51 protein-coding genes (2 of these 51 cut by a window edge) are annotated in these 55,668 nt (G+C 67.2%); 16 read left to right on the top strand and 35 right to left on the bottom strand.

All coding sequences use genetic code 11. The features are described from left to right. The 10 genes from ACSQ9E_RS09835 to ACSQ9E_RS09790 all read right to left on the bottom strand — a co-directional run. Positions 1–128: the start of a type II secretion system protein gene (locus ACSQ9E_RS09835; RefSeq protein ID WP_436217609.1), read on the bottom strand. 724 nt of this gene lie to the left of the window's left edge; 128 of the gene's 852 nt are visible here — the first part of the coding sequence; it begins with the start codon at positions 126–128; the stop codon falls past the left edge of the window. Between the two features lie 22 nt (positions 129–150). Next, a complete protein-coding gene (locus ACSQ9E_RS09830) occupies positions 151–996 on the bottom strand; it encodes a type II secretion system protein (protein ID WP_436217608.1) in 846 nt (281 codons plus the stop codon). A 592-nt stretch (positions 997–1,588) separates the two neighbouring features. Beyond that, positions 1,589–2,248 (bottom strand): hypothetical protein, encoded by a 660-nt coding sequence (locus ACSQ9E_RS09825; protein ID WP_436217607.1) that lies wholly within the window; start codon positions 2,246–2,248, stop codon positions 1,589–1,591. A 305-nt stretch (positions 2,249–2,553) separates the two neighbouring features. Continuing rightward, on the bottom strand, positions 2,554–3,117 hold the full coding sequence (locus tag ACSQ9E_RS09820) for a sugar O-acetyltransferase (protein WP_436217606.1): 564 nt from the start codon (positions 3,115–3,117) through the stop codon (positions 2,554–2,556). Between the two features lie 32 nt (positions 3,118–3,149). After that, positions 3,150–4,325 carry a Gfo/Idh/MocA family protein gene (locus tag ACSQ9E_RS09815; protein ID WP_436217605.1) on the bottom strand — a complete coding sequence of 392 codons (1,176 nt, stop codon included), beginning with the start codon at positions 4,323–4,325 and terminating at the stop codon, positions 3,150–3,152. A gap of 15 nt (positions 4,326–4,340) precedes the next feature. Next, positions 4,341–5,354: a sugar phosphate isomerase/epimerase family protein gene (locus tag ACSQ9E_RS09810; RefSeq protein ID WP_436217604.1), complete on the bottom strand. Its 1,014-nt coding sequence runs from the start codon at positions 5,352–5,354 to the stop codon at positions 4,341–4,343. Positions 5,355–5,440: 86 nt separating this feature from the next. Then, positions 5,441–6,424, bottom strand: a complete 984-nt coding sequence (locus ACSQ9E_RS09805) for a substrate-binding domain-containing protein (protein WP_436217603.1) — start codon at positions 6,422–6,424, stop codon at positions 5,441–5,443. A gap of 118 nt (positions 6,425–6,542) precedes the next feature. Continuing rightward, on the bottom strand, positions 6,543–7,580 hold the full coding sequence (locus ACSQ9E_RS09800) for an ABC transporter permease (RefSeq protein WP_436217602.1): 1,038 nt from the start codon (positions 7,578–7,580) through the stop codon (positions 6,543–6,545). Next, a complete protein-coding gene (locus tag ACSQ9E_RS09795) occupies positions 7,561–9,048 on the bottom strand; it encodes a sugar ABC transporter ATP-binding protein (protein WP_428000440.1) in 1,488 nt (495 codons plus the stop codon). Before ACSQ9E_RS09795 ends, ACSQ9E_RS09800 begins: the two co-directional genes overlap by 20 nt. Beyond that, complete coding sequence (locus tag ACSQ9E_RS09790; protein ID WP_369818281.1) at positions 9,045–10,262, bottom strand: ROK family transcriptional regulator; 1,218 nt, start codon at positions 10,260–10,262, stop codon at positions 9,045–9,047. Before ACSQ9E_RS09790 ends, ACSQ9E_RS09795 begins: the two co-directional genes overlap by 4 nt. Before the next feature lie 267 nt (positions 10,263–10,529). Between ACSQ9E_RS09790 and ACSQ9E_RS09785 the strand changes: the two genes are divergently transcribed. Both ACSQ9E_RS09785 and ACSQ9E_RS09780 read left to right on the top strand, forming a co-directional pair. Then, complete coding sequence (locus tag ACSQ9E_RS09785) at positions 10,530–12,380, top strand: bifunctional metallophosphatase/5'-nucleotidase (RefSeq protein ID WP_436217601.1); 1,851 nt, start codon at positions 10,530–10,532, stop codon at positions 12,378–12,380. Further along, on the top strand, positions 12,353–13,516 hold the full coding sequence (locus ACSQ9E_RS09780; protein ID WP_428000437.1) for a hypothetical protein: 1,164 nt from the start codon (positions 12,353–12,355) through the stop codon (positions 13,514–13,516). Before ACSQ9E_RS09785 ends, ACSQ9E_RS09780 begins: the two co-directional genes overlap by 28 nt. Before the next feature lie 90 nt (positions 13,517–13,606). On the opposite strand, the gene ACSQ9E_RS09775 is transcribed toward ACSQ9E_RS09780, so the two are convergent. Beyond that, on the bottom strand, positions 13,607–13,933 hold the full coding sequence (locus tag ACSQ9E_RS09775) for a hypothetical protein (RefSeq protein ID WP_436217600.1): 327 nt from the start codon (positions 13,931–13,933) through the stop codon (positions 13,607–13,609). 118 nt (positions 13,934–14,051) lie between these two features. After that, complete coding sequence (locus ACSQ9E_RS09770) at positions 14,052–14,525, bottom strand: DUF6882 domain-containing protein (RefSeq protein ID WP_157412713.1); 474 nt, start codon at positions 14,523–14,525, stop codon at positions 14,052–14,054. 146 nt (positions 14,526–14,671) lie between these two features. On the opposite strand from ACSQ9E_RS09770, the gene ACSQ9E_RS09765 reads away from it, so the two are divergent. The 6 genes from ACSQ9E_RS09765 to ACSQ9E_RS09740 all read left to right on the top strand — a co-directional run bounded on the left by ACSQ9E_RS09765 (position 14,672) and on the right by ACSQ9E_RS09740 (position 22,313). Beyond that, positions 14,672–15,676: an endonuclease/exonuclease/phosphatase family protein gene (locus tag ACSQ9E_RS09765; protein ID WP_057206823.1), complete on the top strand. Its 1,005-nt coding sequence runs from the start codon at positions 14,672–14,674 to the stop codon at positions 15,674–15,676. Positions 15,677–15,835: 159 nt separating this feature from the next. Continuing rightward, a complete protein-coding gene (locus ACSQ9E_RS09760) occupies positions 15,836–16,354 on the top strand; it encodes a YybH family protein (RefSeq protein ID WP_436217599.1) in 519 nt (172 codons plus the stop codon). A gap of 171 nt (positions 16,355–16,525) precedes the next feature. Then, the gene (locus tag ACSQ9E_RS09755) at positions 16,526–17,284 is read left to right on the top strand and encodes an IclR family transcriptional regulator (RefSeq protein WP_057206825.1); all 759 of its coding nucleotides are present in this window, start codon (positions 16,526–16,528) and stop codon (positions 17,282–17,284) included. 347 nt (positions 17,285–17,631) lie between these two features. After that, a complete protein-coding gene (locus ACSQ9E_RS09750) occupies positions 17,632–19,542 on the top strand; it encodes a CocE/NonD family hydrolase (protein WP_436217598.1) in 1,911 nt (636 codons plus the stop codon). 72 nt (positions 19,543–19,614) lie between these two features. Continuing rightward, positions 19,615–20,574: a Bug family tripartite tricarboxylate transporter substrate binding protein gene (locus ACSQ9E_RS09745; protein WP_082604457.1), complete on the top strand. Its 960-nt coding sequence runs from the start codon at positions 19,615–19,617 to the stop codon at positions 20,572–20,574. Positions 20,575–21,095: 521 nt separating this feature from the next. Next, on the top strand, positions 21,096–22,313 hold the full coding sequence (locus ACSQ9E_RS09740) for a porin (protein ID WP_057206832.1): 1,218 nt from the start codon (positions 21,096–21,098) through the stop codon (positions 22,311–22,313). 12 nt (positions 22,314–22,325) lie between these two features. Here ACSQ9E_RS09740 and ACSQ9E_RS09735 read toward each other — a convergent pair whose 3' ends face one another. Next, complete coding sequence (locus ACSQ9E_RS09735) at positions 22,326–23,294, bottom strand: DMT family transporter (RefSeq protein WP_436217597.1); 969 nt, start codon at positions 23,292–23,294, stop codon at positions 22,326–22,328. Positions 23,295–23,407: 113 nt separating this feature from the next. On the opposite strand from ACSQ9E_RS09735, the gene ACSQ9E_RS09730 reads away from it, so the two are divergent. Together ACSQ9E_RS09730 and ACSQ9E_RS09725 are read left to right on the top strand one after the other, a co-directional pair. Continuing rightward, positions 23,408–24,274, top strand: coding sequence for a LysR family transcriptional regulator (locus tag ACSQ9E_RS09730; protein WP_436217596.1), 867 nt, complete (start codon positions 23,408–23,410; stop codon positions 24,272–24,274). 67 nt (positions 24,275–24,341) lie between these two features. Next, positions 24,342–25,475 (top strand): zinc-binding dehydrogenase, encoded by a 1,134-nt coding sequence (locus tag ACSQ9E_RS09725; RefSeq protein WP_428000429.1) that lies wholly within the window; start codon positions 24,342–24,344, stop codon positions 25,473–25,475. 25 nt (positions 25,476–25,500) lie between these two features. On the opposite strand, the gene ACSQ9E_RS09720 is transcribed toward ACSQ9E_RS09725, so the two are convergent. The 3 genes from ACSQ9E_RS09720 to ACSQ9E_RS09710 are packed head-to-tail and all read right to left on the bottom strand — an operon-like array spanning position 25,501 to position 27,318. Beyond that, positions 25,501–26,145: a DsbA family protein gene (locus tag ACSQ9E_RS09720; RefSeq protein WP_428000428.1), complete on the bottom strand. Its 645-nt coding sequence runs from the start codon at positions 26,143–26,145 to the stop codon at positions 25,501–25,503. Next, a complete protein-coding gene (locus ACSQ9E_RS09715; RefSeq protein WP_436217595.1) occupies positions 26,142–26,423 on the bottom strand; it encodes a hypothetical protein in 282 nt (93 codons plus the stop codon). Before ACSQ9E_RS09715 ends, ACSQ9E_RS09720 begins: the two co-directional genes overlap by 4 nt. A gap of 28 nt (positions 26,424–26,451) precedes the next feature. Continuing rightward, the gene (locus ACSQ9E_RS09710) at positions 26,452–27,318 is read right to left on the bottom strand and encodes an MBL fold metallo-hydrolase (RefSeq protein ID WP_057268884.1); all 867 of its coding nucleotides are present in this window, start codon (positions 27,316–27,318) and stop codon (positions 26,452–26,454) included. Positions 27,319–27,432: 114 nt separating this feature from the next. On the opposite strand from ACSQ9E_RS09710, the gene ACSQ9E_RS09705 reads away from it, so the two are divergent. Beyond that, complete coding sequence (locus ACSQ9E_RS09705; protein WP_436217594.1) at positions 27,433–28,332, top strand: LysR family transcriptional regulator; 900 nt, start codon at positions 27,433–27,435, stop codon at positions 28,330–28,332. A 55-nt stretch (positions 28,333–28,387) separates the two neighbouring features. Here the strand turns inward: ACSQ9E_RS09705 and ACSQ9E_RS09700 are convergent, their stop codons facing one another. The 4 genes from ACSQ9E_RS09700 to ACSQ9E_RS09685 all read right to left on the bottom strand — a co-directional run bounded on the left by ACSQ9E_RS09700 (position 28,388) and on the right by ACSQ9E_RS09685 (position 33,658). Next, a complete protein-coding gene (locus ACSQ9E_RS09700; RefSeq protein WP_436217593.1) occupies positions 28,388–30,526 on the bottom strand; it encodes an alpha/beta hydrolase domain-containing protein in 2,139 nt (712 codons plus the stop codon). A gap of 348 nt (positions 30,527–30,874) precedes the next feature. Next, positions 30,875–31,873, bottom strand: coding sequence for a Bug family tripartite tricarboxylate transporter substrate binding protein (locus ACSQ9E_RS09695; RefSeq protein ID WP_436217592.1), 999 nt, complete (start codon positions 31,871–31,873; stop codon positions 30,875–30,877). A gap of 46 nt (positions 31,874–31,919) precedes the next feature. Next, positions 31,920–32,279, bottom strand: a complete 360-nt coding sequence (locus ACSQ9E_RS09690) for an AtuA-related protein (RefSeq protein WP_436217591.1) — start codon at positions 32,277–32,279, stop codon at positions 31,920–31,922. Further along, on the bottom strand, positions 32,276–33,658 hold the full coding sequence (locus tag ACSQ9E_RS09685) for an acyclic terpene utilization AtuA family protein (RefSeq protein ID WP_436217590.1): 1,383 nt from the start codon (positions 33,656–33,658) through the stop codon (positions 32,276–32,278). The genes ACSQ9E_RS09690 and ACSQ9E_RS09685 overlap by 4 nt, the downstream gene beginning before the upstream one ends. A gap of 101 nt (positions 33,659–33,759) precedes the next feature. Here ACSQ9E_RS09685 and ACSQ9E_RS09680 point away from each other — a divergent pair, with 101 nt between their 5' ends. Further along, positions 33,760–34,662, top strand: coding sequence for a LysR family transcriptional regulator (locus tag ACSQ9E_RS09680; protein WP_436217589.1), 903 nt, complete (start codon positions 33,760–33,762; stop codon positions 34,660–34,662). Between the two features lie 212 nt (positions 34,663–34,874). After that, complete coding sequence (locus tag ACSQ9E_RS09675) at positions 34,875–37,442, top strand: ATP-binding protein (protein ID WP_436217588.1); 2,568 nt, start codon at positions 34,875–34,877, stop codon at positions 37,440–37,442. Between the two features lie 36 nt (positions 37,443–37,478). On the opposite strand, the gene ACSQ9E_RS09670 is transcribed toward ACSQ9E_RS09675, so the two are convergent. After that, positions 37,479–38,651 carry an esterase-like activity of phytase family protein gene (locus ACSQ9E_RS09670; RefSeq protein ID WP_057206858.1) on the bottom strand — a complete coding sequence of 391 codons (1,173 nt, stop codon included), beginning with the start codon at positions 38,649–38,651 and terminating at the stop codon, positions 37,479–37,481. A gap of 193 nt (positions 38,652–38,844) precedes the next feature. On the opposite strand from ACSQ9E_RS09670, the gene ACSQ9E_RS09665 reads away from it, so the two are divergent. Continuing rightward, positions 38,845–39,426 (top strand): hypothetical protein, encoded by a 582-nt coding sequence (locus ACSQ9E_RS09665; protein WP_436217587.1) that lies wholly within the window; start codon positions 38,845–38,847, stop codon positions 39,424–39,426. Here the strand turns inward: ACSQ9E_RS09665 and ACSQ9E_RS09660 are convergent. The 9 genes from ACSQ9E_RS09660 to ACSQ9E_RS09620 form a co-directional block, all read right to left on the bottom strand. Further along, positions 39,382–40,017 carry a putative glycolipid-binding domain-containing protein gene (locus tag ACSQ9E_RS09660; protein ID WP_436217586.1) on the bottom strand — a complete coding sequence of 212 codons (636 nt, stop codon included), beginning with the start codon at positions 40,015–40,017 and terminating at the stop codon, positions 39,382–39,384. The two genes, ACSQ9E_RS09665 and ACSQ9E_RS09660, sit on opposite strands and share 45 nt — an antisense overlap. Positions 40,018–40,063: 46 nt before the next feature. Beyond that, on the bottom strand, positions 40,064–40,582 hold the full coding sequence (locus ACSQ9E_RS09655) for a GNAT family N-acetyltransferase (protein WP_436217585.1): 519 nt from the start codon (positions 40,580–40,582) through the stop codon (positions 40,064–40,066). Further along, entirely contained in the window at positions 40,582–41,043 is a 462-nt protein-coding gene (locus ACSQ9E_RS09650) for a GNAT family N-acetyltransferase (protein ID WP_436217584.1), read from the bottom strand. The genes ACSQ9E_RS09655 and ACSQ9E_RS09650 overlap by 1 nt, the downstream gene beginning before the upstream one ends. 37 nt (positions 41,044–41,080) lie before the next feature. After that, the gene (locus ACSQ9E_RS09645) at positions 41,081–41,464 is read right to left on the bottom strand and encodes a YkvA family protein (protein ID WP_436217583.1); all 384 of its coding nucleotides are present in this window, start codon (positions 41,462–41,464) and stop codon (positions 41,081–41,083) included. Positions 41,465–41,535: 71 nt separating this feature from the next. Further along, on the bottom strand, positions 41,536–42,963 hold the full coding sequence (locus tag ACSQ9E_RS09640) for an ankyrin repeat domain-containing protein (protein WP_436217582.1): 1,428 nt from the start codon (positions 42,961–42,963) through the stop codon (positions 41,536–41,538). Positions 42,964–43,001: 38 nt separating this feature from the next. Continuing rightward, on the bottom strand, positions 43,002–45,215 hold the full coding sequence (locus tag ACSQ9E_RS09635; protein WP_436217581.1) for an ATP-binding protein: 2,214 nt from the start codon (positions 45,213–45,215) through the stop codon (positions 43,002–43,004). 8 nt (positions 45,216–45,223) lie between these two features. Further along, complete coding sequence (locus tag ACSQ9E_RS09630; RefSeq protein ID WP_436217580.1) at positions 45,224–46,486, bottom strand: hypothetical protein; 1,263 nt, start codon at positions 46,484–46,486, stop codon at positions 45,224–45,226. 176 nt (positions 46,487–46,662) lie between these two features. Continuing rightward, positions 46,663–47,124, bottom strand: coding sequence for a hypothetical protein (locus tag ACSQ9E_RS09625; RefSeq protein ID WP_057206874.1), 462 nt, complete (start codon positions 47,122–47,124; stop codon positions 46,663–46,665). A gap of 15 nt (positions 47,125–47,139) precedes the next feature. After that, the gene (locus ACSQ9E_RS09620) at positions 47,140–47,979 is read right to left on the bottom strand and encodes a hypothetical protein (protein ID WP_436217579.1); all 840 of its coding nucleotides are present in this window, start codon (positions 47,977–47,979) and stop codon (positions 47,140–47,142) included. Between the two features lie 378 nt (positions 47,980–48,357). Here ACSQ9E_RS09620 and ACSQ9E_RS09615 point away from each other — a divergent pair, with 378 nt between their 5' ends. Further along, positions 48,358–49,371, top strand: a complete 1,014-nt coding sequence (locus ACSQ9E_RS09615; RefSeq protein WP_436217578.1) for a PhnD/SsuA/transferrin family substrate-binding protein — start codon at positions 48,358–48,360, stop codon at positions 49,369–49,371. A gap of 173 nt (positions 49,372–49,544) precedes the next feature. Then, positions 49,545–51,224: a hypothetical protein gene (locus ACSQ9E_RS09610; protein ID WP_436217577.1), complete on the top strand. Its 1,680-nt coding sequence runs from the start codon at positions 49,545–49,547 to the stop codon at positions 51,222–51,224. Positions 51,225–51,266: 42 nt separating this feature from the next. On the opposite strand, the gene ACSQ9E_RS09605 is transcribed toward ACSQ9E_RS09610, so the two are convergent. The 5 genes from ACSQ9E_RS09605 to ACSQ9E_RS09585 form a co-directional block, all read right to left on the bottom strand. After that, positions 51,267–51,830, bottom strand: a complete 564-nt coding sequence (locus tag ACSQ9E_RS09605) for a YcxB family protein (protein ID WP_436178724.1) — start codon at positions 51,828–51,830, stop codon at positions 51,267–51,269. Positions 51,831–51,947: 117 nt separating this feature from the next. Beyond that, entirely contained in the window at positions 51,948–52,601 is a 654-nt protein-coding gene (leuD, locus tag ACSQ9E_RS09600) for a 3-isopropylmalate dehydratase small subunit (RefSeq protein ID WP_428000408.1), read from the bottom strand. Continuing rightward, complete coding sequence (gene leuC / locus ACSQ9E_RS09595) at positions 52,598–54,016, bottom strand: 3-isopropylmalate dehydratase large subunit (protein WP_436217576.1); 1,419 nt, start codon at positions 54,014–54,016, stop codon at positions 52,598–52,600. Before leuC ends, leuD begins: the two co-directional genes overlap by 4 nt. Before the next feature lie 33 nt (positions 54,017–54,049). Next, positions 54,050–54,955, bottom strand: a complete 906-nt coding sequence (locus ACSQ9E_RS09590) for an alpha/beta fold hydrolase (RefSeq protein ID WP_436217575.1) — start codon at positions 54,953–54,955, stop codon at positions 54,050–54,052. A gap of 26 nt (positions 54,956–54,981) precedes the next feature. Continuing rightward, positions 54,982–55,668, bottom strand: partial view of a tripartite tricarboxylate transporter substrate binding protein gene (locus ACSQ9E_RS09585; RefSeq protein ID WP_436217574.1) — the 3' portion only. It continues 318 nt past the right edge of the window; the window shows 687 of its 1,005 coding nt (coding positions 319–1,005); the start codon falls outside the window, past its right edge; it ends in the stop codon at positions 54,982–54,984.

Genomic DNA, 55,668 nt, shown 5'->3' with positions numbered 1-55,668 from the left:
TTGCCGATGGCGACAGCACCAATGATGAGGCCAATGACAGCCAGCACAACAGCCAATTCGACGAGAGTAAAGCCCTGCTGGCGACGCGAGCGCAAGCTACGGCCGGGGTTCTTGAAGAAGTTTTTCATGATGGTATTTCCCTGCCGCGGCTTACTGGTTCATCTTGTAAATAGCGGTGAGCGTGATGACCTGCTCTTCATCGCGCACCGTTGCCCCGCCTCCCGTTGCCGTTGCCGCAGCACCACGACCAAAATTGTTATTGGCGGCCCACTGCACTCCTGGCTCATTGGCTGTGCCAGCACCTACGTTCTGCAAGCGGAAACGCCCCTCTCTGGCATCCGGCTTGCCGTCGATCATTTGGTCAAGCATGCGGGCCAGATCCGGCGTCAACCCAGAAATCACCATCACATTGCCAGCTCCTTCGTCCATGCCCGGGTTGTTCCACTGAAAACAGACCTGGATTTCCTGCGGAGAGCCATTGGTGTCGGTGTAGACATAAAGGTCCTCCTGCCCTTCGGCACGGCCAGGGGGCATGCGTATGCCAGCCCGAGTCATCAATTCACGCAAGGTCACCACTGGAGCGTCGCTGCGCAGCATGACTCCTGCTTCAGGCAGACGCCCGCAGACTTGAACCGGCGCAGTGGCGGCAGCCATGTTGCCACCCGATAACGGCGCCGTGGCAGGCACGGTCACCGTGCCGAAGGCATTGCCATTCACCATGATGCGCGGCGCAACTTGGCTGTCCCCCACCACCACGCCCGTGCGCTGGTAGTACTGGTTGTAGGCCTGCTCCCACTGGTCAATGAACTTGTTCTTGATCTTGGTGTATTCGGCGTTGCGTTGCACATCCTTGCCGATGGCAACGGCGCCGATGATCAGGCCGATGACGGCCAGAACGACCGCCAGTTCCACCAGGGTAAAGCCCCCCTGTGCGGCCTTTTGGCCGGCTGAGCCATGTTTGCGCCGCGAAGGCAAGTGGGAAAAAAGTGGTCGCATGACGTCCTCAGGCGTTGAAAAAAGAGCACACAGGAAAGATTTCTGAATGTAACGACTGTAAACAATGCATAACTGAAGTCAAGAAAAAAACAATCACTCTTTCGGGTAGTTTTCGGTCGCTTTTCACTGCACTGACGGCACCCCGATTTCGCCGCCCAAAAGGGCTGCTTTCATAGGAGAAGTGAAGGAATTTGCAGCCTCCTCCACGCCTCTGAAAGCGGTAGCGAAGCATCTCCCATCGCCTTGCAATTAGCCATAGTGCTTATGTATTAGATGGGCAACAAAATACAAAACAAACAACCAAAAATACATTTTGATAGATTTTATCTATCGAAAAATGTACGGTGAATCGGCAGTCCCAGCCGGAAAGTCTGCTGACGTGTTGGTACTTGGAAAAATGGGGCGAAAGAGTCGGGTTGCAGCACTCTGCGCGACTCCTACAACGCAGCCGAAAAGCGACCAGCCCCGAGAGACCTGAACTACTGTCTTGCAGCTGCCTGGAGGCTGCGAGGTGCAGACGGTCGTTGGATAGACTGCCGGCCGAGGCGGCGCCGTGTGTGCTTGGCGGCAGGGGCTACCGCATCAGCCAGCCCTACCCGCTTCGCTGGTCACGCGCCCTTGAGCCGAAAGCACGCCACCGCCTCGGCGGACTGCTCCACAAGCGCGGCGTCAGTTGTGTCATGCCGTAGAGGTGCGAGATGGCGGTGATGACTTCGCCCACGCGCTGGCTCTGCTCCTCGATGGCGCTGGCGATCTCGCCGATGAGGCTGCTCACGCGCTGCACCGAGCCCACCACCAGGGCAGCCGAGGTCTGCTCGATGCTGGCGGCCGCTGCCTCGGTGCGCACCGACAGGTCATGGCCGCCGCTGCTGACCTCCTGGCTGGCGATGGAGATGCTGTCGGCACTGCGCCGCACGTCGCTGACCGATGAGTTCAGCGCCCCCTGCCTGCGCGCCAGCGCTCGCAGCAGGTCGCCCAGTTCATCGCCGTGCGTGGAGCGCAGCCCGCCGGTCAGGTCACCATCGGCAATGCGGTCGGCGGTGCTGGCAGCGAAGCTGAGCGGTACGGTGAGCGAGCGTGTGAGCAGCCAGCCCACCGCCGCCCCCATGGCCAGCGCTGCAGCCATCATGAGCCAGATGCCCCACATCACGGTGCGGTAGCTCTGCTCGCCGGCCACATTGGCCAGCGCCACGCCCGTGTCGTTCACAGCGCCCAGCTTGCCGATGGCGTCGGTGGTGGAGCGAAAGGCCACGCGGGAGTCGCCACGCAGGTAGGCCGTGGCTCCTCGGTCTTGGCCTCGCGCAGAAGGGCGAGCAGTTTGCCTTGCGCTTCCTTGTAGCGGCCCACCGTGGTCTTGAAGCCCTCGAAGAGCCGCTTTTCCTCTCCGTCACAGGCCCAGACGCAAACCGACACGCAGATTCGACAGGGGCATGCTCGTCTCCTGGAAAGGTGGACGCGAAGAGCCCGAAAGTCGTTCCAGGCTCAAAGAAACGTGCTGGAATCGATATAGTTCATAACCAAAAAATGTGCCAATTTGCAATGCTGCGCTGCGCGCGCCTACTGCGGCAACGCCCGGATCACCCGGCACGGGTTCCCCGCTGCCAGCACGTGTGGCGGCAGGTCGCGCGTGACCACGCTACCCGCGCCGATCACTGCACCATCGCCAATCGTCACGCCTGGACAGATGATGGCGCCGCCGCCGATCCAAACGTCCTCGCCAATCACCACGGGCAGGCCCAGCTCCAGCCCCGTGCGGCGCTCGGCAGCCGTGATGGGGTGCGATGCGGTATAGATCTGCACGCCCGGGCCGATCAACGTGCGCGCCCCGATGCGCACGGGCGCCACGTCCAGCACCACGCAATTGAAGTTGAAGTACGCACCTTCGCCCAGCATGATGTTGTAGCCATAGTCGCAATGGAATGGCGGCGTGATCTGCACACTGGCCGGCTGGCCGGGCATGAGCTGTGCCACCAGTGCCTTGAGCACGCTGGCGTCGGAATCGGGGCGGGTGTGGTTGATGTCGTGGCACAGCTGGCGCGCGCGCAGGCGGCCGGCCACCAGTTCAGCATCGCTCGCGTCGTACAGCTCGCCAGCGAGCATCTTGTCTTTTTCAGAGGTCATAGGCCATTGTGGACCCACACCTCCTGCATGCTTCAAGCCATCTCGCCCGCCAGCGCCGTCCACTTGCGCTCGCTGCGCGCAGACTCCACCACCCGCTCAATGAAGCGCACGCCGCGCGCACCGTCTTCCACGCGCGGGTAGTCTGCCGCCAGCGGGTCGGCTGGCTGCCCGGCTGCATGGGCGCGGATGTCGGCTGCCACGCCCAGATACACGTTGGCAAAGGCCTCGATGAAGGCCTCGGGGTGGCCCGATGGGATGCGGCCTGCGCGCAGCGCCGCAGGGCTGAGCCAGGGTGCGCCGCGGGTGAGGATGCGGCGCGGCCCGTCCACCGGCGAATGCACCAGGTGGTTGGGGTCTTCCTGGCGCCAGGTGATGGTGCCCAGGGTGCCCGACACCTGCAGGCGCAGGTCGTTCTCCAGCCCGGCGGCCACCTGCGATGCCACGATGATGCCGCGCGCCCCATTGGCGTAGCGCAGCAGCATCTGCGAGTCGTCGTCGAGGCGGCGGCCCGCGCCGAAGGCGGTGAGGTCGGCGCACAGCCATTCGGGCTCCATGCCGGTGACGGTGGCGGCCAGGTTCTCGGCGTGCGAGCCGATGTCGCCCATGGTACCCACGGCGCCGCTGCGCGCGGGGTCCAACCGCCAGTCGGCCTGCTTGTTGCCGCCGCCCTCTTCCACAGCGGTGGCCAGCCAGCCCTGGTTGTATTCGACGGTGACCTTGCGCAGCGTGCCCAGAGCGCCGCTGTGCACCAGGTGGCGCGCCTCGCGCACCAGGGGGTAGCCGGTGTAGTTGTAGGTCACGCCGAACACTGTGCCGGCCTGGTGCACGGCGGCCACCAGCTCGTCGGCCTGCGCGCTGGTATGCACCAGCGGCTTGTCGCACACCACGTGAAAGCCCGCCTGCACAAAGGCCAGGGCCACCGGGTGGTGCACGTGGTTGGGGGTGACGATGCTCACCAGGTCGATGCGCTCACCAGCGGGGCGGCGCAGCTCGTCGGCCAGCAGGTCCTGCCAGCTGCCGTGGTTGCGGTCGTCGGCCAGGCCCAGGGCGGCGCCCGAGGCGCGAGCCCGCTCGGGCGAGGACGAGAGCGCGCCCGCCACCAGCTCGAACTGCCCATCCAGCGCCATGGCCTTGCGGTGCACGGCACCAATGAAGGCCCCGTTGCCGCCGCCCACCATGGCGTAGCGCAGCTTGCGTTCAGAGGACATGGATACCCTTGTTGGTTATTTCGGTTGCTCGTCGCGGGCGAAAACGGCGTCGAAGGCGCCAGCGGCGGGCTTGAAGTCGAGCCGCTTGCAGAAGGCAGCGCTTTCTGTGGCACCGTGCACGCGGTCCATGCGGCTGTCCTCCCACTCCACCGAGAGGGGGCCCTGGTAGCCGATGTCGTTGAGGGCGACGATGATGGATTCGAAATCGATCATGCCGCGCCCCACGCTGCGAAAGTCCCAGTGGCGCCGCGCATCGCCAAAGCTGGTGTGCCCGCCGAACACGCCCACCGTGCCGTCGCCCTTGCCCCACCACACGTCCTTCATGTGGGCGTTGTAGACGCGGTCGGCAAACTGGCGGATGAACTTCACGTAGTCCACGCCCTGGTAGGCCAGGTGGCTGGGGTCGTAGTTGAAGCCGAAGCGCCGGTGCCCGCCCACGGCGGCAATCGCGCGCTCGGCCGACGCGATATCGAAGGCGATCTCGGTGGGATGCACCTCAAGCGCGAAGTTGATGTCGTGCTGCTCGAACACGTCGAGAATGGGGCCAAAGCGCTGCGCAAAGTCGGCAAAGCCCTTGTCCCAGTACGCCTGGCTGGTGGGCGGGAAGGCATAGATGGCATGCCACACCGACGAACCGGTGAAGCCCGTGACCGTCTTCACGCCGAACTTCGCGGCCGCCCGTGCCGTGTCGGCCAGCTCGCTGGCCGCGCGCTGGCGCACGCCCTCGGGCTTGCCATCGCCCCACACATGGGGCGGCAGGATGGACTGGTGGCGCTCGTCGATGCGGTCGCACACCGCCTGACCCACCAGGTGGTTGCCAATGGCAAAGCATGCAAGGCCATGCTGGGCCAGCAGCGCATGCTTGTCCTTCACATACTGCGCGGAGGCCAGCGCCTCCTGCACGTTGAAGTGGTCGCCCCAGCAGGCCAGCTCCAGGCCGTCGTAGCCCATGCTGCGGGCCAGCGGCGCGAGCTCGGACAGCGGCAGGTCGGCCCACTGGCCGGTGAAGAGGGTGACGGGTCTTGGCATGGTGGAGCTCCAGAAAATGGGGGCAGCGAACAGCCCACCGGGCGGCCGCCGCTGCGATGGGGCGAGACCCCCATCAGGCGTCCCGATCAGAATGGCGAGTCAGGGAAGTAGAAGCTCTTGGCGTTCTCTTTGGTGATCAGCACCGAAGGGATGATGGTCGTGGGCGGCAGCTTGTCGCCCTTGATGCGCGCTTCGGCCGTGAGCTTGATCGAGTCGTAGATGAACTTCGGCGAGTACGACACGTTGGCCTGGATCAGCGGGTTGCTGCCGTCGGCCAGCGTCTTGATCATGCCCTTGGCACCGGCGCCGCCGAACACCAGCTTGATGTCCTTGCGCTTGGCCTGCTCGATGGCCTTGAGCACGCCCACCGCCATGTCGTCGTCGGCCGCCCACACGGCGTCGATCTTGGGGAAGCGCGTGAGGTAGTCCTGCATGACCTTGAAGGCGTCGTCGCGGTTCCAGTTGGCGTACTTGGCGTCCAGCAGCTTGATGTCGGGGTGGTTCTTGAGCACCGCGTTGAACGCGTCCATGCGCTCGTTGTCCAGCGTGGTGGCAATGCCGCGCATGGCCACCACGTTGCCCTTGCCGCTCAGTGCCTTGGCGATGTACTCTGCCGGGATCTTGCCGAAGGCGGTGTTGTCGCCGGCCACATAGGCATCCTGCGCGCTGGTGTCGGTCAGGCCGCGGTCCACCACCGTCACGTACACGCCCTTGGCCTTGACCTGGGCCACGGGCTTGGTCAGCGCGGCCGATTCGAAGGGGAAGATGACCAGGGCGTTGATCTTGTTGACCGTGACCAGATCCTGCAGCTGGTTGGCCTGCTCGGGCGCACCTCCGGCTGTCTTGACAATGACCTGCAGGCCGGGGTTGGCCTTCTCCAGGTCCTTCTTGGCCTGGTTGGCCCAGTACACGATGCCGCCAGTGAAGCCGTGCGTGGCCGACGGAATGGCCACGCCCACCACGACCTTGTTGGCCTGCGCCATGGCCGGGCCGGCCAGGGCCAGCGCGGCGGCAGCGCCCACGGCCGAGAGGGCCAGGCGGCGGGTGAACGAAGAAGTTTGGCTGTTCATGATGCGTTGTCTCCTGTTGCTGTTGCTTTGATGAAAAAGGCCATGGAAGCTGGCCGACTGGGGAACACGAAAGTCAATAACACCTACCGAAAAACCGAGAAACCGATTCAAGAGGCCATCACCGTTTTCCGCGCTGCATGAAGGCCACTGCAATGATCACGAAGCCCTGCACCGCCGCATTCAGGTACACGCTGATGATGCTGGTGAGGTTCAGGATATTGCTGATGACCGACAGCAGGATGGCGCCCACCACCGTGCCGGTGATGGTGCCCGCACCGCCCTTCAACACGGTGCCGCCCACGATCACTGCGGCGATCGCCTCCAGCTCCCACAGCAGGCCCGTGGTGGGCGATGCCGAGCCCAGGCGCGGCACGTAGAGCAGTGTGGCGATGCCCACACACACGCCGAGCAGCATGTAGGTCAGGATCTTGATCTTGTGCACGTCCACCGCGGCGTACTGCGCCACCTGCTCGTTGGAGCCGATGGCCTGTACGTAGCGGCCGTAGGCCGTACGGTTGAGGATCACGCCGCCGACCAGCGCCACCAGCAAAAAGATCCACACCGGGATGGGCACGCCCAGCAGGTTGGCGTAGTACACGGGGCTGTAGATGTCCGACAGGTCGTTGTCCAGCGTGATGGCGCCACCGTTGGAGAAGTAGGTGAGGTAGGCGCGGAAGATGCCCAGCGTGCCCAGCGTCACGATGAAGGGCTCGATGCGCCCTTTGGTGATCAACAGGCCATGCACCAGGCCGAACACAGCGCCCAGCACCACCGCCAGCAGCATGCCGACCACCACGGCGGCCATGGGCGAGCCCAGCACGGGTGCCATGGCGTTCATGAACAGGATGACCGAGCCTGCGATCAGCGCCGCCATGGAGCCCACCGACAGGTCGATGCCGCCCGAGATGATGACGAAGCACATGCCCACAGCGATGATGCCGATGAAGGCCGTGCGCGTAAGCACGTTCATCACGTTGTCATAGGTGGCGAAGTTGCTGTTGAGCAGCGTGCCGGCAATGCACAGCAGCACCAGGCCGATGACCGGGCCCAGCCCGTGCAGCTTGCCCCACCAGGCGCTGGCGGCGCCGTGGCGGCCGCCTGCGACCGGCGCGGTCGGGGCGTTTTCAGCGGGTACGTCAACGGGTACCTGTGGCATGGACGATCAACTCCTCTTCGGTCAAATGGGGTTCTTCGAGCGTGGTCTGCAGCCGGCCGGCGCGCATCACCGCCACGCGGTGGCACAGGCCGATCAGCTCCATCAGCTCGGACGAAATCACGATCACCGCCAGGCCCTGCGCCGCAAGGCGCTGCACCAGGTGGTAGATCTCGCGCTTGGCGCCCACGTCCACACCGCGCGTGGGCTCGTCGAGCACCACCACGCTGGGGCCGGGGTGCAGCACCTTGGCCAGCGCGAGTTTTTGCTGGTTGCCGCCCGACAGCGACGATGCGCGCACGTCGAGCGAGCCGGTGCGGATACCGAACTCTTGCACGGCGTCGCGCAGCGCGGCCTGCTCGGCCGCCGGGTTCAGCCAGGGGTTGGCATAGCGCTCCAGCGCCATCAGCGTGAGGTTGGGGCGCAGGCCGAAGTGCACATGCAGGCCCTTGCCCTTGCGGTCTTCGCTGAGGTAGGTGAGGCCGTGGCGTGCGGCGTCGCGCGGGCTCTTGAGCTGCACGGGCCTGCCCGCCAGTTCCACCGTACCGGCCGAGCGCGGGCGCAGGCCCAAGAGGCCCTCGAACAGCTCGGTGCGGCCAGCACCCACCAGGCCGGCAAAGCCCAGTATGTCGCCGCGCCGCACCTCGAAATCCACATCCTGCGCCCAGCCGGGCACCGTGAGGCCGCGCACTTTGATGATGGGCTCGCCCGCCGGGGCGGGCAGCTTGGCGGGGAACAGGTCGGCCAGCTCGCGGCCCACCATCAGGTTGGCCATCTGCCGGCGCGTGACGCTGGCCGTGGGCTCGCGCGCCACCAGCAGGCCGTCGCGCATCACCACCACCTCGTCGGTGGTGCGCTCCACCTCGTCAAGCTTGTGCGAGATGTAGATGATGGTCACGCCCGCGGCCTTGAGCTCGGCCATCAGCGCGAACAGGCGCTCCGTCTCACCCGGGGTCAACGTGGCGGTGGGCTCGTCCATGATCAGCAGGCGCGCATTGCGGGCCAGCGCGCGGGCAATCTCCACCAGCTGCTTTTCGGCCACGATGAGCTTCTTCACGCGGGTGTCGGGGTCCAGCGGCAGGCCGACCTGGGCCAAGGCCTGGCGGGTCTTCTCCCGCATGGCCTTGTCGTCGAGGAACAGGCCTTTTTTTATCTCATGCCCGAGGAAGACGTTCTGCGCAATCGTCAGGTCGTCCGCCAGGTTGAACTCCTGGTGGATCAGCACGATGCCCTGGGCCTCGGCCGCGCGCGAGCCGCCGCCGGGGGCGCGCACTGCGCCGTCGACCACCACCTCGCCGGTGGTCGGGCTCTCGTACCCGGCCAGTATCTTCATCAGCGTGGACTTGCCCGCGCCGTTCTCGCCCAAGAGGCCATAGACCCGGCCCGGCTGCAGCGCAAAGCCCACGCCGTGCAGCACGCGCACGGGCCCGAACTCCTTGGTCACGTTGCGGAACTCGACGGCGACGCTCATCGTGCGGCCCCTCCCGAACGGGCAGACGACTGGGCCATGCTCTCCTGCATGGCCAGCACACCCGCGCCCACCACGCCGGCATCGTCGGCCAGGGGCGCGTACTGGATCTCCAGGTGGCGCGTGGACAGGGCCAGCGAGCGGTGGTACACGCTCTGGCGCACCGAGGCCAGGAACAGCGGCCCCATGTCGGCCACGCGCCCGGCGATGAACACATGCGACGGGTTGAAGAAGTTGACGATGGAGGCCAGCATCTGCCCCACCAGGTTGCCCGCGCGCTGGATGATGGCGTTGGCCGCCACGTCGCCCGCGCGGCTGGCCTGAGCGACGTCCTCGGTGGTCAGGGTGCCGGTGGCCTGCAGGCGCTCGGCCAGCAGCGCGCTCTCGCCCGCCTGGGCTGCGGCCAGCGCCATGCGCGCCATGGCAGGTGCGGCGGCCATGGCCTCGACGCAGCCCTGGTTGCCGCAGTGGCAACGCGGGCCGGCCTGGTCCACGCAGATGTGGCCCACGTCGCCCGCCGAGCCATTGGCGCCCCGGTACACCTGGCCATGGCAGACGATGCCGCAGCCGATGCCGGTGCCGATCTTGATGACCAGGAAGTTGGGCAGGTTGCGCTGCAGCCGCCACAGCTCGCCCAGGGCCATCAGGTTCACGTCGTTGTCCACAAAGACCGGTGCGGCAAAGGCCTCGCGCAGGTAGTCGCGGATGGAAAAGCCGTCCCAGTCGGGCATCAGCGGAGGGTTGACCAGTTGGCCGCTCTCGAAATCGACCGGCCCCGGCACCCCCATGCCGATGGCGATGACCTGCGAGGCGGGTAGCCCGCAGCGCGCCATCAGTTCGCGCATCAGGCCGCGCAGCCGCGCCAGGATCACACCCGGGCCCTGGCGCACGTCGATGGGTTCGCGGTGCCGCGCCAGCACCGTCATGTCGGGCCGCATGATGGCCACCTGCATGCTGGTGGCGCCCAGGTCGGCACCGATCACCACGCCCAGGGTCTCGCTCAGGCGCAGGGTTTCGGCACGGCGCCCGCCGGAGGATTCCTGCAGGCCCACCTCGTCGAGCAGGCCCTCGTCCAGCAAGGCCGCCACCCGCGCGTTGGCCTTGCTCTTGGAGTAGGCCAGCCGCTGCGCCAGCGCATGCCGCGACGCACCTGCCGACCAGAAAATGGTCTGCAGAACGTCCAGGTCTTCAGTGCCGCAGTTGTGCCAGCGTGCCAAGGCTTGTCTCCTGTTGTGGTGGCGGATCCAGGGGCCATGGTGGCCTCGCCTGGGTCGCCTGCGCCTCAAACGGACGCGTTGGGCAAATACTATGCGGCCCACTTAGGCCACACAAGACTTAACTTAGACCTAATTTTGTCCTAAGTCACTTGTTTTCGTGGTCATGTCGTTGTCACGTTGGTTGGGTCCACTCAAGCGGCAGACCGGAGCCGGCTACCGCCGTGCGGCTTTCAGGAAACCAAGCAACCAACACCGACGAGGGAATCCATGACATTGCGATTGACCGCCGCGGCCTTCGCCGCCCTGGCCGCCACCCTGATCGCCTGCGGCAGCAGCGGCGGCAGCGAGCCGCCGTTCACCGTCAAGCTGATCGGCTTCAACGACTACCACGGCAACCTGGAATCCCCCGGCACCTTCGGTGCCAGCGCCGCCGTGCCGGCAGCCGACCGCCCGCCCGTGGGCGGCGCCGAATTCATGGCAGCCCATGTCGCGAAGCTCAAGGCCCAGAACCCGAACAACGTGGTCGTGGGTGCCGGTGACTCGATCGGCGCATCGCCGCTGATCTCCGCACTGTTCCAGGACGAGCCCGCGGTAGAAACGCTCAACCGCATCGGGCTGGAGTTCAACTCGGTGGGCAACCACGAGTTCGACAAGGGCTCGGCCGAGCTGCTGCGCCTGCAGAACGGCGGCTGCAAGACCGGCGAGCCCAACAGCTGCAAGGGCTCGGTGGCCGGCACGCCGGTGCCCTTTGAAGGCGCCAAGTTCAAGTGGCTGTCGGCCAACGTCATTGCCACCGCGACCGGCAAGCCCCTGCTGCCGGCCTATGGCATCAAGGAGTTCAAGGGCGTTAAGGTGGCCTTCATTGGCATGACCTTCAAGGCGACGCCCACCGTGGTGACACCCACCGGTGTGGCCGGCCTGGAGTTCCGCGACGAGATCCAGACGGTGAACAACCTGATCCCCGAGCTCAAGGGCCAGGGCATCGAAGCCATCGTCGTGCTGGTGCACGAAGGCGGCTTCCAGTCCGGCACCGTGTCGGACATCAACGGCTGCGAGGGCGCGCTCGCCGGCTCGGGCATCGCCACCCTGGTCAAGGGCCTGGACAACGCGGTGGACGCGGTGATCAGTGGCCACACGCATGCCGCCTACAACTGCAAGCTGCCCAACGCCACGGGCCGTGCCATCCCGGTGACCAGCTCCAGCTCGTTCGGCCGCGTGCTGACCGACATGGACCTGACCATCGACCCGTCCACGCGCGACATCAACGCCGCCACGGCCACCAACCGCCTCGTGGTGCGCAACGACCCCGCCGTGCCCGCCGATGCGGCCGTCGCCAGGATCATCGCCGGCTACAACACCCTGGTCTCGCCCATCGCCAACACGGTGATCGGCTCCATCGCCGCCGAGCTGCCCAACAGCCGCACCGACGGCGCCTGCAACATGCCGGCCGGCGACCTGGTCGCCGACGCCATGCTGGCGGCCACGCAGGGCCCCACCTTCGGCTCGGCGGTCATCGCCCTGATGAACGGCGGCGGCGTGCGCAACCCCGGCTTCACCTTCGCGAGCAGCCCGGTGGGCGAAGGGGCCGGCAACGTTACCTACGGCGAGGCCTTCACCACGCAGCCGTTCGGCAACAGCCTGGTGACCATGTCGCTGACGGCGCAGGACCTCAAGGACGTGCTGGAAGAGCAGTTCGCGGGGTGCAAGGGCCAGTCGACCACGGCCACGCGCGTGATGCTGCCGTCCAACGGCTTCAAGTACACCTGGGACGGCGCCAAGGCCTGCGGCGCGCGCGTCAGCAACGTCACGCTGCGCAACGGGGCCTCGACGGAGACCATCGTCGACGCCGCGGGCGCAGTGCCCAACCCGACCAAGACCTACCGCGTCACCATGAACAACTTCATGGCCGATGGCGGTGATGGCTACTCCACCTTCCTCAAGGGCACCAGCCGCCTGGGCGGCGCGCAGGACATCGATGCGCTGGTGGCCTACCTGTCCGGCTTCAAGGCGCCCAAGGCACCGTACACGCTGGGCACCAACCCCAACGATGCGGGCGGCTCACGCATCAACCGCACCGGCACCAGCACCGCATGCCCGACCGGCGCCGTCACTTCCTGAGCGGTCTGCTGGCGCTGGCGGCGGCCGGCCCGCTGGCGGCCTCGCCGGCCACCGAGGAGAAGCTCAAGGCGATCATGCAGGCGGCGGCCGGCCGGCCACCCGACGCCGAGCGCCTGCGCGAGCGCGAAGCCCTGCTGCGCGAGGCCGAGGCCGCGCTGGCGGCCGGCGATGCACAAAACGCCGAGCAGGGCTTCGACCGCGCCGCGATGATCCTGCATTCCGCCGACACCGAGATGGGCCTGGTGCGCAGCTACATGCAGTCGGGCCAGTACCGGCGCGCGCTGGCTTTTGGCGCCCACACGGCGGGCGCGCACCTGGACGTGGTCGGCGGCGCGGCGCTGTATGCCTGGCTGCTCCACGCGGGCGGGCAGGACGCTATCGCCCGCAAGCTGCTGGCCGATGCGCAGGCGCGTGCACCATCGCAGCCTCTGGTGGCCGGTGTGGCCCGTGAGCTGGCGTCGGGCGCGCCACATGCGAGCGGCGACATGCTGCTGGCGCCCGCGCGGCTGGCCCCGTACAGCCACCCCGGCCACCTGGCCGCATTGCCGCGGGGCGCGCGCCTGGTTGCGGCCGGTACGCTGGTGGATGAAGGCCGCATGGCGCTGGTGCCCGCGCGGGCCGCCGCTGGTGGCCGGCGCCTGTGGGTTCGCAACGGGCTGGGGCAGTTGGTGCCGGCCACCGCCATGCCGGTGCGCAGCGAGGGCGGGGTCGCCCTGCTGCGCCTGGGCAGCCCGCTGCCCGCGCCGTCCACGGGCACCGTGCCCGCAGATGTGTTCCCGGGTGCCGTGGCCTTCGCAGTGGCGTATGCCCAAGCAGGCGATGCGGGCGCCGCCTGGCCCCTGCTGCGCACAGGCTTCGTCGGTGCCGCCACGGGTGCGCAGGGAGATCGTGAGCTCGATCTGTCCATGCACCAGGGCCTGACGCCGGGTGGGCCCGTCTTCGACCAGGCCGGCCGGCTCGCGGGCATTGCGCTGCCTGAAGGTGCGGGCGCCAGGCTGATTGCCGCGCCCCGTTTGCGCACGGCATTCGCGGGGCGGGCTGCGCTGCCTGCTTCCACGGAGGGTGGCCGCCTGGGGCCCGACGCGGTCTACGAGGCGGCGCTGCGCAGCACCTTGCAGGTGATCGCCCCCCGCTGAGGCGCGGGCAGGCTGCAATGCCTGCGCTTGTGCAGGCGCGTCTTCTGCTTTATGGCGGAACCCTGGCGCTGGGCACTGATGGGTGCATGGCTAAATGCTGCTTGAGTCGGTGGCAGTCCACTGAAAACGACCCGACTCTCGCAGCCACCGAAAATGCACCTCCAGGCCCAGGTAGTCGCGATCCGCTGCGTTGAGCGCGTTCTGCCGCTCAAGGCAGCACACGAAGTAGCTGAAGCACACCTCCCTTTGCCTGCCGACCTTGGCAAACCAGGGTTCGTCCTGAACCCAATAGCGCTCGGCAGACAGGTAGCACTCGCCGGTCAACCTTTCCAGACCAGGGAATGCACTGCCAGGCGGCAGCCCGCTGAAGTACTGCGCCACCAGGCGCCACACCTCGGCCTCGATGACGGCTCGCAAACCCTGGAGGGCCTCGTAGTCAACGTCCTCGAAGCGATCACACCGCTCCCTGTCCACAGGCCCCGCCCATGGTGGACGGGGCACGACCACAACGCGGGGCCACGGCTGGGCGCCAAGCTCAGGCGGCCGCATGCAGGACATAGCAAACCCATGGCTCCTGGTTCTTGGTCTTGAACACGGCAATGCCTTGCAGATGGTGCAGTGCCAGGGCGCACAGCTCGTCCATATCGCTGGGGGTGGCGCGCAGTTGCGGGGTATCGAACACCTGGTAGCCGGTCTGGGTTGCCAGCTCCCTGACCTGAGCGGCCCTGTTTCTTGACAGCACAGGGAACACATCGTTGGCCCATGCCCAGGCCAGGCTTTCCAATGCGGGGAGGTAGGTGACGATGGGTGTCGCCTGGTACACGCATGTCCGGCCACCATCGCCGGTGAGTGTCAGGGTCGCTGCTTCTTTATCGATGTTCCATGCAGAAAAGCCGGCAATGGCCTGGCTGAAGGCCTCCTGCCTGGCCCGGTACCCGTCCATGGCAATGCTCAGCAAGTCTGCAAACCTGGCGTCTGTGGTGTCCTGGTGGTGGCGATGGAGATGCATGGGAGTTCGGCCGATAGTATCCGGGTATCGTGGTGCCGCAGGCTGGACAGTACGCAATCAGCCATCCAACCCAGGCACTATTCCACGATCAGTACATTCCAGAAATTGTCCTGCACGTTTGCCCTGCCACCCCGCCAATTGACCGTATGCCATATCCCGCAGTTCCCCGCTTCATCACCGCCAGGGCCCGGTGGCTGGTCTGGCTGTGCACCCTGGGCGCGCTGGCGGCGCCGATAGCGCGCTTTCTGCCAGCCGACCAGGTGCCCTCGCTGCAATGGCTGGTGGAGCTTCCGGCCCACTGGCAGTGGCTTTACCTGGTGGTGGGCGCGACCTCGCTGGTGCTGCTCATGCTCTCGGGGCGCAGCGGCATGGGCAAGGGGTGGCTGGCCCTGCCGGCCCTGGCAGCCCTGGTTCTGGGCGGCATCTTCCTGTGGCAGCCGGCCACGCTGCCGCGCGGTGCCGAACCGGCCGACCCCGGCGCGGTACTGACAGTGGGCACTGCCAACCTCAATGCGGCAACCACCGACTTCGGCCCGCTCACCGACTGGCTGGCCTTGGCCGATGCGCCCGATGTGGTGTTTCTGCAGGAGTTCACCGAGCTGGCCCAGCAGGCGCTCACCGGCAACCCCGCCGTGGCCGCGCGCTACCCCCACCGCCTCGCAGTTCCCCAGCCCGACCCGTTTGGCCTGGCCGTGCTGTCGCGCCATCCCTTGTCGGGCCTACAGACGCTGCAGCCACAGGACCTGCGCGACACCCTGCGCCTGCGCGCCACCGTGGCATGGAATGGCAAGGCCGTGTACCTGAGCGCGCTGCACCCCATGCCGCCGCTGGACCAAGGCTTCGCCCAGGCCCGCGACCGGGCCCTGGTGCAGGAGGCGCAGCACCTCACAGCGCAACCGGGCGGCCTGGCACTGATGTCGGGGGACCTGAACATCACCCCCTGGGCGCGGGGACTGTTCGCGGTGGACGGCAGCATGCGCCGCGCCAATGGCATGGCACCCAGCTGGCCTAATGCCTTCGGCTGGCTGTCGGTGCTGCCGCTGGACCATGTGCTGGCATCGAGCGGCTGGCAGGTGGTGGGCGGGGGCATCGGGCCGGACTTGGGGTCGGACCATCGGCCCGTGGTCGTGCGGCTGACCGTCGCGCCTTAAGCGGCCTTCTGCGGTGCAGGCGCCTTGGGCCTGGCCTTCTTCTGCGCGGCCCGCGAATCATTGAAATCCGCCGCCGCGCGGCACCCTGCGCAAGGCCATGTCCGACAGGTCGCATGCATTCCCTCCTACACCTTTCAGCGGGCAATGCAATAGCCTGTCATGAACCAAGCACCAAGCCCGCGCGACAGCATCCATGCCGTGCGCAGCGCTTGCCAGAACGGAGCACCACTGATGAACGCACCCAAGGACCTGTTCCTCCAGCCCACCCGCTCTTTCCAAGACTTCCTGCGCACCCGCGAGCGGATCTCCAACGACTACATCAACGGCCACCCCGAGCCGCTGGCGGACATCGCCACGCAGCACGACCCCGCCACCTTCTTCCCGCCCAGCGGCACCACGGTGCAGGGAGCGGCAGAGGTATCAGCCAGCCAGCGCCAGGGCGCGCAGAGCTTTCGCGATGGCAGCACGGGGCAGTTCGAGATCATGCAGAGCGCCAGCAGCGGTACCCTCGCGTTCTGGACCGGCGTGCAGCATGCCGAGGTGGTGATGGAGGGCAAGGACGAGCGCGTGTCGATGCAGTTGCGCACGACCGAGGTGTTTCGCCTGGAGGATGGCCAGTGGAAGCTGATCCACCGCCATGCGGACATGCGCAAGGCGGGCGACGGCATCAAGGTCTGAACGCGCCATGGCGCGTTCTGGCTTCGCACCGGAGCCTGTCGCAGTCGTCTTGCCAGGACGGCGCCCACGTCCATCGCCAAGTCCTTGACACTGCACGAAGGTTGCATCCACTACCCCAGGCCTCGGAATCCGCCCCCCTATAATCGTCTCAATCAGTGAAACAGGACGGTCATGGAATACACGGTCAATGCGGTGCAGGAGGCGCTCGGGGTTCTGATGGTGGTAGCCCACAACCCGGGGCTAGGCGTGACGGAGATAGCCAAGCGCTCGGGCAACACCAAGGCTAGAACCTTCCGCTTTTTGGTCACACTGGAAGAAGCGTCTTTCGTGCAGCGTGACCGCGACTCGACGGCCTACAGCCTGGGCTACAAGGCGCTGGTGCTGGGCCTGGCCGCGCAAGAGCAAGTAAGCCTGACGCGGCTGGCCGACAAATACCTCGAAGCGCTGCAGGACCGGTTTAACGAGCATTCGGCCGTGTTGGTGCGTGACGAACTCGAATCCGTGTCGGTTGCGCAAAAACTCAGCACGCACGAGGTGCGGGTGCAGGGCGCGGTCGGGCGCCGGCGTCCACTGCATGCGGGCGCATCGGGCAAAGTGCTGCTGGCTTTTGCATCGCCCGAAGTGCAGGCTGCCGTGCTGGAGGGCGAGTTGAGCAAGTTCACCCCCCAGACCATCACCAGCAAGACCAAGCTCAAGCAGGAGCTCAAGCGGATCGCAGAGCAGGGCTATGCCACCTCGATAGCGGAGATGGCGGCCGACGTGGTGGCGGTCGCCGCGCCTGTGTTCGACTCCACAGGCTCGGTGCAGGCAGCCATCGGCATATCACTGCCCTCCAACCGCGCGCCGGACGACCTGGCGAAGATGATCCAGGCTGTGAGCAAGAGCGCAGCCGACCTGTCGTTCGAGCTGGGCTGGCGCAACCACGGCTGACCGGCTGCGGGGTCTTCGGGCGATACCCCGCCTTTTTCACGCTTTTCACCACTGATGCGCTGCCGTTGACACAGCTGCGCCAGGCGGCCTTGCCCGCCTGAAAAGCCGCGGCCGCCGCTCGCAGGCCCCGGCCTCTGACCGTTCCCGTAAGACCAGCCCTCGCTGCCTGGTCGACATTGCACGTCCACGCCCTGCTCGCCTGCTGGCAAAGCCCCTTGCAGGCCCCGCCCGACAGCGGCTGCGCAGCGATTTCGCACGCCCATACCAACGCCCGAGCGCTTTACGCGCAATTTTTCATGTGATAGCATTTGTATTACTGAACAAAACACAGTATCAACAAACAAAACATGCAAGCAGCAATCGAACAGCCGCAGAAGCGGCAAATCACCCCATGCCACGGGGTGGAACACAACGTGATGATCACCATGCGCGATGGCGTGCGGCTGGCCACGGACATCTACTTTCCCGCAGCGGCCGGCCAGCGTCTGCCCGGCCGCTTTCCGGTGGTTCTGGAGCGCACGCCCTACGGCAAGAGCGTGCCCAGCCGCTCCGAGCGCACGCACGCCGACGCCACTCCCCTCACCCGCGCCGAGGTAGCGGGGTACTTCGTTGCCCATGGCTATGTGGTGGTCTACCAGGACTGCCGGGGTCGCTACGGCTCCGAAGGCGATTTCGTCAAGTACTTGAGCGATGCCAAGGACGGCTACGACACCTGCGCATGGATCCTGGAACAGGACTGGGCGGACGGCGCCATAGGCACCAAGGGCCTGTCGTACGCAGCGCACACGCAGATGGCGGCGGCCAGCCTGGGCGCGCCCGGCCTGCGCGCGATGGTGGTGGACTCGGGCGGCTTCTCCAACGGCTTTCAGAGCGGCATCCGCCAGGGCGGTGCCTACGAGCTCAAGCAGGCCGCCTGGGCAGTGATGTTCGCGGCCGAGCATTCGCGCCGCAAGCACGCCGATGACAGCGACGGCCTGCACCTCACCCCGCAGGACCTGGACCGCTGGTTCAAGCGCATGCCCTGGCGCCGCGGCGATTCGCCGTTGACGGGGGCGCCCGATTACGAGGACTTTCTCTTCGACCAGTGGGAGCGCGGCAACTTCGACAGCTACTGGAAGCAGCCAGGCATCTACGCAGAGGGTTACTACGACCGGCTGTGGCACATCCCGGCGCTGCATATTTCCTCCTGGTACGACGTGTACCCTCGCACCGCTGTCGAGAACTTCAAGGGAACAAAGGGGCATGGCGCGCCCCAGCAACTGGTGCTGGGCCCGTGGACGCATGGCAACCGCTGGGAGACCTTTGCAGGCGACGTGGACTTCGGCCCTGCAGCGCGGCTCGACGCCAGCCTGGCGCCCAGCTTCCTTGAGCTTCGCCTGCAGTGGTTCGACCGCTGGCTCAAGGGCATGCAAACGGGCCACGGCGCCAAAGCCACTGCCCGCTCGCCAGTGAGCCTGTTCGTAATGGGCGGCGGCAGCGGCCGCAAGAATGCCCAGGGCCGGCTGGACCACGGCGGCCATTGGCGCGCCGAGCAGGACTGGCCCATCCTCGGCGTGCGGGATACGCGCTTGTACTTGCATGCCGATGGCAGCCTGCAAAGCGGGCCAGCCCCACAGACGCAGGGCGCGCACGAATACGTCTTCGACCCGCAAGACCCCGTCCCCACTCTGGGCGGCAGCGTGGTATCGCGCCCGCCGGCCATCTTTGCGGGCGGGTTCAACCAGGTGGAGCGCGCGGACTTTTTCGGTTGCCGCATGCCCGGCCGCCCACTTGCCCGGCGGCAGGATGTGCTGGTATTCGAGACGCCGCAGCTCACCCACGACGTGGAGGTGACTGGCGCCATCGAGGTGGTGTTGCACGTCTCCAGCAACTGCCCGGACACGGACTTCACCGCGAAGTTGGTGGACTTGTACCCCCCCAGCGACGATTACCCCGAGGGCTATGCGCTGAACCTCACGGACGGCATCCTGCGCGCGCGCTACCGTGATTCTTGGGAGCACCCGGCCCTGATGGAGCCGGGCCAGGTCTATGCGCTGCGCATAGAACTCTTCCCCACCAGCAACCTGTTCCAGCGCGGCCACCGCATCCGGCTCGACATCTCGAGCAGCAATTTCCCCAAGTTCGACGTAAACCCCAACACGGGCGAGCCCGAGGCGCAGGCCACCCATTCGCGCGTGGCGATCAACCGCATCCATATGGGCGGCGTGCACGCGTCACACCTGCGGCTGCCCATGGCGCCCCGTGCCGCCAAGCCCTGAGCCGCTGATGCACCCCTACAGATTTTCCATCCCCGCCACCCCTGCCCATTTCTTGAAACAATGGAGAACACCATGAAGCGATTCGCCAGCCTGCTCACTGCCGCCGCATTGAGCCTCACGTCCCTAGCGGCCCACGCGGCATGGCCCGATCATTCGGTGCGCTTCATCGTGCCGTTTCCGGCGGGCGGTCCATCCGACGCTGCCATGCGCGTCGTGGCCAAGCGCCTGGGTGAGCTGTGGGGCCAGCCCGCAGTGGTGGAAAACCGGCCCGGCGCGCCAGGCATCGTGGTGGCGGCCTCGGCGCCGGCCGACGGCTACACCTTCGTGCTGGGCGCGGGCTCGCACATGGTGACGGCGCCCCTCATGAACCCCAAGCTCGCCTACAAGCCGCAGCGCGACTTCGTGCCCGTGAGCCTGCTGCTCACCAACACACCGGTGCTCACCGTGCACCCTTCGCTCAAGGTGAAGACGCTCAAGGACCTCATCAGTTACGCCAAGGCGCATCCCGGCGAGCTCAACTACAGCTCTGCAGGCAACGGCAGCCCCAGCCACCTGATGATGGAGATGTTCAACGACATCACGGGCACCAAGATGACGCACATCCCCTACCGAGGCGGAGCCCCTTCGGTGCAAGAGCTGCTCGCCGGGCACGTACAGTTGGGCATCAATGCCACACCCACAGTGCTGCAGTACGTGAATACGAACAAGCTCACGCCCCTGGCCGTGGCCAGTGCCAGGCGGGATGCGTCCATGCCCAATGTTCCCACCATGACAGAGGACGGCGTACCCAACTTCGACTACCAGATCTGGTACGGCATCTTCGCACCAGCCAACACTCCGGCGGCCATCGTGGCCAAGCTCAGTACCGACATGCAGAAGCTTCTGGCCGAGCCTGCCATCGTGCAGCAGATGCGCGCCCAGGGCGCCGATGCCAAGGGCTCAACGCCCCAGGCCTTCAGCCGCATGGTGCAGGCGGACACCGCCGCCTGGGGCAAGCTGATCCAGGAAAAGAAGCTGAGTCTCGACGAATAGGCGCCACCGGCAGGCGACCAGTTCAGGACTGCGGCACGGTGCAACGGCCTTCGCCCGCAAGGGGCGCCTGCACAGACCTTCACATCCTTCGAAGGATATGAGAAATGGCCTGCGTGCGGCAACGGCTTCGCTGCACACCATGCGAAGAATCTGTTGAAAGACAGGGGCGAACTCCCGCCCCTGCCCCACGCCGCTCTGGTGGGGCTTGACGACCTCGGCGTGTTGGACCAAGTGCTAACCACTTGGTCTTTTTTTGGCCCGTGATTTCGCCACGCACCTTCATGGTGAGCGCGCACCGCCATGGCGCATGCGATGGACCACATTGCACGCAGCATCGACCGACAACACCAAAGATCAACAGACAACACAAACACTTGACGGAGCGTTCTCTCAGTTTCAAAATTGTCTCATCTATCGCAACATTGTCTCAACCAATAAAACATCATGAATTGAGACATGGCGGTAGGGGGCTTGCAGCCGATGGGCCGCAGGTCGTCATCCACCCATACCGGAAAGACTCCATGAAGAAACACACCATCGCCTTTGCCGCCACCCTGGCCGCAGCGGGCCCGGCCCTCGCCCAAACGTCGGGCGTACAGATCTATGGCATTGCAGACGTGGGTGTGGCCTATGTCGGCACCGTGCAGGCCCCTACTACTGCGGCACCGAAAAACACCGGCAGCGGCTGGCTGCAAGACTCGGGGCTGCTGCAAGCCTCACGCCTGGGGTTTCGGGGCACGGAGGACCTGGGAGGCGGCCTGCGGGCGCAGTTCGGGCTGGAGGGCGGGCTGGCCATTGACAGTGGCTCATTCAGCCAAGGCGGCCTGCCCTTTGGCCGGCGCTCCACAGTGGGCCTGGCTGGCTGGATCGGTGATCTGCAGATCGGCCGCCGCAAGGACTTCACCGACGAGATCGCGGAACCGTTCTCCAGCATCACGCCGTTCGGCACCTTCATTACGCGCGTGCACTCCAACAACATGGACCGTATCGGGGGTAACCGGGCCAACAACATGGTGTACTACAGCACCCCGCGCTGGAACGGCTTTCGCGCCAACGTGACTTACGGATTGGGCGAGACGGCGGACAGCACTGCCACGGGCCAATCGTTCGGCGCGGGCGCCATTTACAACACCGAGGGTTTCGGTGCCGGCGTGGGCTACTGGCAGTCAAAACTGGGCGTGGTGACCGCCACGGCCAACAGCAGCAGCGACCAGGGAGCCGCCACGGGCGCGGGCTGCAACACCGTGGGCATGGGCCAGCCGGGCGAGGTCTGTATGCGCACGTGGATCGTGGGCGCACGCTACAAGACCGGCGGCCTGCACCTGCATGGCAGCTTCTCGCGCGTGAACCAGCCGCTGGTGCGCACAGGCGCGGGCGCTGGGCCCAACTTCGCAGCCAACTTCACGCGCCCTACCGGCACCCAGCCCTTCACTGCTGGCGGACCCAACAACCCGTCGAGCAATATTGCGGACCTGGGCGTGGAGTACGCCATGGGCGTGTGGCTGCTCAAGGGCAGCTTCATCCAGTCACGCTACAACTTCATCGGCGCCGCCAGCAAGGGTAAGCTCACGCAGTACACGGCCGGCGCAGAATACCGCCTGTCAAAGCGCACCACGCTGTACGCCACCGTGGCCCACCTGAAGGCCGATGCCATGTACAGCCCCGGCATCATCGGCCCTGCGCCCGGGGCCGGCAACGCCACCACGGCCCTAGGCACCGGCATCCGCCACACGTTCTGAGAGCGACGGCCGTCAGGCGGGGCGGGCCACAGCCCTGCCCGGCCGCCGTATCGTCCACAGCGCAGCCGCCATCAGCACCACGCCGCCCAACTGCACCGGGCTCAGCGTGCGCCCGTACACCACCCAGTCCACCAGCACGGCCGTGAGCGGGTAGACGAACTGCAGCACCGCCACCTTGCCCAGCGCCAGCCGGGCCATGCCGGCGAACAGGATCACGTAGGCCAACCCAGTGTGCATCACGCCCAGGCCTGTGAGCCAGGCCCAGGCAGCCGCCGTATGCGGCCAGCCGAAGGCCAGCGGCGCCCACGCCAGCAGCACGGCGCCCACCAGGCACTGCCACAGCGCCAGGGCAAAGGGGCTGATGGGCGCGGGCGCGCGGCTGGCCAGCAGCGTGACGGCGGCATAGCAGAACGAGCCGCCCAGGCACATCAGCACCCCGGCCAGGTAGGCCCAGCCATCGGCCGTGCCGACGGGTATGCCATCGAGCAGCCCGGTGGTGAGCACCAGCCCGGCCAATGCCGCCAGCGTGGCCATCCATTGGACTGGAGAGACGGCCTCGCGCAGAAACAGCGCACCGAACACGATGACCCAGATGGGCTGCACGTGGAAGATCACCGTGGCCACCGCGATGGAGGTGCGCGGGATGGCCGCGAAGAACAGCGCCCAGTTGAGCACCATGAACACGCCCGTGGCGCAGGCCACCCAGCGGCTCTTCGCCTGGTGGCGCAGCAGCAGCTCACGCCCCCGGCCCGTGGCCAAGCACCAGGCCACCAGGGCCAGCGCGCCGAAGGCGCAGCGGAACCACACCGTCACCAGCGGGTGCTGGCCGGCCTCTTCCACGAAGACTCCGATGGTGCCCAGCAGCACGCCGCCGGCGATCATGAGCCATTGGCCCGTGCGCTCGCGGGCCTGGGTTGCAAGGTCGGGGGTGCTGGCGAGTGACGCGGGCGAAAGGGGCAGTGCAGAGGCCTTGTGGTTCATGGCGCCAATGGTCGTGAATTGATCGCCACAGGTAAAGCGCATAGTTCGCGGCACAGCCATTCGGTAATCGAATACATTGATTGGCAACCATCCTCGTCTACAGACCTACGCGCATGAACTACCCCGACCTGCAGATCGACTGGCTGCGCGCCTTCGTCGCCGTGGTGGACGCTGGCTCGCTCTCGGGTGCGGCGCCGCTGGTGCACCGTTCGCAGTCGGCCGTCAGCATGCAGATCAAGAAGCTCGAAGCGGCGCTGGGCCGCCCGGTGCTGCTGCGCGGCCCGCGCCACCTGGAGCTGACGCCTGTGGGCAATGAGCTGCTGTCGTACGCGCGCCGTATGCTGGAGCTGCAGGCCGAGACACAGACGGCCCTGTTCGGCCCGCAGCTGGCGGGCCGGGTGCGCCTGGGCGTGCCGGACGACTATGCATCGACCTACCTCACGCCGGTGCTGCGCAGTTTTTCGCACCGCTACCAAGGGGTGGAGATCGAGCTGACCTGCGAGCAATCGACCTCGCTGATCCCGCGCGTGGTGCGCGGCGAGCTCGACCTGGCCCTGGTCTCGCGCGACAAGCCGCAGCGCGGGCGCTTCCTGTTCCAGGAGCCGCTGGTCTGGGTGGGTGCCGCGCAGTTCGAGGCCTGGCGGCGCGACCCGCTGCCGATTGCGGTGTACGAATCGGCCAGCCTGGCGCGCATCGCCACCATGAAGGCCCTGGCCGCGCGGCGCCGCGCCTACCGCATCGTGTACCACAGCTCCAGCCTGGCGGGCCAGCTGGCCGCCGTGGAAAGCGGCCTGGCCGTGGCCGTGCTCACACGCTGCAGCGTGCCGCCCAACCTGCAGATATTGCAGAACCTGCCGGCCGAGTTCGACCTGCCCGCGCTGGATTCGATGGACGTGTCGGTGCTGCGCAGCAAGGAGTCGCAGCGCTCACCGGCGGTGGATGCGATGTACGAGCAGATGGTGCGGACGCTCGCCCAGTGAGCCAAGTGGGTGACAGCGCAGATCTCCCACAGGGGCGAGAATGCAGCACATTCCCCCGGAGACACCCATGACCATCCCCTCCACTGCCCTGCAACTGCGCTCGCTGGTACAGCCCGACGGCACCCTGCAGATCAGCCTCGAACCCACGGCCGTACCCACGCCAGGGCCCGACGAGGTACTAATCCAGATCCAGGCCACGCCGATCAACCCGTCGGACATCGGCCTGCTGTTCGGGCCGGCCGATCTGTCCACCGTGCAGGTGGCCGGCAGCGCCGACCGGCCGGTGGTCACCGCCCGCATCCCGGACCGCGCCATGCCCGGCATGGCCGCGCGCCTGGGCCAGAGCATGCCCGTGGGCAACGAGGGGGCGGGCCTGGTGGTGGCGGCAGGGTCCTCGCCCGCCGCCCAGGCGCTGCTCGGGCGCACGGTGGCTCTGATCGGTGGGGCCATGTACGCGCAGTACCGGGCCATGCCCGCCGCGCAATGCCTGCCGCTGCCGGCCGGCACCACGGCGGCCGAGGGGGCGTCGTGCTTCGTCAACCCGCTCACCGCGCTGGGCATGGTGGAGACCATGAAGCGCGAGGGCCACACGGCGCTGGTCCACACCGCCGCCGCCAGCAACCTGGGCCAGATGCTCAACAAGGTCTGCCAGAAGGACGGCATCGGCCTGGTCAACATCGTGCGCAAGCCCGAGCAGGCCGCATTGCTGCGCGAGATCGGTGCCCAGTACGTGTGCGACAGCAGCGCACCCGGCTTCATGGCCGAGCTGACCGATGCCCTGGCCGCAACCGGCGCCACCATCGCGTTCGACGCCACCGGCGGCGGCACGCTGGCCGGGCAGATTTTGCAGTGCATGGAGGCCGCCATCAACCGCAAGGCCACCGAGTACAGCCGCTATGGCTCGGCCGTGCACAAGCAGGTCTACCTGTATGGCCACCTGGACACGCGCCCGACGGAGATCCAGCGCACCTTTGGGATGGCCTGGGGCGTGGGCGGCTGGCTGCTGTTCCCGTTTCTGCAGAAGATCGGCAACGACGCCGCGCAGGCGCTGCGCCAGCGCGTGGCGGCCGAGCTCAAGACCACGTTCGCCAGCCACTATGCGCGCACGGTATCGCTGGCCGAAGCACTGAGCGCTGACGCCATTGCCTTCTACGGGCCGCGCAATACCGGTGCCAAGGTGCTGATCGATCCGTCGAAGTAGTCGGTGAGCACCAACGGCGCTGAAATCAGGTGGCAGCCAGCACCAGCTCCAGCAAGCGCTCATGCGGCCCCAGCAGCGCATCACCGCCGATCAACCGCAGCGCCCCGCCCTGCCCCCTGACCACCAGTTGCGGCACACCGCGTGCGCCCACGGCGCGCAGGGTGGCCTGCGAGCTGGCCACGCGTTCGGCCATGGCGCGGTGCAATGCGGCATCGGGCGACAGTGTCTGCGCGGCCGCGTCGGCCAGGCCCAGGCTGGTCAGCACCTCGGCCAGCACCTGCGCATCGGCCGTGTCACGGCCATCGATGTAGCGGGCGCGCTGCAGGGCGTGCAGGGCATCCAGTTCGCGGTCAGGCGCGGTCTGCGCCACGGCAGTCAGCGCCAGGGTGGCGGGGCCGGAATCGAAGCGGCCCGAAGGCGCGCCCAGTATCTTGTCGCGGTAGGCCTCGCTGAACGGCTGGCCGGTGAGCTTTTCGATGCGCTGGTCGTTGGACCAGGCATAGGCGGCAAATTCCGCATCCATGGGCCGGGCACCAGCGCCCGCGAACAGGCCCGATGGCGCCAGGGTGACATGCACGCCGGGGGTCCCCTGCAGGCGGCCCAGGGCAGGCGCAGCGGCGTAGCACCAGCCGCACAGGGGGTCAAACAAATACGTCACTGCCGTAGTCATGGTCTTGGTTCTTTTTCAGTAGGTGGGAAGAGCGCCGCTTCGAAAAGCGCCAGCTCTTCTTCCAGGGTGCCGCGGCTGCGGAAGTGGCGGTTGGCGCGGTCGTACCAGTTCTCGGCGTCTTCCAGATCGCTTTCCTGCAGGTGCAGGATGCCATGGAGCCAGGCCGCCAGCAGGGAGCCATCGTGCTGCACCAGATCGTGCGCTTCGTTCCAGCGCCCGGCGCGCAGGTGCTGCAAGACGGGTTGAAGTGGGTGCGTTGGCATGATCTGGTGGTCCATCACTTTGGGGGATTGGTAAACCTGTTGCTTACCACTTCATGTCGCCCTTGTTCACTTTTGCACCGATATCCAACGACAAGCCCATGGGCGCTGCGGGGTAGGCCTTTTTCATCGCCTCGATCAGCTCGGCGCTGGTCTTGGTCGCTGCGGCGTTCTTCTCGAAGGCCTGCAGGTAGCCTTTGGTGTAGGTCACATTGGCAGCGGTCAGTGCGGTGCCGGCGCCCATGTGGCCGGGCACGACCACGGCGGGCTGCAGGGCGGCCATCTCGTCGAGCTGGGCCACCCAGGCGCTGCGCTCGGCCACGGTCTGCGTGTCGGCGGTCCACACATGGGTGTTGGTGCCGAACACGCCGATATTGCCCACCACGGCCTTCACCGAGGGGATCCAGGCATAGGGGCGGTGCGCCAGCAGGCCGGTGGTGCCACGGATTTCGACCACCTGGCCGTCCACCGTGAGGGTGTTGCCGGTGATGGCCTTGGGCAGCACAGGCGTGCGCGGCGCGTTGGCGCCCATCTTGGGGCCCCAGAAGGCAAGCTTGCCGGCGAGCTTGGCGCTGATCTTTTCCAGTACGGCGGGGGTGGTCACCACCTCAGCCTGGGGAAAGAACTCCTTGAGCGTTTCCACGCCGAAGTAGTAATCCGGGTCGGCCTGGCTCACGTAGATGGTCTTGAGCGCTTTGCCGCTGTCGAGCACGTTGGCGGCAATGCGCAGCGCGTCGGCACGGGTGAAGCCAGCGTCGATGACCATGGCCTCCTTCTCGCCGTAGACCAGGGTGGAGTTGACGTTGAAGCTGTTGCCGTCGGCGTTGTAGACCTTGATCTGCAATGGCTCGGCAGCCTGAGCGGCGGTGAAGGCGATGGCCAGGGTGGCAGCGATAACGGTGGTGCGGAACATGCGGGAATCTCCAGAAGTGGGTGGTGTTGCTCGGTACAGGCTGCAGTTTATTTGCGCCAATCGATCTAATAAACCGCTTAAACTGCGCATATTTGTTGCACCAATAGATCAAATATGGACCGCCTGACCGCTATGCGCGTGTTTGTGGAAGTCGCCACCAGCGGCAGCTTCAGTGCCACGGCCGACCGGCTCGACATGTCGCGCGCCATGGTCACGCGCTATGTGGGCGAGATGGAGCAGTGGCTGCAGGCCCGCCTGCTGCAGCGCACCACCCGCAGCGTGACGCTGACCGATGCGGGCGAGGCCTGCCTGCGCCGCTGCCAGCAGATGCTGGCGCTGGCGCAGGACATCGAGGAAGAGACCACCGCCACGGGTGAAGGCGAGCTGCGCGGCCAGTTGCGGCTGACCTGCAGCGTGTCGTTCGCCTATGCGCAGCTGGGCGCGGCGATCACCGACTTTCTGGCGCTGCACCCGCTGCTCAAGATCGACCTGGATGCGAGCGAAGGCGCGCTCAACCTGGTGGAGCGGCGCATCGACCTGGCGATCCGCATCAGCAGCGGGCCCGACCCGATGCTGATCGCCCGGCCGCTGGCGCGCTGCGACTCGGTGCTGGTGGCCTCGCCCGCGTACCTGGCGCGCCATGGCGTGCCCGCCCTGCCGGCCGACCTGGAACGCCACCGCTGCCTGAGCTATGCCAACTTCGGCAAGAGCGTGTGGGAGCTGGCCCGGGGCGGCGAGACTGCGCGCGTGGCCGTGTCCAGCCACTTCAGCGCCAACGAGGCCACCACCTTGCTGCGCGCCGCGCTGGCCGGTGGCGGCATCGCGCTGCAGCCCACCTACCTGGCCAACCCGCATATCGCCAGCGGGGAGCTGGCCGCCGTGCTGCCCGAGTGGGGGCTGCCGGTGATGGCGATCAATGCGCTGTACACCTCGCGCCGGCACCAGTCGCCTGCGGTGCGGGCGTTGCTGAATTTTCTCGTCGAGCGCTTCAAGGGAGCCCCCTGGTCGCTCTGAAATACAAAGGCCCGGGCACCAGCCCTGGCCTTTGCATCAAAGGGCCAACCTACCGTCAGGGCAGGATCACCGTAGCCCTGGCCCGGTCGATCTGGGCCTGTGCGTCCCGCGGCAGCAACAGGCGCTGGGCCACCAGAGCATTGGCCGCCTCGGTCACAGCGGCCACGTAGCCGGCCTGGTTGCCGTACAGCTCTTCCAGCGACACCCGGCCATCACCGGCGGCCAAGCGCGCGGCCCGCGTGGTGTGAAACGGGATGTAGCCGCCCGTGAGGTTGGCCAGGTCGGTGATGCCTGGCGTGGCCACGTAGTTGAACTCGAAGCTCGTGCCCAGTGGGGCGCGCGCCTCCACGCTCTGGATGCCGGCGCGGGTCAGACCGGTGCGCGCGTCCACCTGGGGCACCAGGATGGCGTAGTCGCGGTTCAGGTTGCGCGGGGGCAGCACGCTGGCGATGCCGGCCTCGTCCTGCGGCACATACTGCGGGCCGAAGTCGAACAGCGGGAAGTTGTTGTGCCAGCCCAGGTAGTTGAAGTCGGGGATGGCCGTCTGCGCGCCGTTCACCGCCCAGGTCAGCCCCTTCATGGCCGGGAAGGCCACCTGCGCGGGCCGCACCAGCGTGCCATCGGCCACCTTGGGCACCTGGCTGGCGGGTGGAGTGGTGCCGCGCACCACCCAGTCCTCCAGCCCCAGGAACAGCGCGCGGAAGGTGTCGTTGAACTGCACCACCGTGCCCGTGGGGTATGGCGCGCGGCTCGGCGCATAGCTGATGCTGGCCGTGCCGCCGGCCCCGCCGTGCTGGGTGCTGGCGTAGTAGTAGATGCGCGCGTTGTCGGGCTGGGTCAGGTCCTTGAGCCCATTGGCGTCCGTTAGCACCGGCGAGCCCTGCAGCTGCCAGAACTCCGTGCCCGACAGGCCCAAAAAGAACTTGGGGCAGGTGCTGGTGGCGGCACAGCGCTTCATCACCCCGCCCTGGCGGCCGCTGATGTCGTCCACGTAGTCCTTGTCCAGCCCGCGCGGCGCCGTCTGGCCGAAGGCGGTGTGGTCGGTGCGCAGCCCGCCGCCGCCGCCGGGCACGGCGAAGCGGGTGTTGATGTTGGTCTGGCGTGCGGCCACGTGGGCGTACATGCCGTCGAACACCTTGCTGCCATCGAGCGCCTGGTTGAAGCCCAGGTGCAAGAAGGTCTTCATCGCGTTGCCCGACTGCGAGGTGCCCTGCCCCAGCGTGTGCGTGATGCGCCCAGCCACCGGGTTGGCCGTGCCGCTGGCGTCGGCCCCCTTGCTGCGGAAGAAGCTCACCGTATCGCGCAGCGCGGCCAGGCCCACGCCCATGACCTTGGGGTCCTTGGCGACGTAGACCAGCTCGTACAGGTAGGCCGGGTCGAACCCGCCCTTGAGGCAGACGCTGGTGGGGCTGGGCGTGCCAGGGAAGGCTTTGGCGCCCGTGGCGTCGCAGGTGGCGAACTTCCAGTCCGCAGCGGAGATGGTCACGTATGGATCGGTCTCGTTGGCGCGCCGCGTGAGCGAATAGCCGGGCTGGGTGTTGTCCAGGCTGGCGGGCTCGTAGGGGATCATAGTGCCATTGAAAACGCCGCCGGGCAGCGTCATCGCCGGACTGGCCGCCGTGGGCACCAGCTCGGCGCGGTACGGGCCGGTGATGCTGGTGCCGTCCTTGTTCTTCGCCACGGGCACGGTGGCCGTGAGGCGCGCCGCCGCGCTCTTGGGCACGTCGACCTGCCAGGCGGAGTACAGCATCACGTAGCCGCGCTCCAGGTACACGGCATCGCTGGGCGTGGCCGTGGGGTTGAGCATGGTGAGGATGTTGCCGCGGTTGGGCGCGTCGTAGCGCAAGACCCCGCTGGCCTTGGCCATGTCCTTGGGCTTCAACATCACAAACTCGGTCTTGTATTCGGCCATGCCGCGGGCATTGACAGGCGCCAGCGCCAGGTCCTGGATGACCGCGTTCTTGGGATCGGCAGGGTCCACCTCGCCCGATAGCGTGCCCGTGAGGCGCTCGTACGTGCCCACGGTTCCGTAGGTGCCCGGGAAGTCCTCGCGGGCGGTGATCTCGAGCTTCATCGCCGGGGCCTTGCTGGTCAGGCCGTCGTCGCTGCTGCTGCCGCCGCAGGCGGTGACGGCTGCTGCGGCCGCAGCCGTGAGAGCGATGGCGCCCCAGGTGGGAAGAGGATGTTTTCTCATGTTGCTTGTCTCCTGTGTGGTTGCTCTTGTGGTCTTGCTTGCGGGAAAACGGGCGTGCGCCGGCCCTGCACTCCGCGCCAGAGCGGGTGTTCAGGCATGGCTGCGCCCATACCGGCTGCGCGTGGGCGCAGCCGATAGGGTCTCTGTCAGGGGTGGGCTGTGCGCGCGTTCACAGCGCGGCACAGGGCTGCGTGCAGGCTGGACACGCAGGTTTTCGTTGGCTTGGAGCGGATAACAAAACTCAGCGAAGCGGTTCTGGCTAGGCGCTACACATCAGATTTCTCGCAGGCAGTACGAGTAGTACGACAAGACGCAGCAACGACGCCAGAAGAGTTTTGTTAGCCGCTCTTACTCGGCTTCGATGCCGGCGGCCTTGATGACCTTGCCCCACTTGACCGTCTCGCTGGCCTGGAACCTGGCCAACTCGTCGGGCGTGGTGGTCCAGGCTTCGGAGCCGGCTAGGTCGTAGAAGGACTTGGCGGCCGCGCTCTTCGTGGCAGCGCCCATCAGTTCATTGAGGCGCGTCACCACGGCAGGCGGCGTGCCGGCAGGGGCATAGGCCGCGAACCAGTAGCCCATGTCATAGCCCTTGACGCCAGCCTCGTCGATGGTGGGCACGTCGGGCAGCTGCGAGCTGCGCTTTTGCGTGGAGTAGCCCAGCGCGCGCAGCTTGCCGGCCTTGACCTGGGGCACGCCGGTGGAGGTGTCGGTGATCATCAGGTCGATCTGGCCGCCCAGCAGGTCGGTGATGGCCAGGGGGTTGCTCTTGTAGGGCACGTGCAGTATGTCCACGCCGGCCAGCTGCTTGAGCATTTCACCAGCCATGCGGCTCGACGAGCTGCCGCTGCCGAAACTCAGCTTGCCCGGCGCCTTTTTGGCCGCGGCCACGACGTCGCCCACGTTCTTGTAGGGCGATGCGGCATTGACCACCATCACCTGCCCGCCCTTGCCCAGGCCGCTGATGGGCGCGAAGTCCTTCACCGGGTCGTACGAGAGCTTCTTGTACAGGTGCTCGTTGGCCGCGTGCGTGGTGTTGGTGGTGATGAGGAGGGTATAGCCGTCCGCAGGCGCCTTGGCCACCGCCTGTGCGGCGATCATGCCGCTGGCGCCGGCCTTGTTGTCGATGACCACGGGCTGCTTGGTGTCGTTGGTGATGGACTGGCCGATGGCGCGCGCCAGCTGGTCGGTGGCGCTGCCGGCGGCAAACGGCACGACGAAGGTGATGGCCTTGGCCGGGTAGGCCTGGGCCATGGCCGTGCCGGCCAAGCCTAGCGATGCGGCCATGGCCATGGCGGCGGCAAGGGTGCGTCGGCGGGCTGGGGAATGGATGGTGTTGAAAGCGCTCATGTTGTCTCCTGGTGTTGTTGGTGATGGTGAAAGAAGGAAATCGGGGTCAGCCTGGGCCCGCAAGATGCCCGGCCAGTGCCTGCGGCACCTGCACCGGCAGGTCGAGCAGCAGGTAGCTCAGCGCCTTGCCGTGGCTGTCGAGGTTCAAGGCGTCGTTGACACCGCCGTCGAGCACGTCGTCGAGCACGAAGTTCATGGCCTGCAGCTGCGGCAGCACATAGCGCACCACGCGGCCCGGCTGGCGCTGCGCGAAATGGTGCGCCACAGCGGCCTCGGTCACCTGGGCCATGAGCACATCCCACAGTGCAGGGTGCCAGGCGATGACGCTGATGTTGGAGCGGTTGCCCTTGTCCCCGGTGCGGCTGTGCGCCAGGCGGTACAGCGGAACAGTGATGGTGTCGGTCATGCGGCCGCCCTTTCTTCTTGCACGATGGCATCGAACATGCGGTAGCCCGTGGGCACGGCCTCGCGCGGCACCAGGCACGACACGGTGCCCAGGCGTGGCCGCATGGCCGTGCGCACCCCGCCGCCGCCCGCAGGGCCACAGGTGTACAGGGCCGTCACCTCGCGCAGCAGGCGCTGGGCGCTGGCATGGTCGCGGTGCTGCAGGGCCACGCGCAGGCGCACGTCGCGGGCACCGCCGTCGCCGGTGGCATCCAGCCAGCGGCCGGCATCGTCCCCCAGCACGCTGGTCACGCCGATCAGGTCGATGCGCAGCGGGCCCAGGCCGGCCAGCCGCTCGCGCAGCACCTCGCCCGCCAGGCGGGCACGGGCCTCGGCCCGGGCGCCGGCGTAGGAGATCTCGCCCTCGGCGAACCAGCCCGATTCGAAGCACACGTTGACCTTGAGCGTGGCCGGCCGGGCATGGCCGCGCACCCCTTCGAGCCGCACGGCATCGGGCCCCACGGCGGTGACGGTGGCCTCGGTGATGTCGGCCACCACGTCGGGGGTCAGGTAGGCGGCGGGGTCGTGCAGCTCGTACAGCAGTTGCTCCTTGACCGTGCGCTCGTCGATGCGCCCGCCGGTACCCGGGGGCTTGGTGATGGTGCAATGCCCGTCGGCATCGATCTCGGCAATCGGGTAGCCCAGGCGGGCCATGCCGGGCACGTCCTTGTAGCCGGGGTCGGCGAAATAGCCGCCGGTGACCTGGGCGCCGCATTCGAGCAGGTGGCCGGCCATGGTGGCGCGGGCCATGCGATCCCAGTCGTCGGGTGCCCAGCCGTAGTGCGCCAGGGCCGGGCCCAGCACCAGGGAGGGGTCGGCCACGCGGCCGCAGACCACTACATCAGCGCCCTCGCGCAGCGCGCCGGCAATGGCCTGCGCGCCGATGTAGGCGTTGGCGCTGGCGATGGTTTCGGTGGGCATGGCATCGCCCAGGGCACCCTGCAGCAGGGCGCGGTGCGCCGGGCCGCTCAGGTCATCGCCCTGCACCACCGCCACGCGCGGGCGACGCAGGCCCAGCTCTGCCGCCAGTTGCACGATGCGCCGGGCGGCGCCCTTAGGGTTGGCCGCGCCAAAGTTGCTCACGATGCGCACGCCGTGCGCCAGGCAGTCGCCCAGCACGGGGCGCAGCATGTCCACCAGCAGGGGCTCGTAGCCGGCGTCGGGGTCGCTGCGGCGGGCCAGCTGGGCCAGGGCCAGGGTGCGCTCTGCCAGGGTCTCGAAGATCAGCACGGCCGGTTGGCCGCTGGCGATCAGGGCCTGTACCACGGGCGCGGCGGCGTCCGTGCGGTCGCCCGAGAAGCCGGCGGCGCAGCCGACCAGCAGTGTTGCGTTGTTCGCCATGGGTGTCTTTGTCTCCTGGGTTGAATGTAGGCAGCTGCTGTTATTCTGTGAAATAGATTGTTGGTATCAATCTATCCGTTTTTCAGATTAATCTATCGGCAATGAGCAGCCACCATCTCTCCACCCGCCAGCTCGACGCCTTCCTGGCGCTGGCCGAGCAGCGCAACTTCACGCGCGCAGCGGCCCAGTGCCATCTGTCGCAGCCGGCGTTCAGCGCCCTCATCCGCGCGCTGGAGGAGGACCTGGGCCTGCGCCTGTTCGACCGCAGCACGCGGCATGTGGACTTGACGGGCGAGGGCCAGAACTTCCTGGAGTCGGCCCGGCGCATCCGCGCCGAGATCACCACCGCGCTGGCCGCCATGCGCGACGCGGCCACCCTGCAGCGCGGGCGCGTGGCCGTGGCGCTGCTGCCGTCGCTGGCTGCGGGCTGGCTGCCGGGCGTGCTGGCGGCCTACCGCGCGGCCTATCCAGGCATCGAGATCGACATTGCCGACGTGCTCTCGGAGCCCTGCATCGAGCGTGTGGCCAGCGGCAAGGCCGACTTTGCGCTGGCCGCGATCCGCGCCGACACACCCGAGTTGCAGGCCGAGCCCTTTTGCAGCGACGACTTCCATCTGGTGTGCCAGGCCGACCACCCGCTGGCCCACCGCAAGAAGCCCATTGCCCCTGCCGACCTGGCCACCTGGCCCTTCATCCACCTGGCGCGCAACAGCAGCGTGCGCCAGTACCTGGAGGCCGCCTTCCACCCCGAGGCCATGCACACGCTGATGGAGGTGGAGCAACTGGCCACCGTGATGGGCATGGTGCGCGCGGGCCTGGGGATCAGCGTGGTGCCGGCGCTCACGCTGTTCCACTTCGACCAGCCGGGCCTGGTCACCCGGCCGCTGGCCCTGCCCGGCTTGCTGCGCCAGATCTACCTGGTGCGTCGGCGCGACCGCAGCCTGTCGGTGGCGGCGCAGGCGCTGTACACGCTGGTGATGTCGCAGCGACCGGGCCAGGGGTAGCCCCCTATCGGTCTGTCATTGCCAAGTCGTGCACGTTTTTGGTAGTGGCATAGGCGAATGCCTACAAAATCTCTGGACAGGTGTCTTTATCATCGTGCGAAAAATGCGGTGCCGCACCGCCTTCCCCGGGCACGGCCCGATCACAGAACCAGGCACCCATGTCCTCCGGCATACCCACTACCCAAGCTTCCCTCCTGTCCGCCGGCGGCGAAATGGCCGGATTGATTGCGCGCTTCGATTGGGCCGCTACCGAACTGGGGCCGCTCGAACACTGGCCCGCTCACCTCATGCTGGCACTGGCCAACATGCTGCGCTGCCCCATGCCGATTGCCACGCTGTGGGGCGAATCGGGCGTGCTGATCTACAACGACCCCTACTCCAGGTTTTCGGGCGCACGCCACCCGGGCCTCTTGGGCATGAAGATCCGCGAGGCCTGGCCCGAGGCGGCCGACCTCAACGACCGGGTGCTCAAGGTCTGCCTGGCCGGCGGCACGCTCACGTATGAAGACCAGGAGCTGAGCCTGAACCGCGACGGCGTGCACAAGCCGTTGTGGGTGGACCTGAACTACTCCCCCCTGGTAGACGACGCAGGCACCCCGGTGGGCGCCATGGCCCTGGTGGTGGAAACCACCGACAAGGTGCTGGCCGACCGGCGCCTGCTGATGGAGCGCGAGCGCTTTGCCACCCTGTTCGAGCAGTCGCCCAGCTTCATGGTGCTGCTGCAGGGGCCCAGCCACCGCATCGAGCTGGCCAACCCCAAATACCTGGAGCTGGTGGGCGACCGCACCCTGCTGGGCCGCACGGTGGCCGACGCTCTGCCCGAGGCCGCAGAGCAGGGGTATGTGGCCATGCTCGATGGCGTGTACACCAGCGGCAAGGCGGCAACGGCCTTTGGTGCCCGTTTCGACATCCAGCAGCATGCGGGTGAGCCAGTGAGCGAGCGCTATCTGGATTTCGTGTACCAGCCGATACGCGATACCTCCGGCGCGGTGACCGGCATCTTCGTGGATGGCCTGGACGTGACAGAGCGCGTGGCCGCTGAGGCCAAGCGCGACGCCTTGATCGAGTTCACCAGCCAGCTGCGCGGGCTGGACAACGTGGACGATATCAGCCTGGCCGCAGCCCGCATCCTGGGCCAGACCCTCAAAGTGAGCCGCGCGGGCTATGGCCGCGTGGACCACGATACCGACATCCTGCAGGTGCAGTGCGACTGGACGGCGCCGGGGGTGCTGACGCTGCAGGGAGAGCTCTGCCTGCGGGACTTCGGCACCTTCATCGATTCGCTCAAGAACGACGAGTTCGTCAGGGTGACCGATGCGCGCAACGACCCCCGCACTGCGGTGGCCGCCGGTGCGCTGGAGTCGCGCAGCGCCCGTGCCTTCATGAACATCCCCGTGGTGGAGCACGAACGCCTGGTGGCCGTGCTCTTCGTGAACCAGGACGACGTGCGCCAGTGGACCCACGAAGAGTGCGAGTTCATGCGCGAGATTGCGGGCCGCACCCGCACGGCCACCGAACGCGTGCGCTCCGAAAACGAGCTGCGCGGCAACGAAGCCCAGCTGCGCGAAATGAACGAGTCGCTGGAGCGCAAGGTGACGGAACGCACCAACGAGCTGATGGAGGTGGAGGCCAAGTTCCGCCAGTCGCAGAAGATGGAGGCCATCGGCCAGCTCACCGGCGGCATCGCGCACGACTTCAACAACCTGCTGGCGGGCATGAGCGCCAGCCTGCAGGTGCTGGAAAAGCGCCTCGCCGCCAGGAACTTCGACAACACCGAGCGCTACATCGGCATGGCGCAAAGCGCGGTGCGCCGGGCGGCATCGCTGACCCAGCGACTGCTGGCCTTCTCACGCCGCCAGACGCTGGACCCGCGCCCCACCGACGTGAACCGCCTGGTGGGGGGCATCGAGGAGATGGTGCGCCGCACGGTGGGCCCCTCGGTCGAGGTGGAGGTGGTGGGCGCGGGCGGCCTGTGGCTCACGCAGGTGGACCCATCCCAGCTTGAAAACGCCGTGCTCAACCTGTGCATCAACGCGCGCGATGCCATGGCCCCCAACGGTGGGCGCCTGACCATCGAAACGGCCAACAAATGGCTGGACGACCGCGCCGCAGCCGAGCGCGAGCTGCCACCCGGCCAGTACATCTCGCTGTGCGTGACCGATACCGGCGTGGGCATGGCGCCCGAGGTGATCGCACGTGCCTTCGACCCCTTCTTCACCACCAAGCCCATGGGCCAGGGCACGGGGCTGGGGTTGTCGATGGTGTACGGCTTCGTGCGCCAGTCGGGCGGCCAGGTGCGCATCTACTCGGTGCCCGGCGAAGGCACTACCATGTGCCTGTACCTGCCGCGCTACATGGGCGATGCCGACCAGGAGAATCCGCACATCCAGCCCACCTTCGACCACCGGGCCGATGGCGAGGTGGTGCTGGTGATCGAGGACGAGGCCACCATCCGCGGCCTGATCGCAGAAGAGCTCGAGGACCTGGGCTACAACGTGATCTCGGTGGGCGACGGCCCTGCCGGCCTGCACGTGCTGCAGTCCGAGCGCCGCATCGACCTGCTGCTGACCGACGTGGGCCTGCCCGGCGGCCTGAACGGCCGCCAGGTGGCCGACGCCGGCCGCGTATCGCGCCCCGACCTCAAGGTGCTGTTCATCACCGGCTACGCCGAGAACGCGGCCGTGGGCAACGGCCTGCTGGCGTTTGGCATGGAGGTGATCACCAAGCCGTTTGACGTGGCGGCGCTGGCCGCCAAGGTACAGGAGATGATTGAGCGGTAGGGGCCGTTGGCGCGGCTACCATGCCCCCTCACAGAATCAATCTGGCAGCACTTCGAAGACGATGAACTGATTGGCCTGCGTGTCGGCGGTGAAATTGTTGTCCGCCGCAAGCACGAGGGTGCGGTGGCCATTGGGCAGGGTCTTGCCCCAGGTGATGGCTTCGATGTTGTCGAGCTTGACGCCCTGGTAGGTGATGGGCATCTCGAGCAGCAGCTTGCGTGTCATGGGCGTGTAGGCGGCCGAGCCCGCCAGGCTGGCCATGCTGGTCACGTTGGTCGTGGCATCGGTGATCTCGGTCAGCACCAGGCGGATGGTGTTGCCGATGCCCGATGCAAAGGCGCGTTCGATCGCGATGAACTTCTTGTTGCCGATGGCCAGAAAGTCCGACAAGCCGTTGTCCGGTCCGAACGGCGCTCCGGCCGGCGCATCCACCGGGATCTTCGGCAACTGGTACGCATACTGTGCCTTGGCCGCGCCGGTGGTCGGGTCCAGGGCCGTCACGCGCACCACGCTGCCGGCCTGCACGGTGGTGAGCGGGCCGTCCTGGATCAGCGCATCCTCATTGGCCACGAACACCGTTCCATCAGGCGCCACCGTCAGCGCCTCGAAGAGCTTGTTGCTGCGCGCGCCAGTGGTGGTGTTGTCCACATAGTTGTAGATCGCCGGCATCTTGAACTCGCGCACGAACTTGCCGGCCGTCGTCATCTCGCGCACGAAGGGCTGGAACAGGGTTGCCGCCGTGGTACCCCAGTTGCCCTCGGACGACCAGTACAGGTTGCCATTGGGCGCCAGGCGGATCGCCTCGGGGTCCACCGTGCGGGCCGATGCGGGAAACGAGGAGCCATCCTCGCGCTGCATATAGGTCTGGCGGTTGACCTTGACCGTCACCGGGCCCGTGGCAGCGTAGTCGATGCTGAGGTTGTAAAAGCGCGGCGTGCCACGCTCGCCACCGCGGTCATCGGAAATGGCCCAGTAGCTGCCATCGGTGGCCTGGTCCAGCCCCGAGATGCCGCCGAACTCGACGCCCTCGAACAGCGTGCCGGTGGGCAGGGACGCGGTGCCGATCAGCCTGAGGGATGCAACGCGGGATTCGCCGTTGTCGTCGTCGCTGCCGCCGCAGGCGGCCAGGGTGGCTGCCGTCAGCGCGGCCAACGCGAACGCGGCAGCCGTGCGGCGCCAGGCGGAGGTGGTGGTGTGAGCGAAACTCATGTTGTGCGTCTTTCTGGGGGATTGAAGGAAAGCAGCACGGGAGGTTGGGGGGCGAATGCGTCAGGTGCGTGACACTCCAAGTCATTGGAGACACATGTTGCTGCGGGGAAACACCGCACATCCAGTACGGGAGCAGCGCGCTGCATCAAAATCAGTTGGTTCCCGCAGTCAACCTTGGATATCGACCGCCGCCATGTTTCAATCGCTGTTGCACCAACACCGCCATGCGGATGAAGATCAGTGCAAGCTGGCGCTGGATTGCGCCTCTTTCGACACCTCGGCTAAAGAACAGGTAGTTTGCATGACTGAACGGCTATCCCTGGTGCTCTGGAGTTGGTACGCAGAAGACGAGTACAAGAACATCCTCGCACTTTGCGAGCTGTGCCAGGCACTCGAATTCCTGGCTTCCAGTGCAGCAGAACAGGCGAACAGCATCCCCAATTGCCAGGCATGCGAGACTTGGTATTCCATGGTCTTGCCGGTCAACGACTACCTTGAAAGTTGCCCCCAGGCCGTTGGTCCGGACGTCAGGCATGCTTTGGCGCGCACGTGGGAAAGCTGCAATGCGATGGATGCAGGCGCCTTGGAATGTGGTGATCCGGATATTTTCAACCACTCCGATTGGGAGCCGGTCAGGAACGACGCCCGTGCGGCGCTCGCGGTGATCGACTGGCCAAGTTTTCGGGCCGATGCGGACAAACTGGTACTTGAGTGCAGGACGGCGCTGTTTTCAATCGGGCGTCGAGAGCGAGGGGGTCCCAGTGCCCAGCCTTGAGAACAGTTCCGGGTACTCCACCACCGCGCCGCTCTCGCACACCTCCAGCACTCCGCTGTACCCCACCGTAGGCGCGTCGTACTGGTAGCGCAGGGCATCCAGCCGCCAGTAGACCTGGGGCAATTCCTGAAGCCGCAACTCCGGAAACGACAGCCAGGCCGCAGGCGCCTTCGCCTCCTGCCCCACCTGCAAGGCCATGCGGCGGATCGCGATCATGTTGGTGGCAGGGCTGAAATTGAGGTCCATGTCCGGGCATGCGCTGACGCTGACGCCGGTATCCGCATCGGGCCCAGCGCCCTGCCCCACCCGCCAACGGCCATCGGCGCCGGGGTGAAAGCGCAAGTCCACTACGCGCCCACCGCAATGGCCGGACACATGGGCGGCCTGCGTCACCCAGCCTGTATCGACGCTGACCGCATAGCCCAGGTCGCACGCCAGCCCTTCTTCATGGAACACCGCCATGCCGTGCAGGTCCCAGCCGCCATCGGCCCGCGGGTAGACGCGGCAGACATCGCTGCCAGTCCCGCCGCCAATGCGGCGCCAGAAGAAGGTGTGTTGCGGTGCGGCGGTCATCGCGACGGTCTGCGGCACAGGGATTCCTCCTGCGATTGAATGCCGGGCGCCGCCACGTTACTGCCTACTGCAGCAGCAAACCCATCTGCATGGCATCATGGTAGATGCCATCGATGCACACGGCCTCGGGCTCGGTGCCCCAGACGGTGAAGCCCAGGGATTCGTACAACGCACCAGCAGCCAGATTGGGCAGGTACATGGTGAGGTGGATGCGGCGCACACCGGCCTGGCGAGCATGATCGACGGCCTGCGCCACCACCAGGCGCCCCAGGCCCTGGCGGCGATGGTCGGGTGCCACGAAGGTGCCCCACAACACAAGCTTGTGGCGCGACGATGCGAAGGGTCCCGACGGGGCTAGCGCAGCGGTGGCGGCGAGAGTTGCGCCGACGAAGGCGCCAAAAACCACGTTCGTCGGGGCACCGAGTTGGTCGCGAAAACCCTGAAGGGGCCGAGCCAGTTCCTCCTGCATGCCAAGGCCCAAGGGCACGGGATTGTCTGCAGCGACCAGGCGGCGCAGCGCGCTGAAGGTCTCGGCATCCTCGGCAGTGAGCCGGCGCAGGATGAATCCATCGCCCGAAGCCATCACGCAGCCACCTGCACCTCTTTGCGCATGAACACGCTGTGCACGTCCGGCGCATAGTCGCCAAACGGCCCGCTCTCCTCATAGCCCATGCGGGCATACAAACCCAGCGCCTCGGGCTGCAGGGGTCCCGTCTCCAACGCAAAACGCGTGCAGCCGCGTGCGATGGCTGCAGTTTCGACAAAGGCCAGCAGTGCCCGGGCCAGGCCCTGGCCGCGCGCTTCGGGGCGCACGTACATGCGCTTGACCTCGCCGCAATCGGCGCCCAGGACCATGGCGCCGCAGCCCAGGGCCACGCCCTGCTCCGAGCGCGCCACGGCGAACAGCACGTGGGGCTGGTCGAGCGCGTTCAGGTCGATGCCGTGGTGGCTCTCGGGTGGGTACAAGGGCTTCTGGAAGGCGTCGAGGTCGTCGATGAGCTGCACCACGTCGGGCTGGCGGGGGGATTCCAATCGGATTTGCATGCCCGCCATCGTAAGGGATCGCACCCCACCGCTGCCTTCAGTTCGCCCGATGCACCCACCAGTAGACGAGCCCCGACGCAAACGCCAACCAGACCAGCACGATGGCCACCGCCGCAGCCCGGCTCCGGGGCCGCTCCAGCACGCTGGCTGCCTTGTCACGTGCCTCCTGCAGCACCGCAGGCGGCAGCATGCGGATGACGAGCAGCAGTCCCAGAGGGACGATGAGCAGGTCGTCCAGGTAGCCGAGCACGGGGATGAAATCGGGGATCAGGTCGATGGGACTGAGCGCGTACGCGGCCACTGCAACGGCCAGGCAGCGCGCGAGCCATGGCGTGCGCGCATCGCGGGCAGCGAAGTAGACGGCGACGACGTCGCGCTTTGTACGGCGTGCCCAGTCTTTGGCGGTGGTCAGGAGGGACATGGCATGCGCAGTATCCCGCATGCGTCCTACTCTTTTCGCAGCGATACGGCCAACCAAAGCTGCGCCCTGCCCTATCCCTGCGTCTTGAGGTACTGCGCGCACATACGGCCCACCACATCGGCAACCGCCTCGAATGGGGGCAGCGCGTTGGCTGAGATGGGCAGCACCACCTCCTCCCTGCTGAGAAAATTATTGCCCTCCTGTTGCCGATACTTGACGAGCAGGTTGGTCCAGAACACGTCCGGCTCCACCTCCACCACGCCGCTGCGGCTGAGCCAAGATTTCGTCTTTGACAGCCGGATGGCGGTGAACTGGTTGTCGTACTCGGCGTACAGGGCCTGCATCGGTATGCGGGGGTCGGCAACGGTGGCCAAATGCTCGAAGATGCCGTGCATGAAAGGCAGGAACCATTGGGAATCCGGGTTGGGCGGTGCGAACGCAGGGCCGTTGAATACTGCACGCGCGCGATCCCACGATGCGCGTTGGGCTGCACCATCGGGGTTGGTGTTCACCTTGGGAGGCTTCTTCGCGGGCACTGCGGTACTCAAAGCGGCCACGCGGGCTTCGTATTCGGTGCCCTTAAACAGGCGTGCATCGGCCGCCAACAACTTGCCTTGCGCGGCCAGCGCCTCGGCCAGGGCGACTGCCACATCCAGGTTGCCAGCGCTCACGGCCAGGCGCAGCGGGGTGCGCCCGCGGGCGTTGGCGGCCGCAGGGTCGAGGCCCCAGACCAGCAATTGGCGGGTGGTGGCTACGGGGTCGCCGTGGCGCATCCAGGCCACCGAGATGCCTGCGCGGCTCAGGTCCAGGCCGTCGACGTCGCCGGCGATGTACATCAATGCGTTGGAGCCTGCGGGATTGGTGGCCAGCACGTTGGCGCCCCGGCCCTTCAGAAACTGCAGCAGCGGCACGCTGCCCATGTAGGCAGCCATAAGCAGCGGGTTGTACATCTCGCGGTGGTCCAGGGCCTCGATGTCGGCGCCTGCCGCGATCAGCATGTCGATGGCCTGGTACACGGCGTCGGCATGCCCAGCCTCGGCATCCTCGCGAAAGGGGATGCTGAAAATCTCGCCGCGCATGTCCCCCAACCCGAGCACAATGCACAGCGCGGGATCCTTGGTCTTGCGGGGATCACCCCCTGCCGCCAGCACCAGGCCCAGCCGCTCCAAAGAGCGCTCACTGGGACCGCTCCACAATTGCTCGCAGCACACGGCCAGGGGTGTGGAATTGCGGTTCTTGCGCTTGTTGGGATCGGCGCCGCGCTCGAGCAGCAGGCGCAGCAAGGCCATTTGTGCATCCACGCGCTGGGCGACAGTGGCCTCGTCAGGACCATCGTAACGCGCCCAAAAGGGATTGCAGGCCCACTGCGATGCGGGGTACTGGGATACGCTGATGCGGTCCGGGTGCAGGCCGGAGCGAACCAGGCGCTCTATCTCGGCAACGATGGTTTCGAACCCGATGTCATGTTCAAGGGTGACGGAGAAAGAAGAGGTGGCCATGTAAAAAGAACGTCAGAAGAAAACTTGCCACTCGCTCGTCAGGCCTTGGCCATCACCGCCAGCTCCTGGTGCAGCAACAGCTCCACCTCGCTGGGCTCGAACTGCGCGGACATGAGCGGTATGGCAAAGCTGTAGGCGGCGCCCTCGCGGCGCAGCACCCAGGCCAGTTGCAGGCGCGCGAGCGACTGGCGCAGGGCCTGGGCGTCGGCCTGCACGCCGTGGCCTTGCAGCAGCCCCGCCAGGGCCACCAGGCTGGTTTCTGCCTGCTGGGCGACGTGGTAGACCACCACGCGGTCGAGCCGGCAGGCGTCGTCGTCGGGCGAGAGGCGGCCCCAGCCGGCCAGGGCGTCCTGCACGGGCTGGGAGGCCAGGGCCTGGTTCAGGTGGCGCGCCTCGATCACGCGCTCGCCGGGCTGCAGGGCCTCCAGGCATTCCTGGCACAGGATGGCGACCAGATTGGCGCGCAGGCCGCTGGCGTCCACCAGGCGCTCCACCAGCGCATCGCCGCCAAAGCCCAGGCGCAGGCGGCGCAGCGGCTCGGTGGCCAGGGCCTTGCAGGCGGGGCGCTCCAGCCCGCCGATGGCCAGCACCTCGCCAAAGTTGCGCAGGGGGCTCTGGTAATCGAGCACGGCCGTGGCGTACAAATCCCAGAAGCCGGCCAGCATGAACCAGCAGCGCCCCTCTTCGCTGAGCGAGCGCAGGGTCGACAGCTGGTGGTAGCCGTGGTTCGACTCGTCGCGAAAGAACAGGTCGGCCTCGTCGATCAGCAGGTACAGGCGCTTGCCGACGTACTTGGCCTGCAGGTGGTCCACGATGGCTTCGAGTGGCGTGTCGGCCGGCAGGCCGAATTGCAGCGCCATGCGCGGCGCCAGCCGGTGGTCGCGCAGCGACACGTAGTGGCACACGATCTGCGGGTGGCCCTGCAGGCGCCGCTGCACGGCCTTGAGCAGGCTGCTCTTGCCCAGTTGGCGCCCGCCGACCACCAGGTAGTTGGCCGGTTCGCGGTTGACCACGCGGGCCAGCAGCTGCTCGCGGCCGAAGAAGGAGCCCTCGCGCGTGACGCCGCCGCGCGTCTGGTAGGGCGAGATGCGCGTCACGCGCAGCTGGGCCGAGAGCAGGCGCAGCAGCACCTGCAGGGGCTGTGCCGACAACAGCCATTCGGTCTGGCTGGCGCTGTCCACCATCACGTGCAGGTTGGCGCCGTCGTCGGTGTGCGCGCGCAGCAGGGGCCAGGGGGTTTCTGTGCCGTGGTCGCAAAGGATGAGCAGCACATCGGTACCGGTCTGCGCGGCGCGCAGCTGGCGCAGCACGGTGGCCTCGTCGAGGCCCGGGGTGGGGACGTAGAGCAGGCAGCGGTCCAGCGAAACCGGCAGGTCCGGTGGAAACTGCCATTCGAACACCGCGCCGGGCAGCGCCCAGTCGCGGCTCGGCTGGCTGCGGGCGGACACGCGCTCGGCCAGCACCGTGGACTGGTCGGCCGGGTCGTCGTGCGCGAACTGCACGGCGCTCTGCCAGTCCCGGGTGCGGATCTCGGCAGCCTCGAGCGTGGCACGCAGACGGCCCACGGTGCGCAGCAACTGGTCGATGCGCGGCAGGCGCGAGACGGGGGTGCGCAGCAGCTTCTCGGGGCGCAACTGGGCCGGGCCGATCAGCGGGTGGCGCAGCACCCACACCACGGCGCCAACGACGAAGATCAGTGCACACCACTTGATGAGGCTGCGCAGCCAGCCAAAAGGCTCGGCCGCTTCCACCGCGGCGATGCGGGCCTGGCGGATGGCATCGGGGTCCATGTCGTCGCCCTTGACGTCCTGGTTGTCTTGGCTCTCGGGGCCGGCTGCACAGCTGATGGGCAGCATGCCCGGGGGCATGGGCGGCTTGCCGGGGCGACAGGTCCAGTGGTACATGTCGGGCGTCATGTGCAGCAGCACCTGCGTGCCGGACAGATTGCCGAGCGCGGGGTCGCTGATCACGTCGGCCTGCAGGCGCAGCGGCCCGGGCGAGGTGACGCGCAGCTTGGGAAAGGGTATCTGCGGCGCGTACTTCTGGATGTCTTCGGGCCAATGGCCCAGCTCCTGGCTGGCCTGCACCAGGGCCACGCGCCACTGCACCAGCTCGCCCCACACGGGGCCAATGCTCTCGGCCGTGCGCACCGATCCGCGGGTGGCCGGGTTCAGGTGCGGCGTGAGCAGCGCGCTACCGATGAACAGCGTTGCGCCTGCGACCATCAAGGCCCTGATCACGGGCCACGTCATCCAGGACCTCAACTGCTCGAGCATGCGGCCTCCAGCACCATCAAGCCCGCATGGCGCACCGTGTCGCAGCGCCAGTGCAGGCGCGCCGCGTCGCCGGTGCCGCGCACGTGGATGAGGTTGCCCCAGAACAGGCGGCGCAGGTCGTCGTCCTGCAGGTAGGGGCGGGCACGGCCCAGGTCGTCGGCCTGCAGCAGGCTGCGCAGGCGCTCGCGCGGGGCGCCCTCCTGCGCCAGCGGCAGAAAGGTCTGCCACAGGCGCGGGCTGCCTGCCAGTTGTGTGCGCAGCGCGGCAGATGAAGCCTGGGTCTCGTTGATGCCCTGCTCCACCAGCCACTGCAGCCCCTCTTCGAACAGCGCGGGGTGGCCGCCGCTGGCGTCGAGCAGGTGGGCCAGCACGGGCAGCGGCCAGTCGTGGCCAGGCCAGCGCTGGCGCGCCAGCAGGGCCAGGTCGGCCAGCGTGGGCTCGGGCCAGTGGTTGACCTGGGCGATGTTGAGCAGCGACATGTCGCCGCTGCGGTACTTGAGGTCGGCCAGCGCCTCGCCGCCGCACAGCAGCAGGTGCAGGCGGCCGCTGTGCATTTCGCTCAGGCTGCGCAGGATGCCGGCCAGCGTTTCGCGCAGCGCGGGCGTGCCCTGCTCGAAGCGGCTGACCAGGCAGAACAGGCGCTCACCGGCCAAGAGGCGCCGCTCCAGCGCGGATTCGAATTCGTAGTCCGACTGCACCTCGCCCAGCCCGCACTGGCGGCCGATGGCGGCGAAGTATTCAGTGGGCGCGGTGCTCACGCTGTAGGGCGGCTGGATGTGCAGCACCGAGGTGGCACCATACTGATGGCGCGCGCGCTGCAGCAACTCGGGCCGAAACGGCGGCTGCCCCCAGTGCGCGGGCGACAGCAGCATGGAGATGGGGTACGGCATGGCCTGAGCGAGCTGGCCGAACAGCCGGGCCTGGAAAGCGCCAAAGGGCTGTTCGCTCTCCGCACCCGTGGCGGCGCCCACGGCCGCGGCAGGTGCCTCCACCTCGGCCTGCAGCGGGAACTCGGGCGCGAAGCCGGCGGCACTCAGCAGGCGGTTGGCCTCGGCCTCGGTCAGGCGCAGGTAGCGGGTGCACGCCACCACCTTTTCGCGCGAACGGGCGTTGGGCGCCGACATGCCGTTGCGCCAGTTGTTCACCGCCTCGCGGCTCAGGCCGATCTCGGTGGCCACCCCCGAGGCACTCGCACGGATGCGGCGCATGTAGAGGGACAAAAGCTCCGGGAACGAATCGTGGGCCATGGATGGTGGGCGGCAAGCCGGCAAGGGGGTTTGAGCAGGGCAACAAAAAGAGGCCGAGGCCTCCAGCAGGCATTGTCTCCTGCGCCAGGGGTGCTGGCGGCCAAAAAACGATGGCATCGGACGCACACCGCGCCCCACAGCGGCCTGGTGGGCACAGGCGACCATCCGATGCCCCCTCACACCAGCCTTTGCACCATGGGCCAGGCCTTGTGGCACGCCAGCCCGCATGCAGCCAGCACCGGGCTGTACAGCACGGCAACGCCCACGATGGTCATCAGCCAGCCAGGCTCCTCGTCTTCGCTGTCTTCCCCGGCCTGGCTTTTTTCTCCCTCCCTCCCGGCCTTTGCGGCCTTGTCCTTGTCCGAATCGGCGTCGCCCGTGACCTCCTGCACCATCACCCCGGCCACCGCCAGCAGCGCAACGCCCAGCACTCCCAGGTAGGCGTACTGCAGCGCCAGGCGTTCCAGCGGATAGAAATAGCCGGCCAGCAGCACGCCCGGCAGCACAAAGAACAGGCGCATCAGCCACCGGTACCAGTCGTAGCCCTCGCCTTTCTCCAGCGCGCCCAGCACCAGCCGGTAGGCCAAGGCCCCCAGCACAAAGATCACCCCACCCCACCATTCGATCTGCGTCAGCATGTGTGTTCTCCCTGGTCAAGAGCCAACGGCGGCGGCTTCACCATCGGTATCGCCATCACCATCGCCGCCATCGCCTTTCAGCTCGCTGTGCGTGCGCGTCGCGTAGTACAGCGGCAGCGCAATGGCCAGCACCAGGCCCAGCCCGAGCCACAGCCACAGGCCCTTGAACAGCAGCACGGCGACCACGGTGAACACCGCTGCGTGCAGCAAGCCCTTGAGGGCCGAGCCCAGCACCACCACGCCGATCACGCCGTCCATGGTGTTCTTGACGCCGTTCTTGCCCATGGCCTTGGCGATCTCGACAAAGGCCTCGGCGGCCTCCTGCGCCTCCTTGCGCTTTTTCGCCTCGTCCTTGGCCAGGCGGGCGACGGAGAGGGGCTTGGCCGGGTCGTGCGCGTCGGCTGCAGCGCGTTCGCCGGGCTCGTCGCCATCGTCCGGGTCGTGTGCGGGCTCGACGATGGTCTGCAGGTGCGGGTACAGCGCCAGAAAATACGAGCGCGGCACCCACTGGCCCTTGTCGAAGTACATGCGCTGGGTTTCACCCACCTGGTCGTAGAACACGTCGAGCACGGCAGCCTGCAGGCCGTGGCCGAACAGTGCGACCAGGGGTGACAGGGGCAGCGGGTCGCTGGTGCCGGTGTCGAAGTTCAGCTGCAGGTAGCCGGGCGTGGCCGTCACCTGCTGGTTGAACCACTCGGCATCCCACAGGTCCGCCAGCGCCACGCCCAGCTTTGCGGCCCAGCGCGTGGCCTCTGCGGTGTTGCCCTCGGCGATGTACTGGTACACCAGCTGGGCGTACTTGAGCCGTATCGAATCTTCGAAGAACAGGTGCAGGGTATGGGCGTTTTGGGACATGGTGGAGTCGGTGTGGCGACCGGGATTGGCTGCGAAGTGGTTGGATTGTTGCCGTGGCGCGTGTGCTGCACCCTCTCCACCTTGTCCATTTGCACACCTGCAGCGCTTGACAGGGTGTCAACCGAACAATGGCGGATGGGTGTTTTGGCACGAGCACCACACCGGGGCCCCGCAAGTCGCCAAGGTTACAAACAGGTGGGTCGCGTCGTGCATACTGGCCCGGCCTACCGGGCCCCTCGCAGCACGCCTGTGCCGCCACGGCCTGCCCCGCAAGGCAGCCATTCCCAACGCATTGCCACCAGCCATCCAGCGCCCGCCGGGCGCGGGGCTGGCGCCGCGTTGGCCGACACAAGAATGAACCGAGGAAGAGAAAACACCATGCTTGCCAAACCCCTGGATGCGCGCCTGTGCGCGACGCTGCTGTCAGGCACCACCTTGCTGCTGGGCCCCGTGGCCGCGCAGACCACGGCCACCCCACCGGCCAAGGCCAGCGCTGCGCGGCAGGCCGCCGGACCCGCCGCCCCGCTGTTTGGCGGCACGCGCGAAAAGCTGGTCGTGGCCATGCCCAAGACCTACGCCAAGAGCGAGACCATGCTCATCTGGGGCGACTACTTCAACCACCTGGCACGCTGCGGCAACCTGGACCTGCAGAACCTGCAGGGCGAGTCGCTGGAGCGCAGCGTGAACATCGACACGTTGGGCGAGAAGGAGCTGATCGACGGCATCATCGCCGGCAAGGTGCAGCTCGCCCAGGTCAACCCAGGCCTGGTGCCGCAGCTGGTGGCGGCGGGCCAGCCCGCCCCCTTTGGCGTGCCGGGCAACAAGGCCAGCGGGCAGCGCAACTCGTACAAGCTGATCCTGATCTCGCGGGTGGACAGCCCCTTCACCAAGCCGCAGGACCTGGTGGGCAAGAAGATCGCGCACACCACGCCCACCTCCAACTCGGGCAACCTGGCGCCGCGCGCCCTGTTCCCTGCGCTGGGCCTGGTACCCGACCAGAACTACGAGGTGGTCTTCTCCAACGGCCACGAGCGCTCGGTGACCGGCGTGATGCACGGCTTCTACCCAGCGGCCGCCGTGGCCAGCGACCTGTACCAACGCATGGTGGTCAAGGGCGACGTGAAGGGGTCGAGCATTCGCACCCTGTGGGAAAGCCCGCCCTTCATGACCGAGACCTGGACCCTGGGCAAGGACGTCTCGCCCGAGGTTCAGGCGCGCGTGACCAAGTGCTCGTACAGCTACAGCTTCTCGCCCAAGCTGCGCCAGCTGCTGCCCGGCAACGACACCTTCCTGGCCATCAACTTCGAGCGCGATTTTGCGACGGTGATGGAGGTCTACAACAAGACCCAGAAGGCCCAGGCGGGCAAGGCGGCCACGGCGGCCAAGCCCTGAAGAGCCACCGATCTGCCGGCCAACTGGTGGGTCATGCTCGGAGGCTGCGCGGCCGTGGCACAGTCTGGGCTCGCTTGCCGGCGGGTACGCGTGGCAACCCACGCCTGTAGAGGCGTTGGGATACATCGCTTTCACCACGACGAAAGGCCCCGCTCTTGACCACTCTTGCTGCAATGATCGCCCGGTTCCTGCTGCGCCACCTGCTGTCGTTCGTGCTGATCTGCGCGGTGCTGCTGCTGGGCCGGTGGGGTTGGGCCGAGTGGCAGGCATACCAGTCATCGCGGGCCGAGATAGGGCAACTGGCGGGGGCCGACCAGCGCATCGCGCGCGATGCAAGCGCCCTTGCCGCCGCCAGCCAGGAGCGCGTGGCCAGGCTATCGTCCGCATCGCTGAGCGCCCTGGGCGAGCGCATCGACGCGGTGGACCAGGAGACCCGGCGCAAGCAGCTTGAGCGACAGAAGGCCAGCGAGCTCGGCCCCCTGCTCAAAGGCCAGCCCATCCTGGAGCACCAGCTGGCAGGCATGCGGCTGGATGCCGAAATCTACCTTCTCGACGCGGAGCGCAAGTACCTGCAGGAACTGCGGCTGCGGCTGCAGGCGACCCAGTCGGCGCAGTCGCGCCGGGCTGAGCTGGAGCGGCTGCGCCTCATCCACCAGGGTGTGTACACGCAATGGCAGGCCGCAAAAAGGGAGCGGGAGGCGCTGGAGCAGAGCCATCCCGTGGCATGCCGGCTGGGCATCGGATCGGCCGAGTACCGCCAGTGCGGGCAATTGAGGGCGCTGCAGGACCAGTTGCTGGCAGACAACCGCCGCGCCGACGGCGACTACCAGCGCCAGTTGGCATTGGTGCAGGAGATACAGCCGCTGCCAGCCCTGCAGGCGTTCGCGCCGGACCGCAGCGAGATAGACGCCTTGCTTGCGCCACTGCGCGAACGGCAGGCGGCGCTGAAGGAGCTGCGTGCCGGCAACTGGTTTGGCAGGCTGTCGGCCCCGCTGCTGGAGATCATGCCAACGGCGCTGCTGATACTGCTGGGTGCCATGCTCACGCCGCTGGCCATCAAGGTGCTGTTTTACTTCGTGCTCGCGCCGCTGGCCGCGCGGCGCCCTCCCGTGCGCTTGCTGCCGGACAGCCTGGGCGAGCTGGCGCTGGAATCAGGCCACGCAGCGGTGTCGCGCGAGGTGGTGGTGGACGCCGGCCACGAGCTGCTGGTACACCCGGACTTTCTGCAGAGCGCATCCATCGCGGGCCATACAGACACCTGCTGGCTGCTCAATCCCCGCTACCCGCTGACCAGCCTGGCATCAGGCATGGTGGCTCTCACCCGCATCCGCGCCGCCGCACCCGCAACCTATGTGGTATCGGCCACGCAGGACGCCCACAGTGAAATCGGCGTGTTGCTGCTGCCCGCGGGCGCGGCCCTGGTGATGCAGCCACACAACCTGGTGGGCGTGCTGCAGCAGCGCGGCATGCCGGTGCGCATCACCTCGCACTGGCGGCTTGGCAGCCTGCATGCCTGGCTCACGCTGCAACTGCGCTACCTGGCGTTCCACGGCCCCGCACAGTTGATCGTGCAGGGCTGCCGGGGCGTGCGGGTGGAACCGGCCGATGCGGGCCGCGCCATCAGCCAGGCGGCGACCATCGGCTTCAACGCGAATCTGGGCTATTCCACGCGCCGGTGCGAGACCTTCATCGCCTACCTGAGTGGCAAGCAGGCACTGCTCAACGATTCCTTCGAGGGCGACCAGGGGTTCTATGTGTACGAGGAGATGCCCCACCCCGGCAAGCACCAGGGCGGCCCGGCCCGATGGCTGGAGGGCCTGGCGGATTCGGTGCTCAAGGTGTTCGGAGTCTGAACCGATGGCCCCAGGCGGGCTGGCCCGGGGGGTGAAGAATCGTCAGTCCCCCTGGAGAGGCACGCGCTGTTCGATGAGCGCATAGGTTTCGGGTGTGAGGATGGATTTGGGCACTGGCAGGCACACGGCGTTGTCCACGAACAGGAACACGAGCGTATCGCTCTCCTGCCGGCGTTTGAAGCCGGCCCACTGCCAAAGGCTGTGGGCCGCATCCGATCGCTGCTCGATGCAGTCGGCCCGTATGTCGAGGGACTGGGGCGCAAGGCAATAGCCGTCGTCCTCGAACATGGCATTCTGGAGCGAACGGGTGCCGCTGCCGACCAGCGCCCAGAAGGCCAATGCACCGACCACGATGCCCACAGCCCCCACCGCCAGATGGCTGCCCATGTCAGGCAACGACTCCAGCCAGCGGAACACGAACACCAGCGGCACGACGGAGGCACCCCACAGCACCAGGGGCAACCACCATCGTCCCGACCCGTCTGCGGCTTTTTCACTGCGCTGATCACTGCTGCCAGCACCACGCCGCAGTTGGGCCTTGGCATTGGCCAGGATGCGTTTTTGCAGATCGACATAGTCGCTGCGCGTAAGGGAAAAGGATTGCATGGGTGCGGCTTGGGGCAATGTGTCACCCCACTATAGGGGGCAACCCACCCGCCGCCCTGCTACGGCGGCCGCAAGCGGAACAATCTCACGGTTGCCGGCAGAATTTGCGCTGTGCCCTCACGCCCCCAGCCGGTCCCGCGTCAACCGCGCCACATCCTTCACCCAGGGCTGCGCCGCCCAGTGCTGCGCGGCAAAGGCGTTGATCTGATCCTGGTAAGTGAGCGACGCGCCGATCACGTCCAGCCCGTCGAGGAACATGCGCCGGTGCCGCTCGGAGATGGTGAACGGTGCGCTGTGGCCCGCCGTGCGCACCTGGCGCTGCTCCACGTCGATCTCCAGGGCCAGCGGGCCGGCGCTGGCGCGGGCCTCGAGCATGAAAGCCTGGGCATCAGGCTCGCTCACCATGGCCAGCAGCAGGCGGTTGTTCATGGCGTTGGAGTAGAAGATCTCGCCAAAGCTCGATGCCACAATGGCCTTGAAGCCGTACTGCTGCATGCCCCACACGGCATGCTCGCGGCTGGAGCCGCAGCCGTAGTTGCTGCCGGCCAGCAGCACGTCGGTGCCGGCAAAGGCCGGCTGGTTGAGCACGAAGTCGGGCCGCGGCTGGCCCGCGCCGTCAAAGCGCAGGTCGTAGAGCAGGCCAGGCGCCAGGCCCGCCTTGTCGATGCCGCGCAAAAACTGCTTGGGCATGATCTGGTCGGTGTCGAGGTTGGCGATGTCGAGCAAGGCGGCCTGGCCGCGCACGGTGGTGTTGTTGTTGTCGGCGGTCATGCAGTCACCTCCAGAGTCCTGACGTCCGTGATGCAGCCTGTGATCGCGGCGGCTGCGGCCATGGCCGGGCTCATCAGGTGGGTGATGGCGCCCCGGCCCTGGCGGCCCTCGAAATTGCGGTTGGTGGTGGAGGCGCAGCGCTGGCCGGGGGCCAGCACGTCGTCGTTCATCGCCAGGCACATGGAGCAGCCGGGCTGGCGCCACTCGAAGCCGGCGGCCACCAGGCGCCCGGCAATGCCCTCGGCCTCGGCCTGGGCCTTCACGGCGCCCGAGCCGGGCACGACCATGGCGCGCACGCCGCTGGCCACCTGGCGGCTGCCGACGATGCGGTCCACCTCGCGCAGGTCTTCGATGCGCGCGTTGGTGCACGAGCCGATGAACACATGCTGCACCGGCACGCCCGCCAGCGGCTGGCCACCGGTGAGCGCGGTGTAGCGCAGGGCCTGCTCGGCGCTGCTGCGCTGCACGGCGTCGGTGATGTCCTCGGGCCGGGGCACGGTGGCGTTGATGGCCATGGCCTGGTCGGGGCTGGTGCCCCAGGTGACGAAGGGGGCCACGGCGCTGGCGTCGAACACATGCTCCACGTCGAACACGGCACCTGCATCGCTGTACAGCGTGGCCCAGTGGGCCAGGGCCTGGGTGCGTACGTCGCCCGTGATGTCCGGGGCCTTGGCCAGCACGTAATCGATGGCAGTGGCGTCGGGGGCGATCAGCGCGCCGCGCGCACCCGCCTCCACCGCCATGTTGCACAGCGTGAAGCGCGCCTCCACCGAAAGCGCGCTGATGGCGCTGCCGCAGAACTCCACCACATAGCCGCGCGCGCCCTGCGCGCCGATGCGGCTGATGACCATGAGGATCAGATCCTTGGCCGTGGTGCCGCTGGGCAGCACCCCATCCACGCGGATGCGCATGTCCTTGGCCAGTCGGTAGACCAGGGTCTGGGTGGCCAGCACATGCTCCACCTCGGACGTGCCGATGCCGAAGCCCAAGGCGCCCAGGGCGCCGTAAGTGGTGGTGTGGCTGTCGCCGCAGATGATGACCATGCCCGGGCGCACCATGCCGTGCTCGGGCGCGATCACATGCTCGATGCCCTGCAGCGGGTCGTTGGTGTCGAACAGCGGGATGCCGTGGCGGTCGCAATTGGCCTTGAGGTTGCTGGCCTGCAGGGCCGAAGGCGGGTCCTGGATGGTGCGCCAGCGCACCGGGTGCGTGGGGATGATGTGGCTCACCACCGCCACGTTCTGCCCAGGCACGGGCACGCCGCGCCCGGCATCGTGCAGGCCGGCGAAGGCCTGGGGGCTGGTGTATTCGTTCATCAGGTGCAGGTCGCAAAAGAGCAGCACGTTCTGTTCGTCCAGAACGGCCACGGTGTGCGATGCCACCAGCTTCTGGTAGAGCGTCGTGGGGGTGGTCATGGTCATCGTTGGTTTTGTTGTGTAGGTTCTTGCCTATCGGCCATCCAGCAGGAAGGGCAAAGCCGCTTCGAGCAGCGCATCCGGCGCTTCCTCGGCGATGTAGTGCCCGCAGGGCTGCGCATGGCCGCGCACGTCGGTCGCCACGCGCTGCCATTCGGCCAGGGGCTTGAAACACTGGTGCACCACGCCCTGCTCGCCCCACAGGGCCAGCAGCGGCATGGGCAGCAGGCGGCCCGCGTCGCGGTCGGCCCGGTCGTGCACCAGGTCGATGCCGGCGGCGGCGCGGTAGTCTTCGCAGATGCCATGGGCCGTGCCGGGAAGTGCCAGGCAGCGCACGTACTCGGCCAGGGCCCGCGGGTCGAACGGGGCCAGGCCCGCGCTGCGCCGGCCCATCACGTCGCGCACATAGGCAGCGGGGTCGGCCTCGATCAGGCGCTCTGGCAGCGGCGCGGGCTGGATCAAAAAGAACCAGTGCCAGTAAGCGCGCGCGAAGGCGTTGCTGGTCTGCTCGTACATGGCCAGCGTGGGGGCAATGTCCAGCAGCACCATGCGCTGCACGGCCGCCGGGTGGTCCGCTGCCAGGCGGTGCGCCACGCGGGCGCCGCGGTCGTGGGCCAGCACGGTGAAGCGCGGGTGGCCCAGGTGCTGCATCACGGCCAGCATGTCGGCGGCCATGGTGCGCTTGCTGTAAAGCGCATGCTCCGTATCACCGGCAGGTTTCGCCGAATCGCCATAGCCCCGCAAATCCGCCAGCACCAGCGTGAAGTGCTGCGCCAGCACCGGCGCCACCTTGTGCCAGATGGCCGAGGTCTGCGGGTGCCCGTGCAGCAACAGCAGGGCCGGGCCCGTGCCGCCCACCAGCGCGTGGATGTGCTGGCCGTCGGGTGTGGGCACGCGGCAGGGGGTGAAGCCGGGGAAGAGCGGGGTCGTTGTGGTCATGGTGTCGTTGGAGTTTCGGCGCGGGTCTACTCGGCAGTGATTCCGCGCTCCTTGATCAGTTTGGCCCACTGCGGCATTTCCTTTTCGAGCCGTGCGCGCGCCTGCTCGGGCGTCGATGGGATGGGATCGAAGCCGTCCTTGGCCATACGCTCCTTGAGCGCGGGGGTGTTGAGCGCCTGGTTCAAGGTGGCGTTGAGCTTGTCGATGACGGGCTTGGGTGTGCCCGCTGGCGCGAACACGATGAACCAGGTTTCGAAAGCGTAGCCGGGCAGGCCCGCCTCGGCAATGGTGGGCACATCAGGCATCAGCGCCGAGCGTTTGGTGCCCGTGACACCCAGTGCCCGCAGCTTGCCGGCCTGCACATGCGGCTGCGCGGCCGACAGCACGGGAAAGCTCAGCGCCACCTGGCCCGACATGGTGTCGATCATGGCCGGGCCGCCGCCGCGATACGGGATGTGCACGATGGGCGTGCCCGCCACGGCCTTGAACAGCTCGGCCGACATGTGGAAGGTGCTGCCTGCGCCGGCCGACCCGTAGGAGTACTGCCCCGGCTTGGCCTTGAGCAGCGCGATCAATTCCTTGATGTTCTTGGCCGGCAGTGCGTTGTTGACCACCAGCACGTGCTGCGAACTGGCGACGAGGCCGATGGGCGCCAGGTCCTTCAAAGTATCGTAGGGCATCTTCGCCGTGAGGCCGGGGTTGATGGCCAGCGA

The sequence above is a fragment of the Acidovorax sp. LjRoot118 genome (assembly GCF_964253575.1).
Taxonomy (GTDB): Bacteria; Pseudomonadota; Gammaproteobacteria; order Burkholderiales; family Burkholderiaceae_C; genus Acidovorax.
This window is presented reverse-complemented; position numbering and strand designations above follow the sequence as displayed.

Bases quoted from the DNA above. Each gene is read 5' to 3' on its own strand.
- ACSQ9E_RS09725 (WP_428000429.1), top strand. From the start codon at position 24,342: ATGACCATCCCCTCCACTGCCCTGCAACTGCGCTCGCTGGTACAGCCC.
- ACSQ9E_RS09630 (WP_436217580.1), bottom strand. From the start codon at position 46,486: ATGGCCCACGATTCGTTCCCGGAGCTTTTGTCCCTCTACATGCGCCGC.
- ACSQ9E_RS09645 (WP_436217583.1), bottom strand. From the start codon at position 41,464: ATGTCCCTCCTGACCACCGCCAAAGACTGGGCACGCCGTACAAAGCGC.
- ACSQ9E_RS09820 (WP_436217606.1), bottom strand. From the start codon at position 3,117: ATGACCTCTGAAAAAGACAAGATGCTCGCTGGCGAGCTGTACGACGCG.
- ACSQ9E_RS09810 (WP_436217604.1), bottom strand. From the start codon at position 5,354: ATGCCAAGACCCGTCACCCTCTTCACCGGCCAGTGGGCCGACCTGCCG.
- ACSQ9E_RS09780 (WP_428000437.1), top strand. From the start codon at position 12,353: ATGCCCGACCGGCGCCGTCACTTCCTGAGCGGTCTGCTGGCGCTGGCG.
- ACSQ9E_RS09710 (WP_057268884.1), bottom strand. From the start codon at position 27,318: ATGTTCCGCACCACCGTTATCGCTGCCACCCTGGCCATCGCCTTCACC.
- ACSQ9E_RS09705 (WP_436217594.1), top strand. From the start codon at position 27,433: ATGGACCGCCTGACCGCTATGCGCGTGTTTGTGGAAGTCGCCACCAGC.
- ACSQ9E_RS09680 (WP_436217589.1), top strand. From the start codon at position 33,760: ATGAGCAGCCACCATCTCTCCACCCGCCAGCTCGACGCCTTCCTGGCG.
- ACSQ9E_RS09745 (WP_082604457.1), top strand. From the start codon at position 19,615: ATGAAGCGATTCGCCAGCCTGCTCACTGCCGCCGCATTGAGCCTCACG.
- ACSQ9E_RS09815 (WP_436217605.1), bottom strand. From the start codon at position 4,325: ATGTCCTCTGAACGCAAGCTGCGCTACGCCATGGTGGGCGGCGGCAAC.
- leuD (WP_428000408.1), bottom strand. From the start codon at position 52,601: ATGACCGCCGACAACAACAACACCACCGTGCGCGGCCAGGCCGCCTTG.
- ACSQ9E_RS09665 (WP_436217587.1), top strand. From the start codon at position 38,845: ATGTTTCAATCGCTGTTGCACCAACACCGCCATGCGGATGAAGATCAG.
- ACSQ9E_RS09700 (WP_436217593.1), bottom strand. From the start codon at position 30,526: ATGAGAAAACATCCTCTTCCCACCTGGGGCGCCATCGCTCTCACGGCT.
- ACSQ9E_RS09785 (WP_436217601.1), top strand. From the start codon at position 10,530: ATGACATTGCGATTGACCGCCGCGGCCTTCGCCGCCCTGGCCGCCACC.
- ACSQ9E_RS09800 (WP_436217602.1), bottom strand. From the start codon at position 7,580: ATGCCACAGGTACCCGTTGACGTACCCGCTGAAAACGCCCCGACCGCG.
- ACSQ9E_RS09720 (WP_428000428.1), bottom strand. From the start codon at position 26,145: ATGACTACGGCAGTGACGTATTTGTTTGACCCCCTGTGCGGCTGGTGC.
- ACSQ9E_RS09620 (WP_436217579.1), bottom strand. From the start codon at position 47,979: ATGTCCCAAAACGCCCATACCCTGCACCTGTTCTTCGAAGATTCGATA.
- ACSQ9E_RS09750 (WP_436217598.1), top strand. From the start codon at position 17,632: ATGCAAGCAGCAATCGAACAGCCGCAGAAGCGGCAAATCACCCCATGC.
- ACSQ9E_RS09610 (WP_436217577.1), top strand. From the start codon at position 49,545: ATGATCGCCCGGTTCCTGCTGCGCCACCTGCTGTCGTTCGTGCTGATC.
- ACSQ9E_RS09755 (WP_057206825.1), top strand. From the start codon at position 16,526: ATGGAATACACGGTCAATGCGGTGCAGGAGGCGCTCGGGGTTCTGATG.
- ACSQ9E_RS09830 (WP_436217608.1), bottom strand. From the start codon at position 996: ATGCGACCACTTTTTTCCCACTTGCCTTCGCGGCGCAAACATGGCTCA.
- ACSQ9E_RS09655 (WP_436217585.1), bottom strand. From the start codon at position 40,582: ATGGCTTCGGGCGATGGATTCATCCTGCGCCGGCTCACTGCCGAGGAT.
- ACSQ9E_RS09740 (WP_057206832.1), top strand. From the start codon at position 21,096: ATGAAGAAACACACCATCGCCTTTGCCGCCACCCTGGCCGCAGCGGGC.
- ACSQ9E_RS09650 (WP_436217584.1), bottom strand. From the start codon at position 41,043: ATGCAAATCCGATTGGAATCCCCCCGCCAGCCCGACGTGGTGCAGCTC.
- ACSQ9E_RS09765 (WP_057206823.1), top strand. From the start codon at position 14,672: ATGCCATATCCCGCAGTTCCCCGCTTCATCACCGCCAGGGCCCGGTGG.
- ACSQ9E_RS09675 (WP_436217588.1), top strand. From the start codon at position 34,875: ATGGCCGGATTGATTGCGCGCTTCGATTGGGCCGCTACCGAACTGGGG.
- ACSQ9E_RS09770 (WP_157412713.1), bottom strand. From the start codon at position 14,525: ATGCATCTCCATCGCCACCACCAGGACACCACAGACGCCAGGTTTGCA.
- ACSQ9E_RS09795 (WP_428000440.1), bottom strand. From the start codon at position 9,048: ATGAGCGTCGCCGTCGAGTTCCGCAACGTGACCAAGGAGTTCGGGCCC.
- ACSQ9E_RS09670 (WP_057206858.1), bottom strand. From the start codon at position 38,651: ATGAGTTTCGCTCACACCACCACCTCCGCCTGGCGCCGCACGGCTGCC.
- ACSQ9E_RS09715 (WP_436217595.1), bottom strand. From the start codon at position 26,423: ATGGACCACCAGATCATGCCAACGCACCCACTTCAACCCGTCTTGCAG.
- ACSQ9E_RS09605 (WP_436178724.1), bottom strand. From the start codon at position 51,830: ATGCAATCCTTTTCCCTTACGCGCAGCGACTATGTCGATCTGCAAAAA.
- ACSQ9E_RS09685 (WP_436217590.1), bottom strand. From the start codon at position 33,658: ATGGCGAACAACGCAACACTGCTGGTCGGCTGCGCCGCCGGCTTCTCG.
- ACSQ9E_RS09590 (WP_436217575.1), bottom strand. From the start codon at position 54,955: ATGACCACAACGACCCCGCTCTTCCCCGGCTTCACCCCCTGCCGCGTG.
- ACSQ9E_RS09695 (WP_436217592.1), bottom strand. From the start codon at position 31,873: ATGAGCGCTTTCAACACCATCCATTCCCCAGCCCGCCGACGCACCCTT.
- ACSQ9E_RS09635 (WP_436217581.1), bottom strand. From the start codon at position 45,215: ATGACGTGGCCCGTGATCAGGGCCTTGATGGTCGCAGGCGCAACGCTG.
- ACSQ9E_RS09690 (WP_436217591.1), bottom strand. From the start codon at position 32,279: ATGACCGACACCATCACTGTTCCGCTGTACCGCCTGGCGCACAGCCGC.
- ACSQ9E_RS09640 (WP_436217582.1), bottom strand. From the start codon at position 42,963: ATGGCCACCTCTTCTTTCTCCGTCACCCTTGAACATGACATCGGGTTC.
- ACSQ9E_RS09760 (WP_436217599.1), top strand. From the start codon at position 15,836: ATGAACCAAGCACCAAGCCCGCGCGACAGCATCCATGCCGTGCGCAGC.
- ACSQ9E_RS09735 (WP_436217597.1), bottom strand. From the start codon at position 23,294: ATGAACCACAAGGCCTCTGCACTGCCCCTTTCGCCCGCGTCACTCGCC.
- ACSQ9E_RS09615 (WP_436217578.1), top strand. From the start codon at position 48,358: ATGCTTGCCAAACCCCTGGATGCGCGCCTGTGCGCGACGCTGCTGTCA.
- leuC (WP_436217576.1), bottom strand. From the start codon at position 54,016: ATGACCACCCCCACGACGCTCTACCAGAAGCTGGTGGCATCGCACACC.
- ACSQ9E_RS09625 (WP_057206874.1), bottom strand. From the start codon at position 47,124: ATGCTGACGCAGATCGAATGGTGGGGTGGGGTGATCTTTGTGCTGGGG.
- ACSQ9E_RS09805 (WP_436217603.1), bottom strand. From the start codon at position 6,424: ATGAACAGCCAAACTTCTTCGTTCACCCGCCGCCTGGCCCTCTCGGCC.
- ACSQ9E_RS09730 (WP_436217596.1), top strand. From the start codon at position 23,408: ATGAACTACCCCGACCTGCAGATCGACTGGCTGCGCGCCTTCGTCGCC.